52 protein-coding genes and 1 tRNA gene (1 of these 53 running past the window's edge) are annotated in these 56,655 nt (G+C 62.0%); 19 read left to right on the top strand and 34 right to left on the bottom strand.

What is annotated here, in order from left to right; translation table 11 throughout:
- The 5 genes from ACLH0J_RS13670 to ACLH0J_RS13650 all read right to left on the bottom strand — a co-directional run.
- Positions 1-899, bottom strand: the 5' portion of a protein-coding gene (locus tag ACLH0J_RS13670) for a glycosyl transferase (protein WP_411392382.1). It extends 208 nt beyond the left edge of the window; 899 of the gene's 1,107 nt are visible here — the first part of the coding sequence; its start codon is at positions 897-899; its stop codon lies beyond the left edge, outside the window.
- Entirely contained in the window at positions 896-1,999 is a 1,104-nt protein-coding gene (gene wecB, locus ACLH0J_RS13665; protein ID WP_411392381.1) for a non-hydrolyzing UDP-N-acetylglucosamine 2-epimerase, read from the bottom strand. Before wecB ends, ACLH0J_RS13670 begins: the two co-directional genes overlap by 4 nt.
- A gap of 154 nt (positions 2,000-2,153) precedes the next feature.
- On the bottom strand, positions 2,154-2,444 hold the full coding sequence (tnpB, locus tag ACLH0J_RS13660; protein WP_411392380.1) for an IS66 family insertion sequence element accessory protein TnpB: 291 nt from the start codon (positions 2,442-2,444) through the stop codon (positions 2,154-2,156).
- Positions 2,445-2,620: 176 nt separating this feature from the next.
- Positions 2,621-2,696 (bottom strand) — tRNA-Asn (locus ACLH0J_RS13655).
- A 60-nt stretch (positions 2,697-2,756) separates the two neighbouring features.
- Complete coding sequence (locus ACLH0J_RS13650) at positions 2,757-3,653, bottom strand: LysR family transcriptional regulator (RefSeq protein ID WP_411392379.1); 897 nt, start codon at positions 3,651-3,653, stop codon at positions 2,757-2,759.
- Positions 3,654-3,754: 101 nt separating this feature from the next.
- Here ACLH0J_RS13650 and lldD point away from each other — a divergent pair, with 101 nt between their 5' ends.
- Positions 3,755-4,897, top strand: a complete 1,143-nt coding sequence (gene lldD / locus ACLH0J_RS13645; protein ID WP_411392378.1) for an FMN-dependent L-lactate dehydrogenase LldD — start codon at positions 3,755-3,757, stop codon at positions 4,895-4,897.
- 409 nt (positions 4,898-5,306) lie between these two features.
- Here lldD and ACLH0J_RS13640 read toward each other — a convergent pair whose 3' ends face one another.
- Positions 5,307-6,287, bottom strand: coding sequence for an IS5-like element IS1384 family transposase (locus tag ACLH0J_RS13640; protein ID WP_010466230.1), 981 nt, complete (start codon positions 6,285-6,287; stop codon positions 5,307-5,309).
- Positions 6,288-6,368: 81 nt separating this feature from the next.
- On the opposite strand from ACLH0J_RS13640, the gene ACLH0J_RS13635 reads away from it, so the two are divergent.
- On the top strand, positions 6,369-7,295 hold the full coding sequence (locus tag ACLH0J_RS13635) for a GGDEF domain-containing protein (RefSeq protein ID WP_411392377.1): 927 nt from the start codon (positions 6,369-6,371) through the stop codon (positions 7,293-7,295).
- A 22-nt stretch (positions 7,296-7,317) separates the two neighbouring features.
- Here ACLH0J_RS13635 and ACLH0J_RS13630 read toward each other — a convergent pair whose 3' ends face one another.
- The 7 genes from ACLH0J_RS13630 to ACLH0J_RS13600 all read right to left on the bottom strand — a co-directional run bounded on the left by ACLH0J_RS13630 (position 7,318) and on the right by ACLH0J_RS13600 (position 15,033).
- Entirely contained in the window at positions 7,318-8,088 is a 771-nt protein-coding gene (locus ACLH0J_RS13630; protein WP_411392821.1) for a TenA family transcriptional regulator, read from the bottom strand.
- Between the two features lie 77 nt (positions 8,089-8,165).
- Positions 8,166-10,628 carry an EAL domain-containing protein gene (locus ACLH0J_RS13625; protein WP_411392376.1) on the bottom strand — a complete coding sequence of 821 codons (2,463 nt, stop codon included), beginning with the start codon at positions 10,626-10,628 and terminating at the stop codon, positions 8,166-8,168.
- Positions 10,629-10,699: 71 nt separating this feature from the next.
- Positions 10,700-12,520 carry an ABC transporter ATP-binding protein gene (locus tag ACLH0J_RS13620; protein WP_411392375.1) on the bottom strand — a complete coding sequence of 607 codons (1,821 nt, stop codon included), beginning with the start codon at positions 12,518-12,520 and terminating at the stop codon, positions 10,700-10,702.
- The gene (locus ACLH0J_RS13615) at positions 12,513-13,148 is read right to left on the bottom strand and encodes a DsbA family protein (protein ID WP_411392374.1); all 636 of its coding nucleotides are present in this window, start codon (positions 13,146-13,148) and stop codon (positions 12,513-12,515) included. The genes ACLH0J_RS13620 and ACLH0J_RS13615 overlap by 8 nt, the downstream gene beginning before the upstream one ends.
- 3 nt (positions 13,149-13,151) lie before the next feature.
- On the bottom strand, positions 13,152-14,093 hold the full coding sequence (locus ACLH0J_RS13610) for a rhodanese-related sulfurtransferase (RefSeq protein ID WP_411392373.1): 942 nt from the start codon (positions 14,091-14,093) through the stop codon (positions 13,152-13,154).
- A gap of 118 nt (positions 14,094-14,211) precedes the next feature.
- Positions 14,212-14,508, bottom strand: a complete 297-nt coding sequence (locus ACLH0J_RS13605) for a BolA family protein (protein WP_411392372.1) — start codon at positions 14,506-14,508, stop codon at positions 14,212-14,214.
- Positions 14,509-14,514: 6 nt separating this feature from the next.
- The gene (locus tag ACLH0J_RS13600) at positions 14,515-15,033 is read right to left on the bottom strand and encodes a DUF2059 domain-containing protein (RefSeq protein WP_010567461.1); all 519 of its coding nucleotides are present in this window, start codon (positions 15,031-15,033) and stop codon (positions 14,515-14,517) included.
- A gap of 193 nt (positions 15,034-15,226) precedes the next feature.
- Between ACLH0J_RS13600 and ACLH0J_RS13595 the strand changes: the two genes are divergently transcribed.
- Positions 15,227-16,609, top strand: a complete 1,383-nt coding sequence (locus tag ACLH0J_RS13595; RefSeq protein ID WP_411392371.1) for a class II fumarate hydratase — start codon at positions 15,227-15,229, stop codon at positions 16,607-16,609.
- Here the strand turns inward: ACLH0J_RS13595 and ACLH0J_RS13590 are convergent.
- The 3 genes from ACLH0J_RS13590 to pap all read right to left on the bottom strand — a co-directional run bounded on the left by ACLH0J_RS13590 (position 16,606) and on the right by pap (position 20,570).
- On the bottom strand, positions 16,606-17,562 hold the full coding sequence (locus tag ACLH0J_RS13590) for a DMT family transporter (protein ID WP_411392370.1): 957 nt from the start codon (positions 17,560-17,562) through the stop codon (positions 16,606-16,608). The two genes, ACLH0J_RS13595 and ACLH0J_RS13590, sit on opposite strands and share 4 nt — an antisense overlap.
- 154 nt (positions 17,563-17,716) lie before the next feature.
- Positions 17,717-18,901, bottom strand: a complete 1,185-nt coding sequence (locus ACLH0J_RS13585) for a thiolase family protein (RefSeq protein WP_411392369.1) — start codon at positions 18,899-18,901, stop codon at positions 17,717-17,719.
- A gap of 160 nt (positions 18,902-19,061) precedes the next feature.
- A complete protein-coding gene (pap, locus tag ACLH0J_RS13580; protein ID WP_411392368.1) occupies positions 19,062-20,570 on the bottom strand; it encodes a polyphosphate:AMP phosphotransferase in 1,509 nt (502 codons plus the stop codon).
- A gap of 141 nt (positions 20,571-20,711) precedes the next feature.
- Between pap and mnmC the strand changes: the two genes are divergently transcribed.
- Positions 20,712-22,709, top strand: a complete 1,998-nt coding sequence (gene mnmC / locus ACLH0J_RS13575) for a bifunctional tRNA (5-methylaminomethyl-2-thiouridine)(34)-methyltransferase MnmD/FAD-dependent 5-carboxymethylaminomethyl-2-thiouridine(34) oxidoreductase MnmC (RefSeq protein WP_411392367.1) — start codon at positions 20,712-20,714, stop codon at positions 22,707-22,709.
- Between the two features lie 10 nt (positions 22,710-22,719).
- On the opposite strand, the gene ACLH0J_RS13570 is transcribed toward mnmC, so the two are convergent.
- Positions 22,720-27,549, bottom strand: coding sequence for an NEL-type E3 ubiquitin ligase domain-containing protein (locus ACLH0J_RS13570; protein ID WP_411392366.1), 4,830 nt, complete (start codon positions 27,547-27,549; stop codon positions 22,720-22,722).
- A gap of 286 nt (positions 27,550-27,835) precedes the next feature.
- Between ACLH0J_RS13570 and ACLH0J_RS13565 the strand changes: the two genes are divergently transcribed.
- The 4 genes from ACLH0J_RS13565 to ACLH0J_RS13550 are packed head-to-tail and all read left to right on the top strand — an operon-like array spanning position 27,836 to position 32,869.
- Positions 27,836-29,608 (top strand): N-acetylglutaminylglutamine amidotransferase, encoded by a 1,773-nt coding sequence (locus ACLH0J_RS13565; RefSeq protein WP_411392365.1) that lies wholly within the window; start codon positions 27,836-27,838, stop codon positions 29,606-29,608.
- A gap of 3 nt (positions 29,609-29,611) precedes the next feature.
- Positions 29,612-31,360 (top strand): N-acetylglutaminylglutamine synthetase, encoded by a 1,749-nt coding sequence (gene ngg / locus ACLH0J_RS13560; protein ID WP_411392364.1) that lies wholly within the window; start codon positions 29,612-29,614, stop codon positions 31,358-31,360.
- Between the two features lie 37 nt (positions 31,361-31,397).
- Positions 31,398-32,582, top strand: a complete 1,185-nt coding sequence (locus ACLH0J_RS13555) for an osmoprotectant NAGGN system M42 family peptidase (protein ID WP_411392363.1) — start codon at positions 31,398-31,400, stop codon at positions 32,580-32,582.
- Between the two features lie 59 nt (positions 32,583-32,641).
- Positions 32,642-32,869, top strand: a complete 228-nt coding sequence (locus ACLH0J_RS13550; RefSeq protein ID WP_003192759.1) for a YheU family protein — start codon at positions 32,642-32,644, stop codon at positions 32,867-32,869.
- A 10-nt stretch (positions 32,870-32,879) separates the two neighbouring features.
- On the opposite strand, the gene ACLH0J_RS13545 is transcribed toward ACLH0J_RS13550, so the two are convergent.
- Together ACLH0J_RS13545 and ACLH0J_RS13540 are read right to left on the bottom strand one after the other, a co-directional pair.
- Positions 32,880-33,083 (bottom strand): carbon storage regulator, encoded by a 204-nt coding sequence (locus tag ACLH0J_RS13545; RefSeq protein ID WP_411392362.1) that lies wholly within the window; start codon positions 33,081-33,083, stop codon positions 32,880-32,882.
- A gap of 126 nt (positions 33,084-33,209) precedes the next feature.
- Positions 33,210-34,025 carry an SDR family oxidoreductase gene (locus tag ACLH0J_RS13540; RefSeq protein WP_411392361.1) on the bottom strand — a complete coding sequence of 272 codons (816 nt, stop codon included), beginning with the start codon at positions 34,023-34,025 and terminating at the stop codon, positions 33,210-33,212.
- A gap of 330 nt (positions 34,026-34,355) precedes the next feature.
- On the opposite strand from ACLH0J_RS13540, the gene ACLH0J_RS13535 reads away from it, so the two are divergent.
- On the top strand, positions 34,356-34,508 hold the full coding sequence (locus ACLH0J_RS13535) for a DUF3309 family protein (protein WP_411392360.1): 153 nt from the start codon (positions 34,356-34,358) through the stop codon (positions 34,506-34,508).
- A gap of 59 nt (positions 34,509-34,567) precedes the next feature.
- On the opposite strand, the gene ACLH0J_RS13530 is transcribed toward ACLH0J_RS13535, so the two are convergent.
- The 5 genes from ACLH0J_RS13530 to ACLH0J_RS13510 form a co-directional block, all read right to left on the bottom strand.
- Positions 34,568-36,655 carry an LTA synthase family protein gene (locus ACLH0J_RS13530; RefSeq protein ID WP_411392359.1) on the bottom strand — a complete coding sequence of 696 codons (2,088 nt, stop codon included), beginning with the start codon at positions 36,653-36,655 and terminating at the stop codon, positions 34,568-34,570.
- Positions 36,656-36,997: 342 nt separating this feature from the next.
- Positions 36,998-37,189, bottom strand: a complete 192-nt coding sequence (locus tag ACLH0J_RS13525) for a PLDc N-terminal domain-containing protein (RefSeq protein WP_010567448.1) — start codon at positions 37,187-37,189, stop codon at positions 36,998-37,000.
- A gap of 67 nt (positions 37,190-37,256) precedes the next feature.
- Positions 37,257-37,787 carry a hypothetical protein gene (locus ACLH0J_RS13520; RefSeq protein WP_411392358.1) on the bottom strand — a complete coding sequence of 177 codons (531 nt, stop codon included), beginning with the start codon at positions 37,785-37,787 and terminating at the stop codon, positions 37,257-37,259.
- Positions 37,788-37,828: 41 nt separating this feature from the next.
- Positions 37,829-38,344, bottom strand: a complete 516-nt coding sequence (locus ACLH0J_RS13515; RefSeq protein WP_411392357.1) for an ankyrin repeat domain-containing protein — start codon at positions 38,342-38,344, stop codon at positions 37,829-37,831.
- A gap of 97 nt (positions 38,345-38,441) precedes the next feature.
- Positions 38,442-40,268, bottom strand: a complete 1,827-nt coding sequence (locus ACLH0J_RS13510; protein ID WP_411392356.1) for a long-chain-acyl-CoA synthetase — start codon at positions 40,266-40,268, stop codon at positions 38,442-38,444.
- Positions 40,269-40,652: 384 nt separating this feature from the next.
- Here ACLH0J_RS13510 and ACLH0J_RS13505 point away from each other — a divergent pair, with 384 nt between their 5' ends.
- Positions 40,653-40,931 carry a DUF3509 domain-containing protein gene (locus ACLH0J_RS13505; protein ID WP_411392355.1) on the top strand — a complete coding sequence of 93 codons (279 nt, stop codon included), beginning with the start codon at positions 40,653-40,655 and terminating at the stop codon, positions 40,929-40,931.
- Positions 40,932-40,989: 58 nt separating this feature from the next.
- Here ACLH0J_RS13505 and ACLH0J_RS13500 read toward each other — a convergent pair whose 3' ends face one another.
- The 4 genes from ACLH0J_RS13500 to aroC all read right to left on the bottom strand — a co-directional run bounded on the left by ACLH0J_RS13500 (position 40,990) and on the right by aroC (position 44,254).
- Entirely contained in the window at positions 40,990-41,253 is a 264-nt protein-coding gene (locus ACLH0J_RS13500; protein ID WP_411392354.1) for a response regulator transcription factor, read from the bottom strand.
- 211 nt (positions 41,254-41,464) lie between these two features.
- Positions 41,465-41,995, bottom strand: a complete 531-nt coding sequence (locus tag ACLH0J_RS13495) for a 1,2-dihydroxy-3-keto-5-methylthiopentene dioxygenase (RefSeq protein WP_411392353.1) — start codon at positions 41,993-41,995, stop codon at positions 41,465-41,467.
- Complete coding sequence (locus ACLH0J_RS13490) at positions 41,992-43,152, bottom strand: MFS transporter (protein WP_411392352.1); 1,161 nt, start codon at positions 43,150-43,152, stop codon at positions 41,992-41,994. The genes ACLH0J_RS13495 and ACLH0J_RS13490 overlap by 4 nt, the downstream gene beginning before the upstream one ends.
- 10 nt (positions 43,153-43,162) lie before the next feature.
- Entirely contained in the window at positions 43,163-44,254 is a 1,092-nt protein-coding gene (gene aroC, locus ACLH0J_RS13485; protein WP_010567440.1) for a chorismate synthase, read from the bottom strand.
- 142 nt (positions 44,255-44,396) lie between these two features.
- Between aroC and ACLH0J_RS13480 the strand changes: the two genes are divergently transcribed.
- Complete coding sequence (locus ACLH0J_RS13480; protein ID WP_411392820.1) at positions 44,397-45,359, top strand: alpha/beta hydrolase; 963 nt, start codon at positions 44,397-44,399, stop codon at positions 45,357-45,359.
- 99 nt (positions 45,360-45,458) lie between these two features.
- Positions 45,459-46,265: a hypothetical protein gene (locus ACLH0J_RS13475; protein ID WP_411392351.1), complete on the top strand. Its 807-nt coding sequence runs from the start codon at positions 45,459-45,461 to the stop codon at positions 46,263-46,265.
- Positions 46,266-46,332: 67 nt separating this feature from the next.
- Here ACLH0J_RS13475 and prmB read toward each other — a convergent pair whose 3' ends face one another.
- On the bottom strand, positions 46,333-47,241 hold the full coding sequence (gene prmB / locus ACLH0J_RS13470; RefSeq protein ID WP_411392350.1) for a 50S ribosomal protein L3 N(5)-glutamine methyltransferase: 909 nt from the start codon (positions 47,239-47,241) through the stop codon (positions 46,333-46,335).
- Between the two features lie 240 nt (positions 47,242-47,481).
- Between prmB and ACLH0J_RS13465 the strand changes: the two genes are divergently transcribed.
- The 5 genes from ACLH0J_RS13465 (at position 47,482) to ACLH0J_RS13445 (ending at position 50,263) form a co-directional block, all read left to right on the top strand.
- A complete protein-coding gene (locus ACLH0J_RS13465) occupies positions 47,482-48,072 on the top strand; it encodes a cysteine hydrolase family protein (RefSeq protein ID WP_411392349.1) in 591 nt (196 codons plus the stop codon).
- A 141-nt stretch (positions 48,073-48,213) separates the two neighbouring features.
- Positions 48,214-48,534: a hypothetical protein gene (locus tag ACLH0J_RS13460; RefSeq protein ID WP_411392348.1), complete on the top strand. Its 321-nt coding sequence runs from the start codon at positions 48,214-48,216 to the stop codon at positions 48,532-48,534.
- 75 nt (positions 48,535-48,609) lie between these two features.
- Positions 48,610-49,167, top strand: a complete 558-nt coding sequence (locus tag ACLH0J_RS13455; protein ID WP_010567434.1) for a Smr/MutS family protein — start codon at positions 48,610-48,612, stop codon at positions 49,165-49,167.
- A gap of 78 nt (positions 49,168-49,245) precedes the next feature.
- Positions 49,246-49,791: a GTP cyclohydrolase I FolE gene (gene folE / locus ACLH0J_RS13450; RefSeq protein WP_017845839.1), complete on the top strand. Its 546-nt coding sequence runs from the start codon at positions 49,246-49,248 to the stop codon at positions 49,789-49,791.
- Between the two features lie 100 nt (positions 49,792-49,891).
- Positions 49,892-50,263 carry a glutathione S-transferase N-terminal domain-containing protein gene (locus tag ACLH0J_RS13445; protein WP_411392347.1) on the top strand — a complete coding sequence of 124 codons (372 nt, stop codon included), beginning with the start codon at positions 49,892-49,894 and terminating at the stop codon, positions 50,261-50,263.
- Positions 50,264-50,278: 15 nt separating this feature from the next.
- Here ACLH0J_RS13445 and ACLH0J_RS13440 read toward each other — a convergent pair whose 3' ends face one another.
- The 3 genes from ACLH0J_RS13440 to ACLH0J_RS13430 are packed head-to-tail and all read right to left on the bottom strand — an operon-like array spanning position 50,279 to position 53,212.
- Complete coding sequence (locus ACLH0J_RS13440; RefSeq protein ID WP_411392346.1) at positions 50,279-50,596, bottom strand: hypothetical protein; 318 nt, start codon at positions 50,594-50,596, stop codon at positions 50,279-50,281.
- A complete protein-coding gene (locus ACLH0J_RS13435; protein WP_411392345.1) occupies positions 50,593-51,918 on the bottom strand; it encodes an acyclic terpene utilization AtuA family protein in 1,326 nt (441 codons plus the stop codon). The genes ACLH0J_RS13440 and ACLH0J_RS13435 overlap by 4 nt, the downstream gene beginning before the upstream one ends.
- A 1-nt stretch (position 51,919) precedes the next feature.
- On the bottom strand, positions 51,920-53,212 hold the full coding sequence (locus tag ACLH0J_RS13430) for a CitMHS family transporter (RefSeq protein ID WP_411392344.1): 1,293 nt from the start codon (positions 53,210-53,212) through the stop codon (positions 51,920-51,922).
- A 111-nt stretch (positions 53,213-53,323) separates the two neighbouring features.
- On the opposite strand from ACLH0J_RS13430, the gene ACLH0J_RS13425 reads away from it, so the two are divergent.
- On the top strand, positions 53,324-54,220 hold the full coding sequence (locus tag ACLH0J_RS13425) for a LysR family transcriptional regulator (RefSeq protein ID WP_411392343.1): 897 nt from the start codon (positions 53,324-53,326) through the stop codon (positions 54,218-54,220).
- 9 nt (positions 54,221-54,229) lie between these two features.
- Here ACLH0J_RS13425 and ACLH0J_RS13420 read toward each other — a convergent pair whose 3' ends face one another.
- Positions 54,230-54,832: a glutathione S-transferase family protein gene (locus tag ACLH0J_RS13420; protein ID WP_411392342.1), complete on the bottom strand. Its 603-nt coding sequence runs from the start codon at positions 54,830-54,832 to the stop codon at positions 54,230-54,232.
- A 10-nt stretch (positions 54,833-54,842) separates the two neighbouring features.
- Positions 54,843-56,009 (bottom strand): PLP-dependent aminotransferase family protein, encoded by a 1,167-nt coding sequence (locus tag ACLH0J_RS13415; protein WP_411392341.1) that lies wholly within the window; start codon positions 56,007-56,009, stop codon positions 54,843-54,845.
- Between the two features lie 81 nt (positions 56,010-56,090).
- Between ACLH0J_RS13415 and ACLH0J_RS13410 the strand changes: the two genes are divergently transcribed.
- Entirely contained in the window at positions 56,091-56,525 is a 435-nt protein-coding gene (locus ACLH0J_RS13410; RefSeq protein WP_411392340.1) for a MarR family winged helix-turn-helix transcriptional regulator, read from the top strand.
- Positions 56,526-56,655 lie beyond the last annotated feature (130 nt).

The following is a 56,655-nucleotide window of genomic DNA, read 5'->3' as shown; positions in this document are numbered from 1 at the left end:
GCGCGGTACTCGTAATATTTGATCGGATCGACTGATGCGGTGAGCACGTTCTTTTTGAACGGAATCAAGCCAACGTCAAACTCAGCCATCGCTCTCAATGCAGCCCCGTGATCACACGCAGGTAACACCACCACATTGTCCGGCAACTGCGCGCGCGAGGTGCCGAAGAGCGGCCCGATCAAACGAATCTCGTCGTTCGGCCGGCCCTCAGCCAAAGCGGCAACCCAGTCCCAGTCGAACCAGCCGGCCATCGTGCCGACGTAGCCAAAAATCTTCCTGGTCGATGACTTCGACGACCGTTTCACGGCAGAGGTCGCCGACAGATCAAGACCATTGGGCACCAGGCACACCTCATGGCGATAACGCCGCCACTGCGCATCGAGCCCGGAACTCGACGCCCAGATCACATCCACGCGCTGAGCGATCCGCTGTTCGCATCGCGCCAAGGCGTCCCGGGAAAGGCCGGTGTAAAAAGCCGGGAAGTCATCCATGGCGTCGTACACCGACGAACAGTGATGAAGACGCTGCAGCAGCAAGTGCGCCAGAACAGACGGTTTGCCGACGACCAGCCAGGCTGGGGAGCCGTCGACGAATTCATCGATCCGGCTCAATGCCTGCCGCCAGAAAAACCGATTCACCCAACCTGAGCCCGGTAGAGGCTCTATGGGTAACCCGCCAGGTTTGATCACCGTTAGCCATGGCGGCGTGGCGCTCGACGCGGCCGTCACCGGGGAAACTCGCAGGCGCGTGAGATCGCTCCACCTGGGAAAGCGCGTGGGGTAAGGGTCAACCCATAGCACCGACGCGCCTGTACGGCGGCGGAACCAATCGACAAACTTATGCGGGCGCTGGGCAAAGCTGTGCCAGGGTAACGGCGATAGAAATACCAAGCGCGTCACGAAAAGTGCTCACGCAAGACCGTCACGATACGCCCCGCGGCCTGCCCATCGCCGTAGGGCGACACGCCCCGCGCCATGAGCCGGTAGGCTGGTTCATCGTCAAGCAGGCGCTGCGCCTCCTTGACGATGCTCTCAGCCTCCACGCCAACCAGCTTTACACTGCCCTGCTCGACCGCCTCCGGCCGCTCGGTTTCATCACGCATGACCAGCACAGGCTTACCCAGCGCCGGGGCCTCCTCCTGTATGCCGCCAGAGTCGGTCAGGATGAAATACGCAACGTTCATCGCGGCAATAAAAGCCGCGTAATCCAACGGCGCGCACAGCGTGAAGTTCGACAGCCCGGCCAGGCAAGCCTGGGCGACATCCTTGATGTTGGGATTCGGATGCACGGGATAAAGAAACTGAACCTCGGGGTTGTTCTCGGCCAAGGTTCGTAGCGCCAGGCAAATGTTGCGAAACGGTTCGCCAAAATGCTCTCGGCGATGGGCCGTCACCAACACTAGGCGCTTGCTCGGATCACGATCAGGGTCGGGCGCTATCTCACGGGCCGCTGTCGCGAGTAGCGCATCAATCACCGTATTGCCCGTCACGAAAATATCCGCGCTGGATACGCCCTCCCTCAACAGGTTTTGTCGGGCGCTTTGCGTCGACGCAAAGTGCCAGCGGGCTAATTTACCGGTAATGACCCGGTTGGCCTCCTCGGGGAAAGGATGGTGGGTATCCCAGGTGCGCAGGCCGGCTTCAATATGGCCAACCGGTACACGTCGATAAAAACACGCCAAGGCACACGCCATCGCCGAAGTGGTATCGCCTTGCACCAGAACGGCATCGGGCTGCTCCGTGAGCAGGACGGCATCCAGGTCCAGCAATAACTGAGCCGTCAGGCTGGCGAGGGTTTGACTGGGCCGCATGATATCCAAGTCGATATCCGGCTCTATTCCGAAATACACCAGGATCTGATCCAGCAGATGGCGATGTTGTGCCGTTGCGACGACACGCACATCCACCCAGCGCTCTTTTTTCAGGGCCAAAATGACCGGCGCCATTTTGATTGCTTCAGGACGCGTCCCTACGACGCAAAGGATCTTCTTTACAGACACATCGAACCTATCTCCCTGTCCAGAAAGTGGCTGAAGGACTACCGGGGTTAGCACCCCAGATACACTCCAGCCGTTTTGCGCGCACATTCCGTTGTATTTTTCGATGCTGCCGATTTGCGCTCGGTCTTTGGGCACGGCCCGTTGACCAGCACCGTCATCGGAGCATAGACACAGACTTGGCTTTCTGCACGGCAGAGCGACTATCGACTGCGTGCGGCCCTCCTCTTGCGCTGAAAGATAGCCAAAGGCAGAAGCCGTTGCGCCCCCAGTACAAAATCTTCACTCGGTTGCGAGGCTTGTTGAGGAACACGAAAAGCACCGGGTCAAACACCGCGACCTTGATGTCCCGTTCGACCAGAGCGGCGAGGCCGTCGATGGATTTTCGGAAGTCGATGGGCTTGGGGTAGAGATAGACTTTTTCGACTTTTGCGTCGGGACGCATCATGAGGTGCTGGCTCCGGAAAGGAATAGGGAGCACAGCATCGGGGATCAGGTGGTGACTTTGAATGCGGGATATATGGAGCGCATATCGTCTTTATGCAGGCCACGCTGTGCGCTTTGATCACCCCGGAAAAATCCAGGGCAAAAAAAAGCCTGCATCGCTGCAGGCTTTTCCCTATCTGGCTCCACGACCTGGACTCGAACCAGGGACCCAATGATTAACAGTCATTTGCTCTACCAACTGAGCTATCGCGGAATGCGCCGTATGTTACTGATTGAAAAGGAGAAGTCAAGCGTTCTCTGGCATTGGAGGCGATTACACCGGATGGCCGGTCACAGCCTGATGCTCCCTGGCCAATTCCAGCCAGGCCCGGGCCGCCGGTGGCAAGTGGGCGCTGGCGCGCCAGGCCAGGGCGATGTGCCAGTCGGTGTCGGGTTCGTCCAAGGGGATCAAGGCAATGCCGGCGTGTTGATGTTTGTACGCCAGCATGCGCGGCAGGAAGGCGACGCCCAGGCCGGCCGCGACCAGGTCGACGATGAAGTCGATCTGGCCGCTGCGCGCCGTCACGCGGGGTGCCACGCCTTTGCGTTCGCAGGCGGCGAGGATCTTGGCGTTCAGGGCGAAACCGGCTTCAAAGAGGATGAAGGGCGAATCCGCCAAGTCAGTGAAGTCGATGCGTGTGCGCCGTGCCAGGGGATGACTGATGGGCAGCACAGCCATCAGCGGCTCATTGCGTACGGGCTGGTAGTCGAAGTCTTCGTCCACCGGCAGTAGCAAGGCCGCCAGGTCGACCTCCCCGGCTTCCAGGCATTCGCGCAGTTTCTTGCTGCCGTATTCGGTGAGTTCGATGTCGATGTCCGGGTAGCGGCTGCGGTAGGTGGCGAACATCGTCGCAAACAGTACACCGCAACCTACCGGTGGCAAGCCGATGCGCAGCACGCCGCGCTTGAGGCCGCACAGGTCGTTGATCTCGGCGACCAGGTCGTTGCGTTCGGAGAGCAGGATCAGGGCGCGGCGGTAGGCGATTTCGCCGGCGGCGGTGAGTTCGTTCCTGTGGCCTAGACGATTGAGCAACGGCGCGCCGAGTTCTTCCTCCAGGGTCTTGACCGCCTTGCTCACGCTGGACTGGGTCAAGGACACCACCTCTGCCGCCTGGGAAAAACCACCCTGGCGTACCACTTCGACGAAGACCCGCAAGGTTCTGAGGTTCATCAGTATTCCTTCAGCGACTGGATGCTAGCGATAAAAGTTGTTTTTATCATGCCAGAGATTGGCTTATGGTGGAGGCACCTTGCCCTGTGGAGCCTCCCTGCATGATCATTTCGTCCGCTTCCGACTACCGCGCAGCCGCCAAACGCAAGCTGCCGCGCTTCCTGTTCGACTACATCGACGGCGGCGCCTACGCCGAACACACGATGCGCGCGAACAGTTCGGACCTGGCCGAAATCAGCCTGCGCCAGCGTATCCTGCGCAATGTCGACAACCTGAGCCTGAAAACCAGCGTGTTCGGCCAGGAATTGGCCATGCCGGTGATCCTCAGCCCGGTAGGCCTGACCGGTATGTATGCGCGACGCGGTGAGGTGCAGGCGGCCAAGGCGGCGGCCAACAAGGGCATCCCGTTCTGCTTGTCGACGGTGTCGGTGTGTTCGATCGAAGAAGTGGCGTCGCAAAGCCCGCAGTCGATCTGGTTCCAGCTCTATGTGCTCAAGGACCGTGGTTTCATGCGCAACGCGCTGGAGCGGGCCCAGGCGGCCGGCGTCACCACGCTGGTGTTCACGGTGGACATGCCGACACCGGGCGCGCGCTACCGCGATGCTCACTCGGGTATGTCCGGGCCGTTCGCCGCGTCGCGGCGTATGCTGCAAGCCGTCACCAAACCGCAATGGGCCTTCGACGTGGGCCTGATGGGCCGCCCGCATGACCTGGGCAACATCTCCAAATACCTGGGCAAACCCACCCACCTGGAAGATTACATCGGCTGGCTGGCCAACAACTTCGACCCCTCCATCAGTTGGAAAGACCTGGAGTGGATTCGTGAGTTCTGGAAAGGCCCGATGATCATCAAAGGCATCCTCGACCCTCAGGATGCCAAGGACGCCGTGAGTTTCGGCGCCGATGGCATCGTGGTTTCCAACCATGGCGGCCGGCAGTTGGACGGCGTGCTGTCCACCGCCAAAGCGTTGCCTGCAATTGCCGAAGCGGTAGGCGACGACCTGACGGTGCTGGTGGACTCCGGCATCCGTTCCGGGCTGGATGTGGTGCGCATGCTCGCCCTGGGCGCCAAGGCGTGCCTGCTGGGCCGCGCAGCCGCCTATGCGCTGGCCGCCGATGGCCAGCACGGGGTGGAAAACCTGCTGGATATCTTCGCCAAGGAAATGCGTGTTGCCATGACGTTGACCGGTGTCACCACGATTGCCCAGATTGACCACACCACCCTGGTGCAGCCAAATAACTGACGCCATTCTTCAATGACTGTTTTCACTTTAAAAAACAGTCATTGATTTATAAGGAGTTTTATTAATTAAAAATAAATGGCATGAATCTCGCTCTGATTCTTTTCAAGCAGGTTAAGCGATGACAAGACGTGCGGCTGTGCCCAGGGGTTATAACCCATTGCAAAGCGGTTTAAACTGTTTCCTATGTTTTACGGAACTGAAGGAACAGTAAGACGCTTGGCACTCGCCACTCTCATCGAGCCTGTAAGACAGTTAAGAGCTTAGGGATGGTCTGAAGTAGCCATGTATTTCCCCGGCATACCACCTAGCGCAACTTTTAAACTCGCCAAATGATCAAAAAACAATCAATTCGACGAGTATTTCTTACGTTTTCGCCACCCGGACCCCACTCCGGTGGCCATTTCCCGCATTACAGGCGCACCTCTCCTGCATTCGTCAGTAAATGTCGGCGCGCCATCCACAGGTTCGACAGAGCGAACAGTGTCACCAGTTGCGCCGTGTTTTTGGCCAAGCCGCGAAAGCGCACCTTGGTGTAACCGAACTGGCGCTTGATTACCCGGAACGGATGCTCGACCTTGGCGCGCACCTGAGCCTTGGCCTTTTCAATCTTGCGCTTGGCTTTGTACAGCACGCTGCGCTTATCGAGTTTTTTGTAGGTGCTGCGGCGTGCCGCCACCTGCCAGATAACTTCACGTCCTTCATGCTCGGGCCGCTTTTCGACACCGGTGTAGCCTGCATCGGCGCAGACCACGTTTTCGTCGCCATGCAGCAATTTGTCCACCTGGGTGACATCCGCCACATTGGCCGCCGTGCCCACTACGCTGTGCACCAGACCCGATTCGTCATCGGCGCCGATGTGGGCCTTCATGCCAAAATAATACTGGTTTCCCTTCTTGGTCTGGTGCATTTCCGGGTCGCGCTTGCCGTCCTTGTTCTTGGTCGAACTGGGCGCATTGATCAGCGTTGCATCGACGATGGTGCCCTGGCGCAGCGACAGGCCGCGGTCGCCCAGATAGCCATTGATGACAGCGAGGATGCCGGCCGCCAGCTCGTGTTTCTCCAGCAAGCGGCGGAAGTTGAGAATGGTGGTTTCGTCGGGGATGCGCTCCAGGTTCAGCCCGGCAAACTGGCGCAGGATCGTGGTTTCGTACAGCGCTTCCTCCATCGCTGGATCGCTGTAGCCGAACCAGTTCTGCAGCAGATGCACACGCAGCATCGCCATCAACGGGTAGGCCGGACGGCCACCTTCACCCTTCGGATAATGTGGCTCGATCAAAGCAATCAAGCCCTTCCACGGCACCACCCGATCCATCTCGATCAGGAACAACTCCTTGCGGGTTTGCTTGCGCTTGCCAGCGTACTCGGCGTCGGCGAAGGTCATCTGCTTCATCGGGAAACTCGGTGGGTGGGGTCGCGGTATTTTGCCAAATCAGAAAGTCTTTTTCAGAGTTTCCTTAGGGGCCGACCGCTTATGAAAACACCCACCCAGACCAACGCAATTGACTTCGACAGTGCCAAATTGCAACGCCTGGGCTTCGGTCAGCCATCCCTCCTCCCGCGTCGCCCCACGACCATCTTTCAACTTCGCCAGCAACTGGGCATGCAATTGCAGACCAGCCTGGAACCGCAACACATCCTTGCCGTGTTCTTTCGTGAGATCCAACGCCTGGTGCCGCTGGATGCACTGCAGTATCGCCACGAAGGCAGCGACCTGCGCCTGGAGTTCGGCCACCGCGGCCACCATTCGGTGAGCTATAGCCTCAGCCATGAAGGTGAGCACCTGGGCGAGCTGATATTCCGCCGCAACCAGCGTTTGCTGGAAGAGGAGCTCGGCCAACTTGAATCCCTGCTGGCCGCCCTGCTCTACCCGATGCGCAACGCGCTGCTCTACCGCGCCGCCACCCGCAGCGCCCTGCGCGACCCACTGACCGATACCGGCAACCGCATTGCCATGGACCAGACCCTGCAACGGGAAATCGACATGGCGCGCCGGCACATGAGCCCCTTGTCCTTGCTGATGCTGGACATCGACCACTTCAAGAGCATCAACGACACCCACGGCCACGCGGCCGGCGATAACGTGCTTCGCGCGGTCGCCGGGGCGATCAAGGGCCAGTTGCGTAACGTGGACATGGTGTTTCGGTTTGGCGGGGAAGAATTTCTGATCCTGCTGTCCAACACCAGCCGGGATGCGGCGGCCACGGTCGGCGAACGCCTGCGCCATGCGGCACAGACTCAGGATTATCGGGCGGAGGGTACGCGGATCGAATTGACCGTAAGCCTGGGCTGCTCGACCCTGCTGGCCGCCGAGTCAGCAGAAAGCCTGCTGCGCCGGGCCGACAACGCCTTGTACGTGGCCAAGCGCGAAGGTCGCAACCGCTTGGCCATGGCGGGGTAAGCACCCCGCCACGCCCTTCACATCAGGCTTCGCTGGCGACGCGTGCCTGGCGCTCGCGCTGCACGACCGCCGGGTTTTTTTCTTTCTCCAGGCGCATGCAGCTTTCCAGGAACAGGTACATATAGTCGTAGCTCTTGCACACGGCCTGGCGCAGTTCTACCTGCAGCGCCTTGCTCGGGTTCATCCCGGCCAGGGTGCAGATGATCTCCAAGGCTTCCCAAGGGTGAGCGTCATCGTACTGGGCATGCATCTTCAGCCACTTCATCGCACGCTTGCGGTCTTCCTCGGGGAAGGCAGCAGCGTAAACGCCCGTGGAACACACCAGTGCGGACCATTCTCCGGTCGCGCCTTCGATCGCATAGTTGGTCGCGGCGACGGCCACGATCAGCGAATCGGCCGAGCTGGTGTGCCAGCACCAGTGGCTCAGTGCGTGCAGCTCCGGCGGTACGTTTTGCGCCTGCAGGTCTTCCAGGCTCACGCCGTGGGCTCCGGCCCAATTCACCCAATAGTCGGCGTGGTTGAGTTCCACGCGAATATTGCGCATCAGCCAGCGCCGGGCCATGTCTTCACCTGGATGGCGGGCAAATTTGGTTTTGGTGAGGTTCTGCGCCATGTACAAGGCAAACTGTTCAACGACGGGCCAGCCACCGATCAGGTATTGGCGCATGGTCTTGGCGCTGAGCGTGTTATCGCGCATGCGCTGGTACAGTTCGTGTTCGACAACGCGCCGCTTGCTCTCGCTACAGTCCTGGATCAGTTGTTGAGCCCAGGCGGGGTAACTTGAGGCTTCCATCAGCGGGCCGGTTCTGTTGAATGTGTCGATCACTGTGGAGCTCCTTTTTAAGTGTGATTTACAGACCAGCAAATGTTTCAGCGGAATGTGCCTGGCGCCTTGAATAACAGGGGCTGCGGCCGGGCAGGACGACACTGCAAGCTTTCAAAGGTAAACAATTGCGGTCGCTCAATCAGGTAGCCCTGAGCGTAATCCACACCAATCTCGAGTAACGCCTGTTCGATCTGCGGTGTCTCGACAAACTCTGCAATTGTGCGCTTACCCATGACGTGGCCGATGTGATTGATCACTTCAACCATTGCGCGATTAATCGGGTCGTCCAGCATATCCTTCACGAAACTTCCATCGATCTTCAGGAAGTCTACAGGTAAATGTTTAAGATAAGCGAATGAGGACATTCCGGCACAAAAGTCATCAAGGGAAAAATGGCAACCTAAAGCCTTGAGTTCATTAATAAAGCGAATTGCACTGCCCAAATTTGCAATCGCACTGGTTTCAGTAATTTCAAAACAGATCATCTCGGGAGGGATACTGTAAGTGCGGAATTTGTCGTGCAGGAAGCCGAGAAAGTCATCATCGCCAATGGTGATACCCGAGAGATTGATCGCACACATCGCCATCGGCCGCCCCGGACGTTCTTGCAGGCAACGGGCAATGATCCTGAATACGTTCTCCACCACCCAACGGTCCAGGGACGTCATCAACCCATAACGCTCGGCGGCCGGGATAAAACTGTCGGGCAGGATGATGCGACCAGCCTCGTCGTGCAGGCGCAGCAGGATTTCGATATGCCCGGTGTCGCCATCGACCGGCTTGAGGGGCGCGATTTCCTGGGAATACAGGCAGAACCGGTTCTCCTCCAGCGCCATGTGCAGGCGTTGCACCCAGGCCATTTCGCCAAAGCGCAGGGACAGTTCCGAGTCATCGGCATGGTACACCTGCACGCGGTTGCGGCCTTTTTCCTTGGCCATGTAGCACGCCATGTCGGCGGCGCGCAGCGAGGTTTCCAGGGTGGTCGGGCTGTTGGAGATATGCACCAGACCGATACTGACGGTGGTCATGAATGGCCGGCCCTTCCACACGAAATGCAGGCTTTGCACGGTATGGCGCAGGCTTTCGGCGATTTTTTCCGCCACCACCGGCGGGCAATTCTCCAGCAGAATGCCGAATTCATCGCCCCCCAGACGGGCCAGGGTGTCACCTTCGCGCAGGTCCGATTGCAGCAGCGCGCAGATATGCCGCAACAGCTCATCGCCCGCCGCATGGCCGCAGGTGTCGTTGACCAGTTTGAACTGGTCCAGGTCGAGGAACATCAATGCATGCCGGCCGGTGTGCGCGTATCCCGCCGGATGCAGCACCTGCTCCAGGCGGAACTCGAATTCGCGGCGGTTGGCCAGACCGGTCAAGGCGTCGTGGGTCGCCTGCCATGACAGGTTGGCGATGTATTGGCGCTCCTGGGTCATGTCGTGCAACACCAGCACCGCCCCCGTGACCTTGCCGGCGCTGCGAATCGGCGCACCCACCAGGGTGACCGAGACCGTACTGCCGTCCAGGCGCTGGATGGTTTTCGAGTGCTCGCTGCCGCCGCTGAGCTGGCCTTTGACGATGTGCTCGATCAACGTAAAACCATCGGACGGCGCATCGTCGTCCAGCAGGTTGAACAGTGCCGCCAGGGGCAGCCCCTGTGCCCGGGACGAATGCCAATGGGTCAGCGCCTCGGCCGCCGGGTTCATGTAGGTGATGGCACCGTCGACGTTGGTGGTGATCACCCCATCGCCAATCGACTCCAGCGTGATCTGCGCCCGCTCTTTTTCTTCCTGCAAGGCATCGGCGAAAGCATGGCGCTGGGTCAACAGCTTATGGGTGCGCAACAGCGCGAGCACGATCAGACCCAGGGCGGTCGCCAGGTTGGTGATCAACAGCAGCCGCAGGATCACGCGTGAACCTTCGCCCAAGGCATCGCTGAACGCTTTGGCGGCGGGGGTCACCCCCTCGTTGATTGCGGTGATATCGGCCTTCCATTGGTGCACATCGTCCGCGCTGAGCTGGCCATGGGTAATCGCACGGTGCATCTCCTGGGCCAGACTATCGAGTTGAACCAGGAAGCCATCGCCCACGGTCCATAGCTCGATGGCTTTTTCCAGGTAGCTGAAATGGCGAAAATTGAGGTACAGCCAGATCACACTGGAAACGTCATCCGGATGGTTGCCGCCCTTGAGGATACCCAGGCGCGCCGCGTCGAGATCAGGGACAGGACGGTCCAGCGCAATGCGCAGTTCGTGTCCGCCCTGAGGCACGGCAATGGCCTGTTGGTATTTGAGGTAGGTGGCTTCGTTGCGATTATCGGCGTAAAGCGTGAGGTAATAGATGGCGTCTTTCTGGCCCTTGGACCATAGGCTCTCGCCCGCCACATAACCGCGCACCGCTGAAAGCACGTAAAGACTGATGCAGCCCAACAATGCCTGGAACAGCACCACAGCGATAAATGGCCACACAATGCCCAACAGCCGTGGCGTTCCGAAAGTCCGCTTTTGCTTCATGAAATCCCTTGCACATGCACTGCTGGATACGCACGCGAAAATACGCTTTCGATAGCTCAGCCTAGGCTAATTCAACGAACTTGTTGTAAGTGTCCGTACAGCTTGGCGTACAGACCACCCTCGGCAATCAATTGCTGGTGGTCGCCATCCTCAGCGATATGACCACCGTCGAACACTAATACTCGATCCGCTTGTTTAACCGCTGACAGGCGGTGGGCGATGATGAGTGTAGTACGGCCACTGAGGAAGCGCGCCAGTGCCTGGTGCAAGTTGTACTCGGTGGCAGCATCCAGCGCGGAGGTCGCCTCATCGAGAATCACCACCTTCGGCTCGGCCAGGACCATACGCGCAATCGCCAGGCGCTGTCGCTGCCCGCCGGAAAAACGCACCCCAGAACGCCCCACCACACTGTCAAGCCCCAGGGGCAGTGCCTTGACGGTAGCATCCAGTTGGGCAATTGCCAGTGCCTGCCAGCAGGCCTGGTCGCTGCGGTTTCGGCCCATGGTCAGGTTGGCGCGCACGGTATCGTTGAACAGCGCCGGATGCTGCAGCACCACCGCGACATGCTCGCGGATGGTTTCCAGGCCGATCTCCTGTTGGGTGGCACGGCCGAACCGAATGCTGCCCGCCTGCGGCGTGTAGAGCCCGAGCAACAGTTGCACCAGGGTACTTTTGCCGCCGCCGCTGGCGCCGACGATCGCCACCTTTTCACCGGGGGCGATGACCAGGTTCAACTGGTCGAGCACCAGTTCTTCACCGTAGCCGAAATCAAGGCCGCGCACTTCGATGCCAACGGTCTCGTGCCCGGTGAACGGGTCTGCGCCGCCGGCGTACTGCGGTTCATCGGCACGGGCCAGCAATTCGTTGATGCGGGTCAGCGCGCCGCCCGCCGCATAGTAGGCGTATTGCAGGTTCAGCAACTGCTCCACCGGGCCGATCATGAACCACAGGTAACTGAACACGGCGAGCATCTGGCCGATGGACAGGTCGGAAAACAGCACGGTGAGCATCGCCGCCGCGCGGAAGATGTCGATCCCGAACTGGAACAGCAAACCGCTGGCCCGGCTGGAAGCGTCGGTTTTCCATTGGGAATGAATCGCGTAGTCGCGCACCTCCTGGGCGCGCTGGCCCAGGCGGCCGAGGAAAAAGCCCTGGCGGTTGCCGGCGCGCACTTCCTGGATGGCATCGAGGGTTTCGGTCAGGGCCTGGGTGAACCGTGAGGTGCTGTCGTTTTCCAGCTTCTTCAGGTGTTTGACGCGCTTGCCCAACTGCACCGTGGCGTAGATCACCAAGGGGTTGAACAGCAGAATCAGCAAGGCCAGTTGCCAATGCATCCACACCAGGATCGCCGACGTGCCGACCAGGGTGAGCATGGCCACCAAGAAGCGGCTGAGGGTTTCACCGACGAATTTGTCCAAGGTGTCCAGGTCGGTGACCAAGTGCGTGGTGACCGTGCCGCTGCCCAGGCTTTCGTACTCGCCCAGGGAGATACGCTTGAGGCGCTCGATCAAGCGTACGCGGATGCGGTACACGATGTCCTTGGCCAGCCGCGCAAACAGCCGCGCCTGCACCACGTTGAACACCAGGGCGCCGCAGCGCAGCAACAGCGTCACCAGCAACATCAGGCCGATGTAACCCGCCGCCTTCTGCCACCCCAGGGGCAAGGCGTGGTTCATCACCTTGAGCGCGGCATCGCCATGGCCCAGCAGCACCTCGTCCACCAGCAACGGCAACAGCAAAGGGATGGGGACGCTGCACAGGGTCGCCAGTACCGCGACGCTGTTGGCGATCCACAGGGATTTACGGTGCCGCAGGGCCAGGCGGCGAATTTCCGCCCAGGTCAGGCGGTCGATGCGTTTGGGTAGCGCTGGTGTATCAGGCCGGTCATGCACAGGTGGCTCGCTCCAACCAGCGGGCGAGCAGTGGCGAAAGCTCGGACAGCGGTTGGTAGCCGTTGGTCAACAGTGCCAACTGGCCGTTACGCTCGGCCAGCAACGTTGGGAAACCCGCAATACCCAGGTCCTGCACCCAGGTGAAATCCGCAGCGGTGGCGGCATGCTGCTCGACGCGATCGAACTCGCCGGCAAACTCGATGCGCGGTATGCCCGCCTCTTCCGCCAATTCCACCAGCACCTTGGCGAGGGTCACATCACGACCTTCGACATAGAACGCATGCTGGATCAGCCCCAACAGTTTCCATGCACAATCCGGTGCCAGGCTGCGCGCAGTGACGATGGCGCGGCACGCAGGCTCGGTGTCGTAGACAAAACCGTCGGGCAGCGCGCCCTCGTGCTTGAACGACTGGCCGGTGGCTTCGGTGACCGCCTGCCAGTGTTCAAGAATGTAGCGCCGGGTGGTCGGTTCCAACGCCGCGCCGCTGCCGGTGCGCAAACCGCCCACCACCAGGTGCAGATCCACGCCGGCCGCCTGGGCCTGCTTCACCAACGCCTCGGCCACCGGGGCAAAGCCCCAGCACCAGGAACACATCGGGTCCATCACGTAAAGCAGGCGCGCTGACATGGGTCAAGCCTCGGAGGATGTTTGCTTATAGTTGAAACCGATCGGGTGCGGCATGTTGCGGGCCTTGGCCAGTTCGATCTGCTTTTGCCGGTCGATCGCACTGCGACGGGTTTTCTCCGGCAGCTTATCCCAGCAGTGGGGGCAACTGATGCCGGCCACATAGTGCTCGGACGCGCGGTCTTCGACGCTCACCGGTGTACGGCAGGCATGACATTGATCGTAGTCGCCTTCGCTCAAGTCGTGGCGCACGGTCACGCGATTGTCGAATACAAAACAGTCGCCCTGCCACTTGGTCTCTTCCTGCGGCACCTCTTCGAGGTACTTCAGGATGCCGCCCTTGAGGTGGTAGACCTCATCGAAGCCTTCGCTGAGCATGTAGCTGGAGGCCTTTTCGCAACGAATGCCGCCGGTGCAGAACATGGCGACTTTCTTGTGCTTGGCCGGGTCGAAGTTGGCTTTGATGTAGTCGGGAAATTCGCGAAAACTGGTGGTTTTCGGGTCGATCGCGCCTTCAAAGGTGCCGATGGACACTTCGTAGTCGTTGCGGGTGTCGATCAACAGCACTTCCGGGTCGCTGATCAGCGCGTTCCAGTCCTGCGGTTCGACGTAGGTGCCGACTTTTTTGTTCGGGTCGACGCCTTCGACGCCCAGGGTCACGATCTCTTTCTTGAGCTTGACCTTGGTGCGATAGAACGGCTGCTCGTCGCAGTACGACTCTTTGTGGTCGATGTCGACCATGCGCGGGTCGTTCTTGAGCCAGGCCATCAGGCCGTCGATGCCTTCGCGGCTGCCGGAAACGGTGCCGTTGATGCCTTCTTTGGCGATCAGCAAAGTGCCTTTGATGCCGTTGTCGACCATCGCCTGCAGCAAGGGCTCGCGCAGGGCGACGTAATCTTCGAGGGTGACGAACTTATACAGTGCCGCCACGACGATCGGTTGAGTCATGGGTGTTCTCTCCAGGTGGCTACCCTCGTAAGGGGTGAACCGGATGCAAAAAAAACGCGCCGGCTGAGCGGCGCGTTGCGGATTCTAGCAAATGCAGGGGGTCAGAAGCACCCGCTCATCAACTGTGACCGCCGGCGCAGGTCGGCGAGGCCGGGGCTGCGTCGATTTGTGCCCATTCCTCAGGCGTGTAGGTATGCAGCGCCAGCGCATGAAACTCGCTCATCAGGTCACCCAGGGTGGCGTAGACCTTCTGGTGGCGCTTGACGCGGTTAAGCCCCTCGAACTGCTGGCTGACCAGCACGGCCTTGAAGTGGGTCTGCAACCCGCGGCTGTGCATATGGCTTTCGTCCAGCACGCTCAAGTGATCCGCGCCCAGGGCGGCGAGCGCCGTTTCGATACGCTGTTGCATGGTCATTCCTGCTTACTTCTTCTTGGCCGGTGCGGCGGCTTTCGGCGTCAGCTCGTTGGTCATGTCTTCCAACAGCTTGTTCACCACCGGAACGGCGCTTTCCAGCTTGGCCTGGGTCATCTGGGCCGATTGCTGGGTCAGTTGCGGCATTTTTTCCAGGACTTTCTTGCCCAGTGGCGACTGGTAGAAAGCAACCAGGTCCTTGAGCTCGGATTCGCTGAAGTTGCTGGTGTAGAGCTTGACCATGTCCGGTTTCAGCTTGGGCCAGCCGATAGCCTGGTCGAGGGCGGCGTTGGCTTTGGCCTGGTAGCTGTCCAGTACGGACTGCTTGGCGGCAGGCGCCTTGGTCTGTTCGAAGCGTTGGGCGAACATTTGCTGCACTTGCATGTACACCGGGGTCCCCAGCTTGTCAGCGTGGGCCAGGGTAAGGAAGGCTTCGGCACTGGCGTTGTGGCTGGCGGTATCGGCAAAAACCTGGCCGCTGGCGCAAACCAGAGCAACCGCGGTACAGATGGCACGAAGACGAGTCATCGAGTTTCCTTTTCTAGCAGGCGAGGTAAGACCCCAAGGGCGCCCATTCTGCGCCTAAAAAACCTTGCGGCTCAACCCCGGCCCTTGTCGGACGTGGATTGGCGGTGAATGAATCCGATGAAAAGTCTTTTAGGGAACCCCATAGGCTCATCAAGGCCTAAACTGCGCAAACGAACCTGAAGGAGAGTGCCCGATGAGCCGTATCGAAACCGACAGCCTGGGGGAAGTCGCCGTCCCGGATGACGCCTACTGGGGCGCCCAGACCCAACGTTCGCTGGTGAATTTCGCCATTGGCGAGCAGCGCATGCCCCTGGCGGTGTTGCATGCCCTGGCCCTGGTCAAGAAGGCTGCCGCACGGGTCAACAACCGCAACGGCGACCTGCCCGCCGACATTGCGCGCCTGATCGAACAGGCCGCCGACGAAGTGCTCGACGGCCAGCATGACGACCAGTTCCCCCTGGTGGTCTGGCAAACCGGCAGCGGCACCCAGAGCAACATGAACGCCAACGAAGTGATCGCCGGCCGCGCCAACGAACTGTCGGGCAAGCCCCGTGGCGGCAAGAGCCCGGTGCATCCCAACGATCACGTCAACCGCTCCCAGAGTTCCAACGACTGCTTCCCCACGGCCATGAGCATCGCGACCGTGCAGGCGGTGCACCAGCAACTGCTGCCGGCGCTCGCCACCCTTTCCGGCGGCCTGGCGGAATTGGCCGCGCGGCACATGAAACTGGTGAAGACCGGTCGCACCCATATGATGGACGCCACGCCCATCACCTTCGGCCAGGAACTGTCGGCGTTCATCGCCCAGCTCGATTACGCCGAACGCGCAATTCGCAGCGCCCTGCCCGCCGTGTGCGAGTTGGCCCAGGGCGGCACCGCCGTCGGCACCGGGCTCAATGCGCCCCACGGCTTTGGCGAGGCGATTGCCGCCGAACTGGCCGCCCTCTCCGGCCTGCCCTTCGTGACGGCGCCGAACAAATTCGCCGCGCTTTCCGGCCATGAGCCACTGGTGACCCTGCACGGCGCGCTGAAGACCCTGGCCGTGGCCCTGATGAAAATCGCCAACGACCTGCGCCTCCTGGGTTCGGGCCCGCGCGCCGGGCTGGCCGAGGTGAAACTGCCGGCCAACGAGCCCGGCAGTTCGATCATGCCGGGCAAGGTCAACCCGACCCAGTGCGAAGCGCTGTCGATGCTGGCCTGCCAGGTCATGGGCAATGACGTGACCATCGGCATCGCCGCCAGCCAGGGGCATTTGCAGTTGAACGTGTACAAGCCGGTGATCATCCACAACCTGCTGGAGTCGATCCGCCTGCTCGCCGATGGCTGCAACAACTTCCAGGAACACTGTGTCGCCGGCCTCGAGCCTGACCCGGTGCAAATGGCCGAGCACCTGGAACGCGGGCTGATGCTGGTGACCGCCCTCAACCCACACATCGGCTATGACAAGTCTGCGCAAATCGCCAAGAAGGCCTATGCCGAAGGGCTGACGCTACGGGAAGCGGCGCTGGAGCTGGGCTACCTCACCGACGCCGAGTTCGACCAGTGGGTCCGCCCGGAAAACATGCTGGGCACTTAAGACGCCATGCGCAGCCGCCGGGCCTTGAGCCCGGCGAGCAACGACGGCGCCAGCGCCACGGCCGCCGACCCCAGCACCACCAGCAGCGCGCCGACATACCCCAGGGCGTTGATCTCCTCGGCCTGCACATAGTCCGGCCACCACCACGCCGCCAACGCCACCGCGACAAACGTCACCAACGGCGTGAGCGCCAGGGTCGCACTGACCCGCGAGGCTTCCCAATGGGCCAGGGCTTCGGCAAATGCGCCGTAGGCCACCAGGGTGTTCATGCAGCACGCCAGCAGCAGCCAGCCTTGCAGCGGGCTCAGTTGCAGGGCCTCCAGCGGATGTGCCCAGGGCGTCAGCAACACGGCGCACGACAGGTAGATCACCATCATCACCTGCAGCGAGTTCCATACGGTCAGCAACTGCTTCTGGCCCAGGGCATAAAACACCCAGATCGACGTGGCCAGCAGGACCGTCAGCACGCCAGCGGTATAAGCACCCAACGAGGTCAGCAGCTCCGCCAGGCGCTGGTTGAAGAACAGACCGAAGCCCGCGATCAACACCACCAAGCCCAGCACTTGGCCGCGGCTGAAGCGTTCCTTGAACACGAACACGCTGGCGATCATCAAAAAGATCGGCCCCATCTGCACCACCAACTGGGCGGTGCCGGGGCTGAGCAGCTTCAGGCCGACCAGGTACAACACGTAGTTGCCCACCAGACCGCACACGGCCATGCCCACCAGCCAGCCGCCCTTGGGGCCGAGCACTTTAAGGCTGGGCAGGCGGCGGGTAGCCGAGAGGTACAGAAACAGGCAACCGCCGGCCACGATCAGGCGAAACCAGGTGACGGTGATGGGGTCCATCACCTGCAAGACCTGTTTGAGTTTGATCGGCAGAATGCCCCACAGCAGCGCGGTCAGCAGGGTCAGGAAGAAGCCGTAGACCCAGCGACCGGAAGAGATGTGCATGAGTGCCCCAGAAGCCAGAGGTGGAGGAGCGTGCATTCTAGGGTGAAGTCGCCGGATTGGGATATGCCGGCGTTCAATGGCAAAAGAGGGCTTGCTTCTGATCGCGGGGTGTCGGTGCCGCCGCCATCGGGAGCAAGCCCCCTCCCACCAGGGCTTAGCGTACGGCTTCGAAGAGTCCGGTCGCGCCCATGCCACCGCCCACGCACATGGTGACGATGCCGTAGCGCAGATTGCGCCGTTGCAACTCGCGCACCAGGTGCCCCACTTGCCGCGAACCGGTCATGCCAAACGGGTGGCCGATGGAGATCGAGCCACCGTTGACGTTGTACCGGGCGTTGTCGATTTCCAGACGATCGCGTGCATACAGGCACTGCGACGCGAACGCCTCGTTGAGTTCCCACAGGTCGATGTCCGCCACCTGCAAGCCCTTCGCCTTGAGCAACTTGGGCACCGAGAACACCGGGCCGATGCCCATCTCGTCGGGCTCGCAACCGGCCACGGTGAAACCACGGAAAAACGCCTTGGGCTTGAGCCCCAACGCCAGGGCTTTCTCCAGGCTCATCACCAGGGTCATCGAGGCGCCATCGGAGAGCTGCGACGAATTGCCCGCCGTCACCGAGCCATCCTCGGCGAACACCGGCTTCAACCCGGCCAGGCTGGCCAGGGTGGTGTCGGGACGGTTGCAGTCATCGCGGTCGACCACGCCGTCGAGGATCTGCACCGCGCCGGTGTGCTTGTCCTCGACCCGGTACTTGACCGCCATCGCCACGATTTCATCGTCGAACACGCCGTCCGCCTGAGCCTGGGCCGTGCGCTGCTGGCTTTGCAGGGCGTAGAGGTCCTGGTCTTCACGGCTGACGTTGTAGCGACGGGCGACGATTTCGGCGGTCTGGCCCATGGGGAAATAAATGCCCGGCACCTGCTCCTTGAGCAGCGGGTTGATCAGGTTGTCGGTGTTGACGCTTTTCATGGTCAGGCTGATGGACTCGACACCGCCGGCGACGATGATGTCGCTGCAACCCGAGGCGATCTGGTTGGCCGCAATTGCAATCGCCTGCAAGCCCGACGAGCAGAACCGGTTGAGGGTCATGCCGGCCGTGCCGGTCCCCAATTGCGACAGCACCGCCACATTGCGCCCGATGTTGTAGCCCTGGGCGCCTTCGTTGGAGCCGGCGCCGACGATACAGTCCTCCACCGTGGCCGGGTCGATGCCATTGCGGGCCAGCAGCGCGTTGACGCAATGGGCCGCCATGTCATCCGGGCGGGTCTGGTTGAACTTGCCGCGAAAGGACTTGGCCAGGCCGGTTCGCACGCTGTCGACGATCACTACTTCACGCATGGGCTACCTCGATCTTGTCGTTGTGGGGAGAAGGCCCGAGGATAAATCCAGGCCTGCCCGACGGCGACGATCATTCACCTGGCGTATGCGAAAGCATGGGGGTGGTTGTGGCAAAAGGGCTCACCACACCATGAGCCCATCGGCCACGACTGCGCAGTGGCTATTTCTTTTTAGCCTGCTTGTCGGACTTGGCGAACGCTTCCTCCAAGGCCAGGTTGATCGTGCGCAGCACCTTGACCCGCGCCCAGCGCTTGTCGTTGGCTTCGACCAGGGTCCAGGGCGATACCTCGGTGCTGGTGCGGTCGACCATGTCGCCCACGGCCGTGCGGTAGCTGTCCCACTTTTCTCGGTTGCGCCAGTCGTCTTCGGTGATCTTGAAGCGTTTGAACGGGATCGCCTCGCGGGCCTGGAAGCGCTCCAGTTGGGTCTGCTTGTCGATGGACAGCCAGAACTTGACCACGATCACACCCGCATCACGCAGTTGCTCTTCAAAGTCGTTGATCTCGCCGTAAGCGCGCATCCAGTCGGTCGGGGTGCAGAAACCTTCGATGCGTTCCACCAGCACGCGGCCGTACCATGAGCGGTCGAACACGGTGAACATGCCCCGCGCCGGAATCTTCTGCCAGAACCGCCACAGGTAGGGTTGGGCACGTTCGTCTTCACTCGGCGCGGCAATCGGCACGATGTGGTACTGGCGCGGATCGAGCGCCGCCGCCACCCGTCGAATCGCCCCGCCCTTGCCCGCCGCGTCATTGCCTTCGAACACGGTCACCAGCGCGTGCCTGCGCATGCGTTTGTCGCGCATCAGGCCCGACAAGCGTGCCTGTTCGGTGATCAGTTGTTCTTCATAGTCTTCCTTGTCCAATTGCAAGGTCATGTCGAGGCTGTCGAGCAGGCTCTTCTGGTCCACCGACGCCAGCAACGGCGCAGGATTCATGCCGCTGGACTTGGCCTTGGGCAGTTTCAAGGCATTTTGCATGCCGTCGAGCAGGATCTTGCCCACGGTGAGGCTACGGTAATTGCTATCGACCCCTTCGATCACGTACCACGGCGCGTAGTCGCGGCTGGTGCGACGCAAGATGCGCTCGCCATACTTGACGAACTTGTCGTACGTGGCCGACTGCTGCCAATCCAGCGCGCTGATGCGCCAACTGTGCAGCGGGTCGTCGGCCAGCGCCTTGAGCCGTGCCTTCATCTGCTTTTTGGACAGGTGAAACCAGAACTTGAAGATCAACGCACCTTCGTCGCAGAACATCTTCTCCAGGCGCTCGGCACCGGCGATCGCCTGGTCGAGCCGCGCATCCTTGATCTCCCCATGCACCCGGCCCTGCAGCATCTGGCTGTACCAGTTACCAAAAAACACGCCCATGCGCCCTTTGGACGGCAGGTGGCGCCAGTAGCGCCAGGCGGGTGGACGGGCGAGTTCTTCGTCGGTCTGCTGGTCGAAGGTGCGCACCTCGATCAGACGCGGGTCCATCCACTCATTGAGCAGCTTGACCGTCTCGCCCTTGCCGGCGCCTTCGACGCCGTTGATCAGGATGATCACCGGAAAACGCTTTTGCTGTTGCAGCTCGTACTGCACCTCCAACAAGGCTTCCCGCAGGGCCGGCACTTCGGCGTCGTAGGTTTCTTTGTCGATGGCATGACCGATTTCAGCAGATTCGAACATTGGCGGCTCCGTTCCAGAATGGAGCAAGACTAGCGGATTGAGGCGCGGGGCGTGCCAGGAAATTTCAACTCGACTTGCCATGGGTCAATGACAGGTCTGTTGATCGGCTAGAATGGCCGCCTTGCCTTTGTCGAGTTGCCCATGAACCCCGAACTGCCAAACGCCCAGCTCGACTGGGACGACCAGGGACGCCCCCACTCGCGGGTGTTCAACGACGTGTATTTCTCCGACCTGTCGGGCCTGGACGAAACCCGCTACGTGTTCCTGGAGCAAAACCGCCTGGCCGAACGTTTCGCCGCCCTGGCGCCGGGCGAGCGGCTGGTGATCGGCGAGACGGGCTTCGGCACCGGGTTGAATTTTCTCTGCGCCTGGCAGTTGTTCGAGCAGCACGCCTGCGCCGATGCGCGCCTGCATTTCATCAGCGTCGAAAAGTACCCCCTGAGCCATGCCGACCTGCAACGCGCGCTCGCGCTCTGGCCGTCGCTCGAACCGTTCGCCGCGCCCCTGCTGACGCAGTACGTCGCCATCCATCAGGGCTTTCAGCGGCTGGTGCTGGATACTGGCCGAGTCACCCTGACGCTGTTGATCGGCGATGTCATGGAACAGTTGCCGCAGCTTGACGCCCAGGTCGATGCCTGGTTCCTCGACGGCTTCGCCCCAGCAAAAAACCCTGACATGTGGACCGCCGAGCTGTTTGCCGAACTGGCACGGCTGGCAGCGCCCGGTTCGACCCTCAGCACGTTCACCAGTACCGGCTGGGTGCGCCGCTTGCTCAATGCCGCCGGTTTCAAGATGAAACGCACGCCAGGCATCGGCCACAAATGGGAAATCCTGCGTGGCGAATACCTCGGATGGCCGGCCGAAACACCGCCACCGCCCGCCGCCAAGCCCTGGTTCGCCCGCCCGCCGGTGCACCACGGCGAGCGCCGGGCCCTGGTGGTCGGCGGCGGGTTGGCCGGTTGCGCCAGCGCCGCCAGCCTGGCGGCACGGGGCTGGCAGGTCAGCCTGCTGGAGCGGCGCGAGGGGCTCGCCGAAGAAGCGTCCGGCAACCCCCAGGGCGTGCTGTACCTCAAGCTGTCGGCCCACGGCACGGCCTTGTCGCAGATGATCGTCAGCGGCTTCGGCCACACCCGGCGCCAGCTCGAACACCTGCAACGCGGTGTCGACTGGGACGGCTGTGGCGTCCTGCAACTGGCCTTCAACGCCAAGGAAGCCGAACGCCAGGTGCAACTGGCCGAGGCATTCGCGCCGGACCTGCTGCACCTGTTGGACAAGGATCAGGCCCAGTCGCGCGCCGGCGTGGCGCTGGACCATGGCGGGCTGTTTTTCCCCGAAGGCGGTTGGGTTCACCCACCCGCCCTGTGCCAATGGCTGGCCCGCCACCCTGGGGTTCAAGTCCTTACCCATCGCGACGTACTGGAACTGCGCAAAGTCGACGACCAATGGCAAGCCTGGGACGGTGAAACATGGCTGGCCAGCGCCCCTGTGGTGGTGCTGGCCGGCGCCGCCGAGGTCAAGCGCTTTGCCGCCTGCGCCGAGCTGCCCCTCAAACGCATCCGTGGGCAGATCACCCGTTTGCCGCAGACGGCCGCCAGTGCTGCGCTGAGCACCGTGGTCTGCGCCGAAGGCTATGTCGCGCCGGCGCGCCTGGGCGAACACACCCTGGGGGCCAGTTTTGATTTCAAAAGCCAGGACCTGGCGCCCACCGCCGCCGAACACGCGGGCAACCTGGCGCTGTTGCAGGAAATCTCCACCGACCTTGCACACCGCCTGCACGCCGACACCCTGGCGCCTGAAACCCTCGAGGGGCGCGCGGCCTTCCGCTGCACCAGCCCCGACTACCTGCCGATTGTCGGGCCCTTGGCTGACCACCCGACCTTTGCCCAGGCCTACGACAGCCTGCGCAAAGACGCCCGCCATGTGCCGCAAGCGCCTTGCCCGTGGCTCGAAGGCGTGTACGTCAACAGTGGCCATGGTTCCCGTGGACTGATCACCGCACCGCTGTCCGGCGAACTGCTGGCCGCCTGGCTGGACAACGAACCCCTGCCCCTGCCCCGCAGCGTGGCCGAGGCCTGCCACCCCAACCGCTTCGCGGTGCGTGCGCTGATCCGCAGCAATGTGACAAAACCCGAGCGCTGACCGGACGCCCTTACAGCACCGGCAACAGGCACGCAGCAGGCACGGTTTCCGATTGCAGTGCCTGCTGCGTCAGGCGCTCAAGTTCGGCTTTTTCCGCCTGTTGTTGCTCACGGAGGATTTCGTTCATCTGATCACGGTAATCCACGTCATCCAGGGTCTGGCCCTGCTCGAATACCGCTTGCATGCGTTGTTCGAACGGCTCTTTCAGCGTGTCGAACGTGTCCCCGAAAGAGCGCTTCAAATACCGCGTCCAAAACGGCAGATCCATCAGGAACGTCACAAGCTCAGGTGACAGCTCGGCGGCCTTGACCTGGCTTTCAGCAGACCTCAACGCCTGTTGCGTAACCCCGGCCAAACGCGAAAAGCGCATATGCCGGGGTTGCCCCGGCAAATAAAAACGGTCGACCAGCCCCGTGCGGTACGCCAGGCTCACTTCCAGCGAATCCGAGGCGGGATGCCGCGTGCTGTGGTCAAGCGCCATACGCTCCAGTCGATCCAGACGAAACAGGCCACGCCCCAGCTTCAACAGTGACTTGGCGGTCACCAGTCCGCCCTCCACCCGTTGCGCCGCCGCGTGGATTTCGACCAGCACTTCCAGGTTGCTGAAGCTGACGGCCGCGGCATCGTCGCAATTCAATGGCGTCGCGGCGCGCTCGAAGATTTCCTCGCGCAGGTTCAGGTCATCGCGTGCAGCCTCCAGCACACGCCAGACCCGACGTTCCATGTCTTCGCGCACATTCACCGAATCCGCCGTGCCCCCCAGCTCTGCCAGCAGCTTGAACAGGCCGTCGGACCCCGGTTCATCCCTCAGGCCCAACCAGGTCGTGTTCTGGCGCGGGTATTCGGCGCTGCGCTCCACCAGCCACAACTCGCGGGCTTTCTGCTCGTTCAGGCGAGCGATGTCGTCCTCGAGGAAGCCCATGCCCACGCCGAAATTGTCCCGATACTCGCGCAACGACTGACGACTGTGGAGCCCCAGGGGGTTGTGCCGCAGGTTGATGACTTCCGCCAGCCCCCGTGGCGCCTTGAACACCCAGTCAGGCAGCGTCGCGATGTCGTTATCACGCAGGTCGACCTGCTCCAGATAAGGCACGCGCAGCAAGCCGGCGGGAACCTCGCGCAGCCGGCAATTTCGCAAGGCCAGGGTGCGCAACTCGAACAGGTGGCTGACCAGCGGCGGATCGATCAGCGGGTTCTGATTCAGGTTCAGCAGGGTCAGGCTGCGCAGGTTGGCCAGTTTTGCCTGGGTGTATTCGGTCAGTTGCAAACGGTTGCTGTCCAGATAGAGCCGCGCAAGGTGCGGCATCTGCGACAGCACCTCCGGTAGCCGTGTGATCTGGTTGCCGCTGAGTTCCAGGGTGCGCGCCTGGGTGAAGTGCTTGAGGAAATACGCCACATCGTCGTTGAGCCCCATGCGATTCAACGACACCCGCTGCACATGATCGAAATTGACCCCGGGCGGTAACGTGGGCAGCACGCCCAGGGCCATGCCATCGAGCATCAGGCCGGGCACCGGTTGTCCCAACTCATTGGGCAGCAGGGAGGTGTACTGCCAACTGCGCTCGATCGCCTGCATGGCTTGCAGGCGACTGAGCCTATAGTCCGCAGGGGTATACACCGAGTCGGGCACTTCGACCTTCTCCCGGGCCCAGACCTTCAAGGTGCGCCGCAGGTGCTCGAACTGCTGTTCAAGAGCTTTGACCGCCTTAGCGCGCGACAGGTGATCGGTACCCAGTGCGTACAGGAATGTCGCGATGCGTTCAGCGCTGAACAAGGGGTAGAGCTTGCTGACCTTGCGCACCAGGCTCGCGGAAAACCGTGCAGGCTCGGCGAACCTGGATTGAATGCACGATGCCGGCAGTTCCAGGCGCTCCGCCCGCTCCGGCCAGACCAGGCGGGAAATCCGTTTACGCGATTTCTGCGCCTGGACGGTGAGCCGATAGCGCAACTGACTCGCCCCGCCCACGTCCATGCCGTCCCGATCACGGGCAGGCAAGGCGTCGAGCAGCGCCTGGTACAGCCCCTCTCGTCCACTGCTCATGGACGCCATCGGCGCGCCCCGCTCATTGAGCGCCTGGTAGTCTTCGCCCACCTTGATCAGCGTGCGCCATGCCGTCGCAGTGGCACTGCCGGCCTGGCCCAACAGGCGTCCGGCCGGGGTCCGGTCGCGCAGTTGCAGCCTCAGGGCCGTCGGCCATCCTTCAAGGCTTTGGACCAGCCCGAGGACCACCCGCAGCGTCGCGTCATTGGCCAGTTCCGGCAAGTACACGCCCAGCAGCGCCTGATCCTCGACCAGCGTATCCAGGGCCTGGCGTACCTGCTGGGCGATCCGCAACGGCACTCGCCCGGTTTTACGCAATTGCCCGCGAGTGGTCGCCGAGGCCTGGTCCATGATTTCCCACGCCACCCGCCGGGGCAACGCAGGGTAATGGCTCTTGAGCACGCCGTGATCGCTCTGATCGATCATTTCGTCAGCCTGGTAAAGCGCTTCGTAGACCTGTCGATGGCTGTGCTTGAGCGACGCCATCAAACGCTGTTTCAGCAGCGCCGGCTCGACGTCAGCCTCGACCGTCGCGCCCAACAGGTGGGCCTTTTCCTCCGCGTCGAGCGCCGCCAATGCCGTCGACATCACCTCGCCGCGTTTCAGTTGTTGCTCGGTGATATGGATGCTCAGGTCTTCGTAGTCGAATGGCGCCGTGTCGGGATGGCGGCCAACCAGGTTGCCGTCATTGTCCAGCACCTCGAAAAAACGCCCCTGGGGCCAGCCTTCCATGAACGGCAACGCGAGCATCTGCGCCCACGCCGTGCCGGTATCCAGCGGCGCGTCATGCTCCATCTGCCAGCGCAGATCGCGGACCTTCTGATTTTGTTTGAAACGCATCGCACAATCGCGAAAGCGCTCCGACAACGGCCGGCTTTCCCTGGCCAACTGCTGCAGTTGCGTCAGTTGCGTGTCGGTGATGGCGGCGATGTCCCGCAGGTGGCCGGTCGGCAGCGCGCTGAGGGTGGGGTCCAGTCGCTGCAGGATGTAATCCGGGTCGTCCCAGTGTTCGGCACGCTCGAACATGAACTGCCAGCCGCCGCGCTCGTTATGCTGCATCGGGGGCTGGTAAGCGTGTTCACGCTGGGGATGACGGGCCCGCCATTCTCCGAGCGCGTCGTCGTAGTCAATCGCGTAAAAGCCGCCATCGACCCCGACATAAGACTGACCATAGGCTTGATGCACACCTTTAGGGTTGGCCACCACGTCCTTCAACGCCAACGGCTGGCGGTAGGACAGCTTGTTGCGACGCCAGAGACGCGGCCGGTTATCCGCGAGCTTGACGGCCTCCATGCCGTCGAAAAATTCGGGCGCCGTGGTCAAGGCGCGCTTGACCGTCCCCGCCACTTTGGCCCCGGCCGCGAACAGCACCATGGAGCCGATGTTTTCCGCCACGCCGATCAAATGCTCCAGGGCCTGGGCGTTCTCGTGATGCTTCCAGTCTTCAACCCCCTCGAACACCTCTCCCAGCAACTGCCCGACCGCCACCCCCATCATCAATTGCCCCAGCACCGGCACCACCAGCCCGGCCACATTCAACACGGTCAAACCGGCATCCAGGTAATGCTGCAAACGCTGCTGGCGCGCCTCTTCGTCGACTTGCGCAACCGGCACGGCCAGCATGCCGGCGTCCAACTGCAGCTTGCCGACGCAGGCGTTGAAAAAGAACGCGGTCAGGCTGCTCGTCACCGGCAATGACTCCACCCGATCCAGGCGCTTGTCCTGGTCGAATCGCTCGAAAAAGCTGAAACGTTCAGACTCGTCCAAGTAACCCGCGAATGCGGTGCGATAGCTGCCTACCTGAAGTTTCAGCGCCAGGTAGGTTTGGAAATCTTCCAGCGTCGGGTATTCGAACAGTGGGCGCACCGGTTCGTTGGGCATATACACCACCAACGGGCCGTGGACGAAATCGGTGGACGAATCAGCGCAGAACACCAACGCATTCCACACACAGGCACCGCGAATGTTCAGCCCATGCCAGACCAGGGGACGACCGTCGAACAGCAGATGCTTGAGTTCACCGGCAGGCTTGCCGGCGCTGGCGGCGGCGAGCAACACCCGATAGGTCGATTCGCAAATAGTGCCCTTGGCACGGGCGATATGCAGATCGACTTTCAGGTCACTGTTTCGGGACCCACCGATATCGGTGATCATCGGGTTATAGCCGCGCCCAAGCTCCGTTGGGGCTTCATCGGGATGGGGCAAGTTGAAAAACTCACGCAGGTACGCCTGGTAGGCCTCACCCACATCCAGCTCGCGACAGTAACCGATGAACTCATGCGCCTTGAGGCTGGCCAGCACCTTGCGCTTGGAGCCAAAGCGGATCAATGCGTCTTGCGGCAGCCCGTCGGGCTCGGCGCGGGCCGAGGGGAAGTTCTGCATCGCCGCCTGCAACAGGCTGTGTTTCTCAAGATGCACGCTCTCGATGATCAATCCGCCCAGGTCCGGGCTCACACCGCTGAAGGTGCGTTGTGGGATTTCCAGCATGTCGTAATCGACGTCCAGATAACCGAAGCCTTTGTCAGCCAGGAACGCCTTGAGCCGCTCGCGGCAAAACGTGTCGAGGGACTTGAGTTGCGTCAACAGTCGAGACGTTCGCTCGCGCGGCCGCTGGCTGTCGCGATAGCCCTCTTCAATGACGCTCAACATCTCGGGCTTGGCCTTGAGCATCCACACCGGAAGGGCTTCGTGCAGCACCTGGGCTTTATCCAGGTCGCCGGTGATATCCAGCAGCGCCGCCAGCAGTTGATCTTCGGTCAGAGGCTGGGTGGCGTCGGCCAGGGTGAGATCGTGTGTCATCGGCAAGGTCCTTATTGCATCGAATAATGACTGCGGACGATAAGCCCAACCTGTCCGCACAAAGCGGTATAAAAAGCGGCTTTGCACACGCCCGACGCTGACCTGTCGTGCCCCGTGTTCGCCCGCGTCCGGGGCTGTCATCAACGGCAAAACCAGCGAAGAGGCTTTTTGCCTTATAACAGATCGTTCTAAAACTCCCCGCCCGCACCCCGGTCAGTTTCTGGGTACCCGCCGTTTCAGCGCGGTACTTTTTTCTCTCCCCAACGGAAAAACCGGTAAGGAATTTATGTGCGGATTAGCTGGCGAGTTACGTTTCGATCACCAACCTGCCGACCTGGCAGCGGTGGAGCGCATCACCCATCACCTGGCGCCACGCGGCCCTGACGCGTGGGGCTTCCAGGCCCAAGGGCCGATTGCCCTGGGCCATCGACGCCTGAAAATCATGGACCTGTCGGATGGCTCCGCCCAGCCGATGGTCGACGCCCAACTGGGGCTGTCCCTGGCTTTCAACGGCGCGATCTATAACTTCCCGCAATTGCGCCAGGAGCTTGAAGCCCTGGGCTATGCCTTCTATTCCGGCGGCGACACCGAAGTGCTGCTCAAGGGTTATCACGCCTGGGGCGAAGCCTTGCTGCCCAAGCTCAACGGCATGTTCGCCTTCGCCATCTGGGAGCGCGATGCCCAGCGCCTGTTCATCGCCCGTGACCGTCTCGGCGTAAAGCCGCTGTACCTGTCGCGCACCGGGCAGCGCCTGCGCTTTGCCTCGACCTTGCCGGCGCTGCTCAAGGGCGGCGATATCAACCCGATCCTCGACCCGGTGGCGCTCAATCACTACCTGAACTTCCACGCCGTGGTACCAGCGCCGCGCACCCTGCTGGCGGGCATCGAAAAGCTGCCGCCGGCGACCTGGATGCGCATCGATGCCGAGGGCAACACCGAGCAGAAAACCTGGTGGACCCTGCCCTACGGCCCCCACGACGATGAAAAAAACCTCAGCCTGCAAGACTGGACCGACCGCGTGCTCGACAGCACCCGCGACGCCGTGGCGATTCGTCAACGCGCCGCCGTGGATGTCGGCGTGCTGCTGTCCGGCGGTGTCGATTCGAGTCTGCTCGTCGGCCTGTTGCGTGACGTCGGCGTGCAGGACCTGTCGACCTTCTCCATCGGCTTTGAAGACGCCGGCGGCGAACGCGGCGACGAGTTCCAGTATTCGGACTTGATCGCCCGGCACTACAGCACGCGCCACCATCAATTGCGCATCGCTGAAAGCGAGATCATCGAGCAACTGCCGGCGGCGTTTCGCGCCATGAGCGAGCCGATGGTCAGCCACGACTGCATCGCGTTCTATTTGCTGTCGCGGGAAGTGGCCAAGCATTGCAAGGTGGTGCAAAGCGGCCAGGGTGCGGACGAACTGTTCGCCGGTTACCACTGGTACCCGCAAGTCGACGGCGCCAGCGATCCATACTCCGCGTACCGCGAGGCGTTTTTCGACCGCAGCTACGACGACTACGCCGCCACCGTCGCGCCCCAATGGCTGACCGCCCATGACGCCGCCGGCGACTTCGTGCGTGAGCACTTCGCCATGCCCGGCGCGGACGCCGCCGTTGACAAGGCCCTGCGCCTGGACAGCACGGTGATGCTGGTGGACGACCCGGTCAAGCGCGTCGACAACATGACCATGGCCTGGGGCCTGGAAGCGCGCACGCCGTTTCTGGACTACCGCCTGGTGGAACTGTCGGCCCGCGTACCGGGCCAATTCAAACTGCCCGACGGCGGCAAGCAGGTCCTCAAAGAGGCGGCGCGTCGGGTCATCCCGAGTGAAGTCATCGACCGCAAGAAAGGCTACTTCCCGGTGCCCGGCCTCAAGCATTTGCAGGGTGACACGCTGAACTGGGTGCGCGAGTTGCTGCTGGACCCTAGCCAGGATCGCGGTCTGTTCAACCCGGCCATGCTCGACCGTCTGCTGACCGACCCGCAAGGCCAACTGACGCCGCTGCGCGGCTCCAAACTGTGGCAACTGGCGGCGCTGAACCTGTGGCTCAGCGAGCAAGGAATCTGACCGATGAAACCCCATGCAGCGGCTTACAGCCAACGATTGCTCAAGGGCCAGGCGCCCACGTATGAGCGCCTGCAAGCACGCCTGGCCGAAGACGGCAGCCCGCTGGCCGCCGAGCCGATCGCCGTGCATTGCGGCTGGGGCCGGTTGTTGATCGGCCATACCTTTCCCGCCCCCGCCAGCCTGGCCCTGGAACTGCTCAACGAACAGCCCGGCGAGCGCGACATCGCGCTGTACGTGGCCGCGCCCCAGCAGATCCTCGGCATCGATCCACAGCAGTTGTTCCTCGACCCGTCCGACACCTTGCGCCTGTGGTTCTCTGAGTATCGTCCGTCGACCCGGGTGTTTCGCGGCTTCCGTATCCGCCGCGTACAGACCGAGGCCGATTGGCAAGCGGTCAACCAGCTCTACCAAGGGCGCGGCATGCTGCCCGTCGACGCCGAGCGCCTGACGCCGCGCCACGCCGGCGGCCCGGTGTATTGGCTGGCCGAGGACGAGGACAGCGGTGCGGTGATCGGCAGCGTGATGGGCCTGAACCATCAGAAAGCCTTTCACGACCCAGAGCACGGTTGCAGCCTGTGGTGCCTGGCGGTCGACCCGCAGTGCACGCGGCCCGGCGTCGGTGAAGTGCTGGTGCGCCACTTGGTGGAGCACTTTATGAGCCGTGGCCTGAGCTACCTCGACCTGTCGGTGCTGCACGATAACCGCCAGGCCAAGAACCTCTATGCCAAGCTCGGTTTCCGCGCGCTGACCACCTTTGCGATCAAGCGCAAGAACGGCATCAACCAGCCGCTGTTCCTCGGCCCGGGCCCGCAGGCGGGGTTCAATCCCTATGCGCGGATCATCGTCGAAGAGGCGCATCGGCGCGGCATCGATGTGCAGGTGGATGACGCCGATGCCGGCCTGTTCACCCTCAGCCACGGTGGCCGCCGGGTACGCTGCCGCGAGTCGCTGAGCGACCTGACCAGCGCGATCAGCATGACCCTGTGCCAGGACAAAAGCCTGACCCACAAGGTGTTGCACGCCGCCGGTTTGAAATTGCCCGCGCAACAACTGGCCGGCAGCGCCGACGACAACCTGGAGTTTCTCGACGAACACCGGCGCATCGTGGTCAAGCCACTGGATGGCGAACAAGGCCAGGGCGTCGCGGTGGACTTGCAGCGCATCGAAGAGGTGCAGCAGGCCATCGAGGCCGCGCGGCAGTTCGACTCCCGCGTGTTGCTCGAAAGCTTCCACGAAGGCCTGGACCTGCGCATCCTGGTGATCGGCTTCGAGGTGGTCGCCGCCGCGATCCGCCGCCCGGCCGAGGTGACCGGCGACGGCCAGCATTCCATCGGTGCACTGATCGAAGCCCAGAGCCGACGCCGCCAGGCCGCCACCGACGGCGAAAGCAAAATCCCGCTGGATACCGAAACCGAACGCACCCTGCACGCCGCCGGCTACGACTACAGCAGCATCCTGCCCCGTGGCCAGACCCTGGCGGTGCGCCGCACCGCCAACCTGCACACCGGCGGCTGCCTGGAAGACGTCACCGCCGTCCTCCACCCCACACTGGTCGACGCCGCCGTCCGCGCCGCCCGCGCCCTCGACATCCCCATGGTCGGCCTGGACCTGATGGTGCCGGCGGCCGATCAACCCGAGTACGTGTTTATCGAAGCCAATGAACGGGCCGGCCTGGCCAACCATGAACCCCAGCCGACGGCGGAGAAGTTCGTGGATTTACTGTTTCCCCATAGCCAGCCGACCGCTCAATGACCGTGTAGAAGACCCTCTCCCCCCATCAGGAATTTCCATGACCCGAACCCTCCCAGAACCGGATCTCGACTACCTGCAAAAAGTCCTGTTGGAAATGCTCGCCATTCCCAGCCCCACCGGGTTTACCGACACCATCGTGCGCTACGTCGCCGAGCGCCTGGAAGAGTTGCGCATCCCGTTTGAAATGACCCGGCGCGGCACCATTCGCGCCACCCTCAAGGGCCAGAAAAACAGCCCCGACCGTGCGGTGTCCGCGCACCTGGACACCATCGGCGCCGCCGTGCGGGCGATCAAGGACAACGGCCGCCTGACCCTCGCCCCGGTGGGCTGCTGGTCGAGCCGCTTCGCCGAAGGCAGCCGCGTCAGCCTGTTTACCGACAACGGCGTGATCCGTGGCAGCGTGTTGCCGTTGATGGCCTCCGGGCATGCGTTCAACACCGCCGTGGATGAAATGCCGGTGAGCTGGGACCATGTGGAACTGCGCCTGGACGCCTACTGCGCCACCCGCGCCGATTGCGATTCCCTGGGCATCGGCATCGGTGACTACGTGGCGTTCGACCCGTTGCCGGAGTTCACCGAGAGCGGGCATATCAGCGCCCGCCATCTGGACGACAAGGCCGGTGTCGCCGCACTGCTCGCGGCGCTCAAGGCCATCGTCGACAGCGGCGAACCCTTGCTGATCGACTGCCACCCGCTGTTCACCATCACCGAAGAAACCGGCAGTGGCGCCGCCGCCGCCCTGCCCTGGGACGTGAGTGAATTTGTCGGCATCGACATCGCCCCGGTCGCCCCCGGCCAGCATTCCAGCGAGCATGCGGTGAGCGTAGCGATGCAGGATTCCGGCGGGCCGTATGACTATCACCTGTCGCGCCACCTGCTGCGCCTGGCCTCGGACAACGCGCTGCCCGTGCGCCGCGACCTGTTCCGCTATTACTTCAGCGACGCCCATTCCGCCGTGACCGCCGGCCACGACATCCGCACCGCGCTGCTGGCCTTTGGTTGCGACGCGACCCACGGTTATGAGCGCACCCATATCGACAGCCTGGCCGCGCTGAGCCGCCTGTTGAGCGCGTATATCCTCAGCCCGCCGGTTTTCGCCAGCGACGCGCAGCCGGCCCAGGGTTCACTGGACCGGTTCAGTCATCAGATCGAGCACGAAACGCAAATGGAGAGCGACACCCGCGTGCCGTCGGTGGATAGCCTGGTCGGCCAGAAGTCCTGACACTGGCAACTGACGTCCCGGCGCAGTAGCATCGCCGGGATTCTCTACGCGAGGCTTGTATGCTGATTCCCTACGACGCACTTGAAGTCGACACCCTGACCCGCCTCATCGAAGACTTCGTCACCCGCGACGGCACCGACAACGGCGACGACACGCCCCTGGAAACCCGCGTACTGCGCGTGCGTCAGGCCCTGACCAAAGGCCAGGCATTGATTGTGTTCGACCCGGAAAGCGAGCAATGCCAGTTGATGCTCAAGCACGATGTGCCCAAGCATCTGTTCGACTGAGCGGCGTGGTTCAGGGGTTGGGCACCACCACCGGATGGGTGGCAGCGTTCTGGCGCTCGAGCAGCACGCGGTTAGCCTCGGCGCGGTGGACCTGCGCCCCGGCTGGCGCGTCAACGCCGAGTTTGACCTGGGTACCGTGGATAGCCAGGACGTGCACGGCGATGTCATCGCCGATGGAGATGACTTCGCCTATGGCGCGGCTTAAGACCAGCATGGCGGGTGTCCTTGTGAAGTGACAGGACCTCGACCATGCGCTTGGCGCACGGGTGCATCAATGGCTTGCGACGAAATCAGGCGAGACCTACACATCAAGGTAATTCGCCTGACAGACGCCGCTTGATCAGCCCTTAACCGCCTGTGCCTTGGCGCGCATCTTGTCGGCCATGCTGGTCATCTCGTCATACAGCAACTGCGGGTTCTTCTGCTTCAAGGCCCAGGCCATGCGCCCCTGCTCGTGGGGCAGGATCATGAACTCGCCCTCGGCGACCCGCTGGTAGATGTAATCGGCGATATCCGCCGCCGAAATCGGCGAACTCTCCAGCAACTTGCCCACCTGGGCCTTCATGGCCGGCGTCGGCCCCCGGAAGGAATCCAGCAGGTTGGTCTGGAAAAACGACGGGCATACCACGTGTACCGCGACTTCCTGCTGTTTGAGTTCCACCAGCAGGCTTTCCGACAACGCCACCACACCGGCCTTGGCCACGTTGTAGTTGCTCATGGCCGGCCCCTGCATCAGCGCCGCCATGGAAGCGATATTGATGATGCGGCCCTTGCTCTTTTCCAGCAGCGGCAGGAACGCCTTACACCCTTTGACCACGCCCATCAGGTTGATTGCGATCTGCCAGTCCCAATCCTCCAGCGACAGCTCGGCGAAGAACCCACCCGAGGCCACGCCGGCATTGTTGACGATCACATCGATCCCCCCAAGTTTCTCCTCGCAGGCCTGGGCAAACGCGGTGAGCTGGCTGTAGTCGCGCACGTCGCAACGCTGGACAAAGCCATCGCCGCCGGCTTCCCGAACCCGTTTCAGGGTCTCCTGCAGCCCCGGCTCGCTGACGTCCGACAGGGCCAGTTGCCAACCCTCACGGGCCCAGCGCAGAGCGATTTCACGACCCAGGCCGGACCCGGCGCCAGTGATCATCATGCGATTTTGCATAGGAAGCTGCCTTGTGGTTCACAGAAGAAGTGATCGGCAGTGTAGCGAAGGTTTTTCCTACACCCACGCACCATCAGATTGATGAATGCCCTGGGCAAACTGCGGGCCGGGTCGGATACGCGGTGCACGCCTAAGTTCAATCTTTTTCAACGCAAAGTGCCACTTTGCCAAGGTATTAAAAGAAATAAGCGACTTTATGAAATGCTTTAAGAAAACAGGGAATTTTCTCGGATGGCCCACAGTCGGAGTTGTTAAGGCGTCCGTATTTAAGTATGTGGGCCTATCGTTAAACAACCGGTCCTCGCTGAAGGCCTATAAGGAAATAAAACTATGAGCCTCATTCTCATCATCATCCTGATTCTGCTGCTGGTCGGTGGTTTACCCGTGTTCCCGCACTCCCGTAGCTGGGGTTATGGTCCGTCGGGCATTCTGGGTGTCGTACTGGTCGTGCTGTTGATCCTGTTGCTGCTCGGCAAGATATAAGCGTTTTAAATGCTTAAAAAAAGAGGCCTTGAAGGCCTCTTTTTTTATGCGCGGATTATTTAATCCGGTTTGCCGTTGACCACGCCTGCGGTGTTATCCAGCAGGCTCTTGGTCGCGGTTTGCAGGAACGACTCAAGTTTCTGCTTCAGCGCGGCTTCGTCCGGCGATTCGGCAATCACTTTGCCACTCGGCTCGGCGCCCAGTTCGTATTGCCACAACTTGGGTGGCATTTCCTTGGGCAGAACCAGAATGCGGTCGGCGGTGACCAAGGCCACGGTCTGATCGCTGCCGGACGGCTTGATCACGCCAAAGCCCTTGTCGCCTTCCGGCAGGTTCAGCAGGTCACGGCCCCAGCACTGGTGCAGGGTGTCGCCGCCCAGGCGGCCCATGATGGTCGGCACGATGTCGATCTGGGTGCCCACGGTGTGGTCACGCACGCCGAACTTCTCTTGTATGCCCGGCGCGATCATCAGCATCGGCACGTTGAAGCGGCCCAGGTCCATCTCGGTGATCTGCTGCTCGTTGCCGAAGCCGTGGTCGCCGACGATCACGAACAGGGTTTCCTTGAAGTACGGCTCTTTGCGCGCCTTTTCAAAGAACTGGCCCAGGGCCCAGTCGGAGTAACGCATGGCGGTCAAATGCTCGTTGAGGCTGCCACGGTCAGTGACTTTCTCCACCGGCAATGGCGTCGGCAACGCGTACGGCGTGTGGTTGGACAGGGTTTGCAGCAGGGCGTAGAACGGCTTGCCGCCTTCACGGGCTTTGAGTTCTTCCAGGCCACGGTTGAACATGTCCTGGTCGGACACGCCCCAGGTCGGATCGGAGAACACCGGGTCGACGAAATCGTTGCGACCGATGAAGTTGGTCATGCCCTGGTTGCTGAAGAAGCCCGACTGGTTGTCCCAGGCGAAGTCGCCGTTGTAGACATACACGTCGTCAAACTTGCGCGCGCTGAGCAATTGCGGCAAGCCCGACAGCTTGTGGCTGCCTTCCGGGGTCTGCATCAGGTATTCAAAACCTGGCAGGTTCGGGAAGCAGGCCATGGTGGCGAACATACCCTGGTGGGTGTGGGTGCCGTTGGAGAAGAAGCGGTCGAACAGCAGGCCTTCCTTGGACAGTTTGTCGAAGGACGGCGTGATGTTGCCGGGGCGGCCCAGGGCGCCGACCGAGTGACCGGCGAAGCTTTCCATCAGGATCACGACCACGTTCTTGATCGGCAGGGTCTTCTCGGCCGGTGGCGTGTAGTCACGGCGCACGGCGGCGATGTCGGTGTCCACCAGCTTCTCTTGCGGCAGCACCAGCATGTCACGCACGGTCTGGGTGGCCAGCGATTGATCCAGGGTCGCCTTCCAGACATTGGAACGGTCTTCGGAGAAGCGCGACTTGGCGGCGGCGATCAGCGACAAGGTGCCGTTGAGGCCCAACTGGTTGGCGAAGTTCGATTCGGTGGTGTACACGTCGCCCCAGCGCAGCGGCGGGCCCTGGCGCAGGGTGCCACGGGCGGCCGTGACGGCGACCAGCAGGCAGACCACAAACACCGCGATGCGGCTGTACCACGGCGCGACCTGACGGGTGCCGATGCTGCCACCGCTGAACGGACCGCGCGGACGGGTGGCGCGGTCGGCGCCTTTGAACGCCATGCTCAGGATCAGTGTGCCCACGGCCCAGCCCAGCAGGTAGCGCACCACCGGGAAACCGTACCAGAGCATGCTCATCACGGTTTTCGGGTCTTCTTTCACATACTGGAACACCAGGCCGTTGAGGCGCTGGTGGAACTCACGGTAGAAGTCCATTTCCATCAGGCCCAGGAACAGGGCAATGCTGGACGCCACGGTCAGCCAGAAACGGAAGAACCCACGTGCCGCCATGGCCCGCACGCTGAACAGGGCCAGCAGCAATGGAACGATCAGGTACACCACCAGACGCAGGTCCAGGCGCAGGCCGTTGGCGAACGCTTCGAGGAAGGTCGAGGCCGGGGTGTCGAGGATCATCTCGCGGTTGTACACCAGCAGCGCCAGGCGCAGCAGGGAGAACATCACCATCATGACCAGTGCGCAGAGCAGCGTGTACGCCAGGTGGGATTTGACGGTCGGTTGCAGCAGGCGATTAGAAGCTCGCTGCTGACTCAGGGCGTCCGGGTTTGCCATGTCGTTTCAGGACCCATTGGAAGTTTAAGTTACGAAATAATGCAGTGGCGATAGGCCCCGCCCAGGCTGGCTGGGGGTGGGCGGTTAGCGCAGTGGCGCAAATGGTGCCCGATCAGGGCCGGCAAGGCTATTAATTACTGAAGCTGCGCCGCTGCCCCGCCTTTTACGGCCATTGAGATAGAGCCTTGGCAGAGAAATAAAGCGGGCAAATTGTCTTGGATGGGATGTGAAAATTTCGTACAGCGAATATTTCGATACACAAATCTCCCCGACGCAGAAATCAAATGTGGGAGCAACCCCCCTCCCACATTGACTGTGCCTGCTGCCGATCGAGGGAAACGATCAGAACCGCACGTTACCCCGCGGCCCGGCAATCGCCCAGATGATCAGGCCCAACACCGGCAGTAACAGGATCAACAGGATCCAAAGCACCTTGGCTCCGGTGCTCGCGCCGCTTTTGAACACGTTGATGATCGCCCAGATATCCAGCGCCAGGATGATCAGCCCGACCAGACCGTTGAAAGTGGAACCCATGGTGTCGCTCCTAAGTGAGGGCATGCCCTTGTAGGATAGTCAGCCCTGGCAGGGGTTCCGTTTTATTTCAGACGTGGACGGCAACCTTCAGCGCTTCCAGGGACGGCTCGGCCTTGATGCCCACTTCGGCGCACAACGCCAGCACTCGCGGCAGGTCATTGCCGTACACCAGCACGGCCTGGATCTCGTCATCCAGCGGTTGGCTGAAGTTGAGCAGCACATAGCCGCCGTCTTCCGGGCTCAGGGCGCTCATCTGGATCTGGATGCGATTGAGCGCGGTGAGGGCTTCGGTCTTGGCCAGTTGCTTGGGCTTGAGGTTGAACGCCACGCCCGGGCCGAACGACGCGACGATCTGCGCAAACAGGTCGGCGTAGGTGTCGGCCTGGAACAGCACCGTGTCCGGCAGGCTGCCGACCACCACCCACTCGCCCAGTGGGATCGGGAAGGTGTCGTCGTAGTTGATATCCGGGTTGGCGGCAAGAAAAGCCACGGGGTCGGCGTAGGCCTGGGCGGCTTCTTCGGCGATGCGCGCCACTTCGTCCGCGCCCATGACGCCGGCGCTGATTTTACTGATGAGTTCGACGAGGGCGGTTTTCATGGGGCGATCCTGTAACGGGCGGGCTTTTGAGGGCGCGTAGCCTACACCAGTTTTTCCAACTGCGCCGCCGTGTCCTTCGCGCCCATGGTCTGCGCCGCCGCCAGTGCCGTTGCGCCCTGGGCATCGGTGGCCTTGGGGTTGGCGCCCTGGCCGAGCAGGTAGTCAACCATGTCCACGCGATTGAACATCGCCGCCATCATCAGCGCGGTACGGCCATCGGAGGACGCCGCGTCTAAAGGTGTACCGCCTTCGATCAGCGCCTTGACCACGGGCAGGTTGCCCTTGAACGCCGCGCCGGCGATCGGCAATTGGTTCTTGTCATTGGCGATCAGCGGGTCGGCCTTGAATTCGAGCAGCACTTTTACCGCGTCGGCATGACCGTGGTAGGCCGACAGCATCAGCAACGTGTCGCCATTGTGGTTGCGCAGGTTGGCCGGCAAGCCCTTGGCCAGCAGCGCAGCGAGCATGGCGGCATTACCTTTGCGGGCCACATCGAAGACTTGTTCGGCAAATTCGGCGGCTTCGTCTTCGGTCATTTGTTTGGCGTGATCTGACATATGGGGGACTCCTTTCTGGTGCTTAATATGGCGCCCAGTGTCGCGATGGAGTTCCCCACTGTCATGGCTTTTTTGTCAAAAGCGCCCATAGGCAGAATCAATAGCGGAACTGCCCGCCCTGGATCTGCGCCAATAGTTGCCCGGTCACCGGCACGTAGCAGTCCGAGCCCGGCAGCCAGGCGTAGACCGGGTCGTTGCCGGCCTTGTCCGGATCGAAGGCTTCCTGCTTGAGCTTCACTTTCTGGTATTTGAAGGTTCCGGTGGTTTCCATCTGCACCTTGATCCGCAGGAACAGCGGCACCGCGTAATGCGGCAACTGGCCGTGGGCGAATTGCAGCAGCTCGCGCATGTCGAGCGCGGCCAGGGATTCGCTCGGGGTGATGGCGACCATGCCCGCACGGCCATTGGTGTTGTCGATTTCGACGCCATAGGCCACCACTTCGGCGATCTGCGGATGTTGCAGCAGGACGTTCTCGACCTCGGTGGTGGAGACGTTTTCACCCTTCCAGCGATAGGTGTCCCCCAGGCGATCGACGAATTGCGCATGGCCGAAGCCAATGCTGCGCAACAAATCGCCGGTGTTGAAGTAGCGGTCGCCCTTTTCGAACACGTCGGTGAGGATCACCTTGCGGTTCTTTTCCGGGTCGGTGTAGCCGTCGAAGGGCGCTTTATCATCGATCCTGGCCAGCAATAGACCCTGCCCGCCCGTTTGCACCTTGCGCATAAAGCCATCGCGGCCGCGGATCGGCTCGCCGTTGTCGTGGTCGTAGTCCACCAGCGCCCAGTGCTGCAGGCAAAAGCCGATGGTGTTGTCGAAATTCAAGACGTTGGTGAAGCCGATATTGCCGTCGCTGGCGGCGTACAACTCGCAGACATGCTCCACGCCATAGCGGGCCTTGAACTGCGCCCATACGCCGGGGCGCAAACCATTGCCGACCATCTTGGTCACGCGGTTATCGTGGTCGCTCGCGCTGGGCGGCTGGTCGAGCAGGTAACGGCACAACTCGCCCACGTAACCGAGGGTGGTCGCGTTGAATGTGCGCACGTCGTCCCAGAACTGGCTGGCGCTGAACTTGCGGCGGATGGCGAACCCCGACGCCCCCACGATCGCCGAACCCCAGCACACGCACAGGCCGGTGGCGTGATAGAGCGGCAAGGTGCAATACAGGACGTCGTCCGGGCCCATGTCCAGGGCAATGCTGCCGAAACTCACTGCGGTTTTGGTCCAGCGCCCATGTTTCATGATGCCGGCCTTGGGCAAGCCGGTGGTGCCGGAGGTGTAGATATAGAAGCAGGGGTCGTTGAAGAAAATCTGCGCGGTGCTGGCGGGATTGTCCGTCGAGCACGCAGCACTGGCGGCGATCAGGTCGATATACCCCTCGGGCACCGCGCCGCTGTGCTGATCGGCGACAAACCAGCTGCGCTGCGCCTCGATCGACACCTGATCGCGTACCGCGTCATAGGCACTCACCAACTCCGCGCCGACCACGATCGCCACCGGGCTCACCAGGTTCAGGCTATGCACCAACGCACCGTGGGTTTGCGCGGTATTGAGCATCGCGCAAATGCCGCCCAGCTTGGCCACGGCCAGTACGCTCAAGAGCAATTCGGGACGGTTTTCGATAAACAGCGCCACCACATCGCCCTTGGCGATGCCCTGGGCCTGCAGGTGATGGGCAATGCGGTTGGCACGTTCGTTGGCCTGGCGGTAACTGAGCACGCAATCACCGAACAACAACGCCGCGCCGTCCGGATTACGCAAGGTGGCCTGCTCGAAGTGCCAGCCCAGGCCGCAGGGTTGGGCGGGATCGGTGACGTTGGCGGCGCGCATGCCGCGCACTACCCGTGGCAGGGCGCGAACAATCGAAGGCACCTTACGCAGCATCATGCGCCACGTGATCATGTCGTTTTGCGGGTGAGTCATGGAGGAACGTCCTTTTTCTTATTATTCGCAAGATCCGGAACTCGAGGTATTCCTGTAGGCGGAGTGCCCAATGCCTTGCAGGAAAGTACGTCAGCCCCTCTTCTGCTGTACACGCGGGATTTGAAAAGTTTTGTATCCCGAAGAAAAACGGAATTTAGCCACGCGGGAGCAGTCTTCATGAAGCGCCGCGCGGCACTTACACCCCCTGGAGCAGCGCAAAATGCAGGATGCATGATGGCCATTCATGCAAAATGCACGAAACCGGAAATTTGAGTTTTTTATAACCTACTGATTTATAACGAAATTATCAAAAACAAGTAGCTGGCACAATCACTGCACCTATCACTCCATGCTTGCCAACTTGAGCCAACGGAGCTGATAGACATGAGCCTGATCCAAGATAAATTCGCTTCAGTATTCTCCACCTACGACGTCACCACTCAACCCCGTCCAGACGGTGGCATCCTGTTGACCTTGCGTAACCGCGAAGGCAAACAGGTCAAGCGTTCGATTTCGTACCAGCAGTTGCACACGGCCGATCAACTGACCTGGGTGATCAGCGCCATTCGCCGTGACCTGGCCGAACAAGCCAGCGAGCTGCCGCAGATTTCCATGCTGCAAAGCCAGAATCGCTTTGCCCTGCCGACCTACCATTCGGCCTGAATACCCGGTAAGTCAAAGGGCCGCGACGCATTCTGCGTCGCGGCCCTTTTTCATGGATTCAGCAAAGGCCCTGGCGCGCGGCTTCATTCATGGCCTGGACACGGTTGTTGACCTGCAACTTGCCGTAGATATTGCGCAGGTGGAATTTCACCGTGGCTTCGGACGTGGCCCGAATCTGGCTGATCTCCCAGACCGTCTTGCCTTCCGAAGCCCAGCGCAGGATTTCCAGCTCCGTGGGGGTCAAAGGCTTGCCGCACAAGCTCAGTCGCCGCCTGACGGCGTTGGGCACGGAATGCGGTGACGACTCCTTGGGACCGGTCATGTGATTTTCTCCCTTTTATTGGCGGATGCCTTATCACCATTCGGATTCCTCCTATTGACAGGTGATATAAACATTGATGCCGGGGAGAGTTACATAACCCGTGGCGCTCAGGCGCAGGGCGCGGAATAAACAGCCGCGCCCTACAAAAGCTTGAGCTTATTCCCACAACAACTTCCAACGCGTGGGGGTTGAAGTTTCTAATCTTTCGCGATTAATCGTCCAACCCAGGGAACTGCCGGGCGATGGCGTCACCCGTCGATTCAGGCAGCCGGCCTGCCGTCGCACTGAAAAGCCGCAACGCCACAATGTGCGGGTTCTCGCCCATATCAAACCAGTGCGGCATGCCGGCCGGGATCACCAGCAGGTCATTTTTTTCACAGCGCACGGTATACACGTAGTCATCCACATGCAGACAGAACAAGCCCTGGCCTGCGATGAAAAAGTGCGCGTTGTCTGTGCCGTAGCGATGCTCATCGAGGAACTGCGCGCGCAGCTCGGCTTTCTGCGGCTGGTCGCCCGTGACACTGAGCACCTCCACGCCGCCGTAGCCAAGGGCGTCGATCTGCGCCTGGTACGCCGCGATCAGTTGCACGTCGCTGGCGCCCTTTTCGAGGGGACTGGACTGCCAACGCTCGAACCGCACACCGTGCTCGGCGAGGGTCGCGGCGATGTCATCGAAATGGGTCAGGACCTTGTTCGGGGTATCCGGTGAAGCGACAGGGTAGATGGCAACGTAACTCATTGGAGGATTCCTCTGTTCTGCTCTTGCAATCGAAAACCGATGATAACGGCGGCCGCCAGGGCCGCGACGCTGGCGATACTGAAGGTCAGGGTGGGGCCCAGCAGGTTCCAGGTGTAACCGGCATACAGGGCGCCAAAAGCGCCACCGGTACCCGCCAACGCGGCATACAGCGCCTGGCCCTGGCCTTGTTGTCTGTCGCCGAAACTGCGCTGCACAAAGGCGATGGCGGCCGCATGAAAGCTGCCGAAGGTGGCGGCGTGCATCAGTTGCGCCAGCAACAACACCCAAAAGAATTCGGCGAACGAGCCCAGCAGCAACCAGCGCACTGCCGCCAACAGGAAGCTGGCCAGCAGTACCCGGCGCACCGAAAAGCGTGTGAGGATACGGCTCATGCCCAGGAACATCAGCACTTCCGCCACCACCCCCAAGGCCCACAGCAGACCGATCACACCACGGCTGTAACCCAGGTGTTCCAGGTGCAGGGTCAGGAAGGTGTAATACGGGCCATGGCTCATTTGCATCAGCGCCACGCAAGCATAAAACGCCAGGACACCGGGGCTGCGCAATTGCTTGAGGAAACCGTCACCGGCCAGGCGATTGCCGTGGCTGGCGGGCTGCGCATTCGGCACCCACAGGCTGGCGCCGATGATCCCAACCATGATCACCACGACCGCCACCGGGTAAATATCCAGGCTCAGCCCGTCGAACAGGCGGCCCATGATCACCACCGTAAGGATGAACCCGATGGAGCCCCACAGGCGGATCTGGCTGTAACGCGAGGTCTGTTGCCGCAGGTGGGCCAGGGTGATCACTTCAAACTGCGGCAGCACCGCGTGCCAGAAGAACGCGTGCAACGCCATCACCAGGGCCAGCCAGGCATAGGTGTGGCTGACGAAGATCAGCGAAAAACTCGCCAGGGTGCACACCGCGCCCAAACGCACGATGGCCAGGCGCCGCCCGGTGTAGTCGCCCAGCCAGCCCCACAGGTTGGGGGCCACGCAGCGCATCAGCATGGGGATCGCCACCAGTTCGCCGATGCGCGCGCTGGAGAAGCCCAAATGATCGAAGTACAGCGCCAGGAACGGCGCCGTCGCCCCCAGCAGGGCGAAATAGAACAGGTAGAAGCTGGAGAGGCGCCAGTACGGGAGTGCTGTCACGGTCAGACCGTCACAGCTGGCCCAGCACCGGGGTACTCACGTGCACATCGGCGTTTTGCCCGCGGTTGCGCAGCAGGTGGTCCATCAACACGATGGCCATCATCGCTTCGGCGATCGGCGTGGCGCGGATGCCGACGCACGGGTCGTGGCGCCCCTTGGTGATCACGTCCACCGGGTTACCGTGCACGTCGATCGAACGGCCCGGCGTGGTGATGCTCGACGTGGCCTTCAGCGCCAGGTGCGCGACGATGGGTTGGCCGGAGGAAATACCGCCAAGGATGCCGCCCGCGTTGTTGCTGAGGAAGCCTTGCGGGGTCAGTTCATCGCGATGCTCGGTGCCGCGCTGGGATACGCAGGCGAAGCCGGCGCCGATTTCCACGCCTTTGACCGCGTTGATACTCATCAGCGCATGGGCCAGTTCGGCGTCCAGGCGGTCGAAGATCGGCTCGCCCAGGCCCGGCTTGACGCCTTCGGCAACCACGGTGATCTTGGCGCCGACGGAATCCTGGTCGCGGCGCAACTGGTCCATGTAGGCCTCCAGTTCCGGCACTTTGTCGGGATCCGGGCAGAAAAACGCGTTGTCCTGCACGCTGTCCCAGGTCTTGAACGGGATTTCGATCGGACCCAACTGGCTCATGTAGCCACGAATGACGATGCCCTGGGTCGCCAGGTATTTCTTGGCGATCGCCCCGGCTGCCACGCGCATGGCGGTTTCGCGGGCCGAACTGCGGCCACCGCCACGGTAGTCGCGCTCGCCGTATTTGTGGTGGTAGGTGTAGTCGGCGTGGGCCGGGCGGAACAGGTCCTTGATCGCCGAATAGTCCTTGGACTTCTGGTCGGTGTTGCGGATCAGCAGGCCGATGGCGCAACCGGTGGTGCGGCCTTCGAACACGCCGGAGAGAATCTCGACTTCGTCGGGCTCCTGGCGCTGGGTGGTGTGGCGGCTGGTGCCGGGCTTGCGGCGGTCGAGGTCACGCTGCAGGTCTTCCAAGGACAGCTCGAGGCCGGGCGGGCAGCCGTCGACAATGGCGACCAACGCCGGGCCATGGCTTTCGCCCGCGGTGGTGACAGTGAACAGCTTGCCGAAGGTATTGCCGGACATGCAGGGCGCTCCGTGAAATCAGTTGTAATCACTCAAGGGTGATAACCAAGCGCGCCAGTATACGCGGGCCAACCGACTAGTTCATCCTCGAAACCTTCCCGGTAGACATTGGTCCAACCGGCACCTCCCGGATGATGGCACGATAATGCTGCGAGTTTTACTGTTCACGCTCACCCTGTTTACCGCCGTGGCCCAGGCCGCCGCCCCCGTAGTGCTGCAACGCCCGATCAGCCTGGACACCGGCACCGGCCAGCTATTTGGCTCGCTATTGCTGCCGCAGTCCGACAAACCGGTGCCGGTGGTGCTGATCATTGCCGGCTCCGGCCCCACCGACCGCAACGGCAACAGTGCCGACGGCGCCCGCAACGACAGCCTCAAGCGCCTGGCCTGGGTATTGGCGCGGCACAACATCGCCAGCGTGCGCTACGACAAACGTGGCGTCGCCGCCAGCCTGGCCGCCACGCCCGACGAGCGCAACCTGACCCTCGACGCCTATGTGGCCGATGCGGTGGCCTGGGGCAAACAGCTCAAGGCCGACAAACGCATGGGCCCGTTGATTGTGCTCGGTCACAGCGAAGGCGCGCTGGTGGCCGCCCTCGCGGCGCCGCAACTGGAACCGGCAGGTGTGATCTCCTTATCCGGCAGCGCGCGCCCGGTCGACCAGGTGATCCGCCAGCAACTGGCCGATCATCTGCCCCCTGCCCTGTTGCTGCGCAGCAATGAAATCCTCGATCACCTCAAGGCCGGCCAGGTGGATGCCGATGTGCCGGGCCCGCTGCAGGGCATTTTCCGACCCAGCGTGCAGCCGTATCTGATCAGCCTGTTCCGGGCCGATCCGTCGGCAGCGTTCGCCAAGCTGAACATGCCGGCGCTGATCATCCAGGGCACCCACGATATCCAGGTCGGCGTCGGCGATGCCCGACAACTGAAAAACGCCAAGCCCGACGCACAATTGGCGGTGATCGAAGGCATGAACCACGTCATGCGCATCGTGCCCAAGGACGTGAAGCAACAATTGGCCTCCTACAATGACCCGCAATTGCCCCTCGCCGCCGAGCTGGGCAGCCGCGTGGTGGACTTTATCGACGGACTTCAACCCCGTTAAGCGACAATTTGCCTCCAGTCCTGTAGAAAGCGGCCGATAAGCCAGAGTCGACAGCAAAAAAGACTGTCGACTGGCTGGGCTTGGACAGGATCGCACCGCATGACAACCACTGAAGCAACACCGGAACCTAACGCCGAAACCCCGGCTGAAAAAACCGAGGCCATCGACGCGGCGGCGCTGCCATGGGCGGACGTTCAGGCCGAGCATTTCAAGATGCTACGCCTGGCGCCCCTGACCACCGACCGCGCCACGGGCGTGCGGCCGCTGCGGTTCATACAGTTCGGTTATGCCGAGCGCCATGACCACCGCCACAGCCTGTTGCGCATGGTTATCCAGTTGCCGGGCCAACGGGTGCGCCGCGAGCAGAACCACCTGGATATCTGGGTCGACCACGATACACACCGCGTGCATTTCGGCCCGGGCAACAGCCTGGAAATCGAACCGGCCAACCGGGGCATAGGCCGCTTCCTGGTGGCCCAGGGCGCCGCGTGGGCGAAAAAGAAATGGTCGCACTACCGCGTCGACGGCGTCGACCTGTCCAACAAGGACGCACTCAACGAGTCCACGCGCCTGCGCCGCGATCACTTTCTGCGTATCCACGGCTTCGATGTGGCCTACGCCGATGTGCAACACCTCAAGGGCAGCGTGCAACCGGGCAAGGTCAGCGATGTGCTGGACAACTGGAACACCGAGAAGGTGCAGTTCGTGGAAATTCTTGAGGCCGCGCAGATGCTGCAACAGGCCGAGCAGAACCTGACGGAGCAGGAAGTGAAACTGCGCCAGGAAGAGGAAAAGGTCACCAAGTTCAAGCGCGAGGACAGCGGCTTGCGCTTCACCATCACCTGCCTGGTGGCGTTTACCGTGTTTCAGGCGGGCTTGCTGATCTGGATTGCCACTCACCGCTAACCAACGGGAGTGCAATCAAACAGGTGGGAGGGGGCTTGCTCCCTCCCACCTGTTTGATTGTCTTCAGCTAGACCCTGGCTGCGAATACCGCCTGATGCGTGCGGCACTGCTCGGCCGTGAGCATAAACACCCCGTGCCCACCGCGCTGGAAATCCAGCCAGGCAAAGTCCACTTCCGGGTACAACGCCTCGACGTGCACCTGGCTGTTGCCCACTTCGACGATCAGCAAGCCCTTCTCGGTCAGGTGGTCGGCCGCTTCGGCGAGCATGCGGCGCACCAGGTTCAAGCCATCGTCGCCACACGCCAGGCCCAGTTCCGGTTCGTGCTGGTATTCGTCCGGCATGTCGGCGAAGTCTTCGGCATCCACGTACGGCGGGTTCGACACGATCAGGTCGAAGCGCTGGCCCGGCAGGCCATCGAAACCATCGCCCTGCACGGTGTACACACGCTCGTCGACACCATGCCGCTCGATGTTCTGGTTGGCCACTTCCAGGGCTTCGAAGGACAAATCGCCCAGCACCACTTCGGCGTCAGGGAACTCAAAGGCACACGCGATACCGATGCAACCGGAGCCGGTGCACAGGTCGAGGATGCGCGCCGGCGGCTGGTGCAACCAGGGTTCGAAGCGGTTTTCAATCAGCTCGCCGATGGGTGAGCGCGGGATCAGCACGCGCTCGTCGACGATGAACGACATGCCGCAGAACCAAGCCTCCTTGAGCAAGTAGGCAGTCGGCACGCGTTCATGGATGCGACGATGCAGCAGACGCTGCACATGGGAAATTTCCTCTTCTTCGAGGTTGCAGTCCAGGTAACTGTCGGCAATTTCCCACGGCAGATGCAGGGCGCCGAGCACCAGTTGCCGCGCTTCGTCCCAGGCATTGTCGGTGCCATGGCCAAAAAACAGGTCTTCCCCATGGAAACGGCTGACAGCCCAACGGATGTGGTCGCGCAAGGTGCGCAGGCGGGAAGTGATCACGGGGGCAGACTCCTGGAAAAAACGACTGGCGATTCTAACAGCCTTCGCCGACAGGGACGATGGACCAAAACCCATGGCCGTACGTCGGATTTCATCCAATTTGCCATCATTCGGCCAAACATGCCGCCTACTTGACAAGGCTGCACGCCAGCAACGGCGTAGCTTACGATGGAAGCGATTCACAGAAGCGCTCAGCCAGTGGACAATGGCGCAAAAGCCCCCCTCACAGGAGCCCCCAGAATGTCCGTTCCAAAGACGATGTTTCAACTCAGCGGTCGTGGTTACGCAGCAGCGAACCTCAGCCATGCGACTCTCGTGATCATCGACGCCCAGAAGGAATACCTCAGCGGCCCGCTCGCCCTCTCCGGCATGGAGGCAGCGGTCGCCAACATCAAGCAAGTGGTCGCCGCCGCACGCCGCGCCGGGCGCCCGATCGTGCATGTGCGCCACCTCGGCACCGTGGGCGGCCTGTTCGACCCCCAGGGCGAGCGCGGAGAGTTCATCCCAGGGCTTGAACCCGAAGGTGACGAAACCATCATCGGCAAGCTGCTGCCCAGCGCCTTCCACGGCACCGGCCTGGAAAAACACCTGCAGGACCTGGGCTCCCTGGACCTGATCGTCTGCGGTTTCATGAGCCACTCCAGCGTCAGCACCACCGTGCGCGCCGCCAAGAACCTGGGCTTTCGCTGCACCCTGGTGGAAGACGCCTGCGCCACCCGCGATCTGCCGTACAAAGGCCGCGTCCTGACGGCCGAACACGTGCAGCAGACCGAAATGGCCATCATGGCCGACAACTTCGCGACCCTCGCGTTGACCAAAGACCTGATCTGATCGTCCTTTCGATGAGCGGCGCGGCGTGTGTATAGCCCCGCTCATCCATAAAGTCCCTTCATTTGGCGCGTTTACCTCTGGTCCAGGAACAAGCCGTGCATCTTCCGGTCGAAGGGCCGATACCCTGGAGGAAAGGTCGGAATGAAGATATCCGATGGTTTTGACGCTCGTCGCTTGCGCCCCAAGGGCCCGAGCAATTGGCGTCTGCGTCTGGTGGCCGGTATTGCCGCGCTGCTGGCGATAATAGGTGTGCTGCTGGCGGTCGCCGGTGGCGCTGGCTTGTCGGGGCATTCCCCGGCGCTGGGCGAACTGAATACCAGCCCCGGCGGCTCGGCGATTCTGTTGGTGGGCGGCCTGTTGGTACTGTGGTTCGGCGTGTGGTTGTGGCGTCACAGCCGTCGGAAGATGCGCCAGCCATTGTCACTGAACATCGCTTCGCACCTGATGAAAAAGCACGACTGATGGCGCTTGGATAGCGTTTCCTGCGCCCTGGCCGCCGCGATTTAGGTAAACTGCCCGCCCTTCGCGGAGGCTGACATGCAAGACGACGATTTTTCCCTGTTCAAAAGCGAGCTGCGCGGCGTCAAGCCGATCAAGCACGACCGTGCCGACACCGGCAAACCCAAGACCGACCGGGCGCAGATCGCCAAGCTGCGCCAGGCCGCGACCGTGCGCACGGATGCCACCACGGTGGATGGCCTATCGGACCAGTTCGTGATCGACGTCGGCCCAGAAGACGAGCTGATGTGGGCCCGCGACGGTGTGCAGGAAAGCCAGATGCGCAAGCTCAAGGTCGGCCAGATCCCCTTCGAAGGCAGCCTCGACCTGCACGGCATGAGCGTGGAAAAAGCCCGGGAAACCCTGTGGGCGTTCCTCGCCGAAGCCACTAAATTTGAAATCCGCTGCGTGCGCGTCACCCACGGCAAGGCCGTGCGCCTGGACGGCAAGCGGCCGATGATCAAGAGCCACGTCAACACCTGGCTGCGCCAGCATGCGCAAGTGCTCGGCTTCACCTCCTGCCAGGCCCGTCACGGCGGCGCCGGTGCGGTGTATGTGATGCTCAAGCGCACCATGCTCGAAGGGCGCGACGAGTAACAAGTGCCCTCGTCAGGCTTGCAGCGATGTGTCGGCCACCGTAACCTTGCGCTTTGCGAAAATCCCACAGGTAGTTTCATGTCCCTGGAACAGAATTACACCGCGATCCTCGGCCAACTCGGCGAGGACGTTACCCGCGAGGGCCTGCTCGACACGCCCAAGCGTGCCGCCAAGGCGATGCAGTACCTTTGCCGCGGCTATGAACAGACACTGGAAGAAGTCACCAACGGTGCCTTGTTCAGCTCCGACAACAGCGAAATGGTGCTGGTCAAGGACATCGAGCTGTATTCGTTGTGCGAACACCACCTGCTGCCGTTTATCGGCAAGGCTCACGTCGCGTATATCCCCAGCGGCAAAGTGCTGGGGCTGTCGAAGGTCGCGCGGATTGTCGACATGTATGCGCGCCGCCTGCAGATCCAGGAAAACCTCAGCCGCCAGATCGCCGATGCCGTGATGCAGGTCACCGGTGCGCTGGGCGTGGCCGTGGTGATCGAGGCCAAGCACATGTGCATGATGATGCGCGGTGTGGAGAAACAGAATTCGTCGATGATCACTTCGGTGATGCTGGGTGAGTTCCGCGAAAACGCGGCGACCCGCAGCGAATTCCTCAGCCTGATCAAGTAACCGGACAGGTAGGAAAAAGCCGGCGTTCATCGCCGGTTTTTTTTCGCCGCCGTAAATCAAGTAAGATGCGGCCCTCTGTTCTGGGCAAGAGGTTTCAGCCATGTTCGTCAAAGCACTTCGAGTGGGTCTCGGCCACGTCATCATCGCGGGCGACTTCCTGACCCGCCCACGCAAAAAGCAGCGTCCCGCCGAACAACAGGCGCAGGTGAACGCAGCGGCCAAGGACCTGACCTTGTATCAGTTCCACGCCTGCCCGTTCTGCGTGAAGACCCGCCGCACCCTGCACCGCCTGAATGTGCCGGTGGCGTTGAAGGACGCGAAGAACAACGAACAGGACCGCAAGACCCTGCTGGAGCAAGGCGGCAAGATCAAGGTGCCGTGCCTGCGCATCGAAGAAAATGGCCAGACCACCTGGATGTACGACTCCAAAGTGATCATTGATTACCTGGACAAGCGCTTCGCCACCGCCTGACAAACGCCCTCGCTCCTACAGAGGGGGGATTTCCATGTCCAGTAATGCGGAGCCCAGGCATTTGCCATGGGCGTCCAGCGCCAGCGAACGGGTCACGCCGCCGCGCAAAATCCCCGGCAATACGAAGTTCAGCGCCTGAACGTTGGGCAATTCATAGCGCCGCACCGGCGCCGCACCCGGTTCCAGCAACCCGGCAAAGAACGCCGCGACGCGCGCGGCCGTGAGCTGTTCGCAGAGCCGCGGATAATCCTCGGCGCGATAGGCAATGATCGAGATATTCGAGGTGTCGCCCTTATCCCCGGTGCGGGAATGGGCCAGGCTATGCAACTTCATGCTTGGATCCTCGGGTTGACCGCATCACGGGGCAGCAGCAACGACGCCACCGCCACCACCTGCCGCACGCTCTTGCTGGCGCCGCCGCCACCGGACGGGCCGTTGGTGTAGAGGGTTTCTACTTCATTGCCGACCCGTACCGCATCGCTGCGGGCTTCACAGCGGGCCGCCACGCGCAGGCGCACTTCCCAGGGTTCAACGCTGCTGCGTGGGCCGTGGAGCGAGTCCATGCCGATCAACTCGGCGCGCACGTCGTGCATCTTCACCCCCATCAATTCAAGACGCTTGAGCACCACCTCACGTGCCAACTGCGCCCGTGCGACAGCGCCAGGACCGCCGTAGGACATCTGCCCTTCGCCGATCCAGCCGTCCAGGTAACCCACGCTGACCTTCAAGCGCTCGGGCCGCACACGGCCACCGGCACCCTGGGCGCGCACGCGATCGACGCCCTCGTCGACAAAGCCTACCTGGGAAAAATCGGCGGTCACGTCCGGCGTGAGGTAAGCCGCCGGATCGTGCACTTCGTAGATCAATTGCTCCGTGCAAGTGGCGCGACTGACCCGTCCTCCCGAACCAGCGACCTTGGTGATCACCGCTTCGCCATCGGCGTTGATCTCGGCCAAAGGGAAGCCCAGGCGCGCCAGGTCATCCACATCCTTGAAACCGGGGTCGGCAAAATAGCCGCCGCTGACCTGCCCGGCGCATTCGAGCAAATGCCCGACCAAAGTGCCGCGGCCCAGGCGCTGCCAGTCATCTGTTGCCCAGCCGAACTCAAACACCTGCGGCGCGAGGAACAGCGAAGGGTCGGCCACGCGCCCGGTGATCACCACATCGGCCTCGGCGCGCAGGGCCTCGAGAATGCCGTCCACGCCCAGGTAGGCATTCGCCGAGATCAGCCGCCCGCCCAGCGAGCCGAGGGTCTGGCCGTTATCCAGCACCTGCTCGGGGCGCAACACGTCCAGCACATCGTCGCCCACCACCGCGACGACCTTGACGGCCAGGCCCAGTTCGCCGGCGATGCGCCGCACTTCAGCGGCGGCCGCCAGCGGGTTGGCCGCGCCCATATTGGTGACCACCCGCAGACGCCGACGTCCCTCGGGGCGGCCGACAAACGGCAGCACGCGGCGCATCCGCTCGCTCAGCAGCGGGTCATAACCGCCGGCGGGATCGCTGATCCGCGCCTGCTGCGCCAGGGCGATGGTGCGTTCGGCCAGGCATTCGAAGACCAGGTAATCCAGATCACCCTGTTCGGCCAGTTCCACGGCAGGTTCGATACGGTCGCCGGAATAGCCGGCGCCGGAACCGATGCGCAAGGTTTTCATCTCAAAACACTCCCAGGAGCAATGCCGTCAGGGTCATCAACACCGACGCGGCAAACAGAAAAGGGATGGTGAAGCGCTGGTGATCGGCCAATTCGATCTTGCACAGGCCCACCAACAGGAAGGTCGCGGGGGTCAACGGGCTGACCGGAAAGCCGGTGGTGTGCACGCCCAGCAACGAGGCCTGGGCCACTTGCAGCGGGTCGACGCCCAGGGCCTTGCCGACTTCGGCGATCACCGGCATCACGCCGAAATAGTAGGAATCGGGGTCAAACAGCATGCTCAGCGGCATGGAAATAAAGCCCACCACCGCCGGGATCAACTTGCCGTGGCCGGCCGGAATCTGCGCCACCGCCACTTCGGCAATCGCCTTGAGCATGCCGGTGCCTTGCATGATGCCGGTGAACACGCCGGCGGCGAGCAGGATGCTGGCCATGGTCAGGGCGGTTTTCGCATGGGCGTCGATGCGTGCGCGCTGGGCGTCCACGTTCGGGTAGTTGATGCACAGCGCCGCCACGGTGCCGAGCATGAACATCACCACCGGATCGACCCAGCCAGCGATCATCACCACCATCACCAGCACGGTGAGGATCAGGTTGACCCAGAACAGCCGTGGGCGTCGCAGCTGGATGTCGTCGTCGCTGAGCACCCGTTGCGGCACGGCGTCGACCGTCGAGCCGGCCCCCAGGCCCAGGCGTTTTTCTTCACGATGGCCGAGCCACCAGGCACAGGCGAAGACGAAGATCAGGCCGACGATCTGCACCGGAATCAGCGGCTGGAACAGGTCCGCCACCGGCACATGCAACGCCGCCGACGAGCGCAACACCGGGCCGGTCCACGGCAGGAAGTTGACCCCGGCGGCCATCGCGCAGACACACGCGAGGATGCGTTTGTCGATGCCCAACCGTGTATACAGCGGCAGCATCGCCGGCACCGTCACCAGAAAGGTCACCGCGCCGGAACCGTCCAAATGCACCAGCAGGGCCAGGGTCGCGGTACCAACGACAATCCGCGTAGGACGCGTTCCCACCGTGCGCAGGATGCGATCAATGATGGGGTCCAGCATGCCGGCATCGGTCATGATCCCGAAAAACAGGATCGCGAACACAAACATGCCCACCACCGGGGCGACGTTCTTGATCCCGGTAATGATGAAAGCGCTGGTTTGCAGGCCGAATCCGCCGAGCAGCGCGGCGATGATCGGCAAGGCGATCAGGGCCACCAGCGGCGAGAGGCGTTTGCTCATGACGGCAGCGAGCAGGCACAGAATGGTAATGACGCCCAGGGTTGCGAGCATGGGTTACTCCAGAACGGCCTTGGTGGCCGGTTATTGTTTTCCCGGGAGTATTGGAAGCGCGTTACTCTTTGTAAATTTGAATATTCACCCGCTAGCGTTCGGAAAAACAAAATGAAGAATTCGATCCAGCATATCCAGGCCTTTCTCGCGGTCGCCCGCACGGGCAGTTTCACCAAGGCGGCCAACGAGCTGCACCTGTCGCCCTCGGCACTGACCGTGCAAGTCCAGCAATTGGAAGAGTGGCTCGGCATCGCCCTGCTCGACCGCAGCCCGCGCCATGTGAGCCTCACCGCGGCCGGCCAGGAAGCCCGTGGGCCGATGGAAAAACTGTTGCTGGACCTGGACAACATCGTCACCGGCTCCCGCGACCTGGCCGCCTTGCGCCGGGGCGTGGTCACTATCGCCGCCCTGCCCTCGGTGTGCGCCGGCGCCCTGCCCCCAGCGTTGCGCCGGTTTCGCGAGCGCTTCGCCGGGATCGAAGTGCGTTTGCAGGACCTGGTGGCCCATCGCATTCACGCCCAGGTGCGCGCAGGCGAGGTGGATTTCGGCATCGGCGTACGCGCGCGCCTCAGCCACGGGTTGGAGTTTGTGCCGGTGCTCAACGATCGGCTGTGCGCCTTCGTGCCGCTGGATCATCCCCTCGCCCGCCATCATCAGTTGACCCTGGCGCAACTGGCGGACCAGCCGATCATCCTCACCGGGCGCGACAGCAGCGTGCGCGAGCAGGTGGATGGGTTGTTCGATGAGACGCGACTGACGATGAACGCCGGCATGGAGGCCAACTACATGTCGACGGTGCTGGCGCTGGTGCGCCAGGGGCTGGGGATCAGTGTGCTGCCGGAGTCGGCGGCGGACAGCCTGGAGGGATTGCAGCGTATCCACATCGATCATCCCGGCGTGAACCGGGAGATCGGCTTGATCAGTCGCCGCGGGATGGGACTGAGCCCGGCGGCACAACGTTGTTTCGCTTGGCTGCGTGACGAATTATCTGACACACCATTGAGCTAACGGTGGGAGTCAGTCGAGCATGGCCACATGCTTGGGATGGCTGGCCACACGCTTCAACCAGGCTTGCACCGCTGGGTAAGGCGTCAAGTCAAAACCGCCCTCATGGGCCACGTGGGTATAGGCATACAACGCGATATCGGCAATCGAATACTGCTCGCCCACCAGGTACGGTGTGCTTTGCAACTGGCGCTCCATCACTCTCAACGCCTTGTAACCGCCCTTGTGGGAAGTGTTGTATTCGTCGAGGCGATCCTCCGGCATGCCTAAGTACAGCTGGATAAACCGCGCCACTGCAATGTACGGCTCGTGGCTGTACTGCTCGAAGAACTGCCACTGCAGCACTTGCGTACGCAGGCGCGGTTCGGTGGGCAGGAATTCGCTGCCATCGGCGAGGAAGTTGAGAATCGCGTTGGATTCCCACAGACACGTGCCGTCGTCCAGTTCCAGCACCGGGATCTTGCCGTTGGGGTTCTTGGCCAGGAACTCAGGGGTCTGGGTGCCGCCGTTGAGGATGTCCACATCCACCCACTGGTACGGGATGCCCAGCAGGTTGAGCATCAATTTGACCTTGTAGCAGTTGCCCGACTTGTAATCGCCATAAACCTTGTACATGGGGCTCCCCTTATACCGCTTGCGCGTGCTGTGCTTGACGGACCACTGCGGCCAGGCGCTTGAGACCTTCGTCCAGACGGGACGGGTCGATATGGCTGAAATTGAGCCGCAGTGACCCAAGGTGCTGGTCCGGCTCGGAGAAGAACGGTTCACCGGGCATGAACGCGACGTCCTGATCGAGCGCAGGAGCCAACAAGGTGCGGGTATCGAGCGGTTGTTTCAAGGTCAGCCAGAAGAATAATCCGCCTTGGGGCACCTGCCAGTCGGCCAGATCGCGGAAGTGACGCTCCAGCGCGGCCTGGAAAGCATCGCGGCGCTCGCGGTAAAAACTGCGCAGTTGCACCAGGTGTTGCTGGTATTGCTCGGTGCCGATCCACTGCATCGCCTGCCACTGGCCGACGCGGTTGGTGTGCAGGTCGGCCGACTGCTTGAGCTTGAGCAGGTGCGGGAACAGGTCCGGGCTGGCGATCAGGTACCCCACGCGCAGGCCCGGCAGCAGGGTCTTGGAAACCGTGCCGGTGTAAATCCAACTGGCCTTTTTCAGGCGCCCGACGATGGGCCTGGCACTGCCGCCATCGAAGGTCAGCTCGCGGTAGGGCTCGTCTTCGATCAGGGTCACGCCGAACTCGTCGAGCAAGGCCGCGACGGCTTCGCGCTTGGCTTCGCTGTAGCGCACGGCCGACGGGTTCTGGAACGTCGGGATCAGGTAGATGAACGCCGGGCGATGATGTTCGAGGTTGGCGCGCAGGCTGGCCAGGTCGGGGCCGTCGGCCTCCAGTGGCACGGTGAGGCAATCGGCGCCGAACAGCTGGAAGATCTGCAACGCGGCCAGGTAGGTCGGGCCTTCCAGCAGGATTTTTGTGCCTTTGTCGAGGTACAGCTTGGCCGCCAGGTCCAGGGTTTGCTGGGAACCGCTGACCACCAGCACCTGGCTGGCCTGGCACGGCACGCCCAGGGCGCGGGCCTCGGCGGCGAGCAGTTCACGCAACTGTGGCTCGCCTTCGCTCATGCCGTATTGGCCGATGTTCAGCGGCATGGCGTCCCAATTCAACACGGGCAACATGGCTTCGGCCGGCAGGCCACCGGCGAACGACATCACTTCCGGGCGCTGGGCCGCGGCGAGGATTTCACGGATCAGGGAGCTTTTGAGGCGGGTAACACGTTCAGAGAAGGCCATAAGGTCACCGGTAGCAAAGCCTGTGGAAAATACGTCAAACTAGTTGACCGAAATTACGACAGCTTGAGCGGATACGTCAATATGCTTGACCTTAAAAACCAGAGCAGCCAGCAACAAGCCATGGAAGCCTTTTTCTTCGGTTATCAGGCATTCACTGCCAAAGCCGACGAAATGCTCGAGCGCCGTGGCCTGAGCCGGGTGCACCAGCGCATCGTGTTTTTTATCGCGCGCTACCCGACCTTGAGCGTCAAGGAACTGCTGGAATTGCTCGGCGTGAGCAAACAGGCACTGAACATGCCGCTGCGTCAGTTGCAGGAAATGCACCTGGTCAACAGCGTGGCCTCCGAGACCGACAAGCGTAAACGCCTGCTGGAACTCAGCGAAGAAGGCCTGCGTTTCGAGCAGTCGTTGCGTCGCGAGCAGGTGAAGCTGTTGCAACGCGCGTTCAGTGAGGCGGGGGAAGACGCGGTGAACGGCTGGCTGGCCGTCAACCAGGCGCTGTGCGCAAAAATGTAGGAGCGAGCTCGCTCCTACAGTGGATTGCCCTTCGTCTATTTCGCATACGAAATAAAAAACATTATTTGCTTTCTTTGTATACAAAAGCATAATTCGCTTCGTGCGAGTTCCTGACCTGTCAGTCAACAAA

Source organism: Pseudomonas sp. MPB23 (assembly GCF_046605395.1).
GTDB lineage: Bacteria > Pseudomonadota > Gammaproteobacteria > Pseudomonadales > Pseudomonadaceae > Aquipseudomonas.
The sequence above is the reverse complement of the archived record's forward strand: the minus strand, read 5'-3'. Positions and strand labels throughout refer to the sequence as shown.

Coding starts and splice junctions, on each gene's coding strand:
- ACLH0J_RS13545 (WP_411392362.1), bottom strand. CDS start 33,083: ATGCTGGTCTTAAGCCGCGCCATAGGCGAAGTCATCTCCATCGGCGAT.
- ACLH0J_RS13445 (WP_411392347.1), top strand. CDS start 49,892: ATGTTCGTCAAAGCACTTCGAGTGGGTCTCGGCCACGTCATCATCGCG.
- ACLH0J_RS13500 (WP_411392354.1), bottom strand. CDS start 41,253: ATGACCGGTCCCAAGGAGTCGTCACCGCATTCCGTGCCCAACGCCGTC.
- ACLH0J_RS13510 (WP_411392356.1), bottom strand. CDS start 40,268: ATGACTCACCCGCAAAACGACATGATCACGTGGCGCATGATGCTGCGT.
- ACLH0J_RS13410 (WP_411392340.1), top strand. CDS start 56,091: ATGCTTGACCTTAAAAACCAGAGCAGCCAGCAACAAGCCATGGAAGCC.
- ACLH0J_RS13525 (WP_010567448.1), bottom strand. CDS start 37,189: ATGGGTTCCACTTTCAACGGTCTGGTCGGGCTGATCATCCTGGCGCTG.
- ACLH0J_RS13585 (WP_411392369.1), bottom strand. CDS start 18,901: ATGCGTGAAGTAGTGATCGTCGACAGCGTGCGAACCGGCCTGGCCAAG.
- ACLH0J_RS13630 (WP_411392821.1), bottom strand. CDS start 8,088: ATGGAAGCCTCAAGTTACCCCGCCTGGGCTCAACAACTGATCCAGGAC.
- folE (WP_017845839.1), top strand. CDS start 49,246: ATGTCCCTGGAACAGAATTACACCGCGATCCTCGGCCAACTCGGCGAG.
- ACLH0J_RS13540 (WP_411392361.1), bottom strand. CDS start 34,025: ATGCAAAATCGCATGATGATCACTGGCGCCGGGTCCGGCCTGGGTCGT.
- ACLH0J_RS13515 (WP_411392357.1), bottom strand. CDS start 38,344: ATGTCAGATCACGCCAAACAAATGACCGAAGACGAAGCCGCCGAATTT.
- ACLH0J_RS13610 (WP_411392373.1), bottom strand. CDS start 14,093: ATGACTCAACCGATCGTCGTGGCGGCACTGTATAAGTTCGTCACCCTC.
- ACLH0J_RS13615 (WP_411392374.1), bottom strand. CDS start 13,148: ATGTCAGCGCGCCTGCTTTACGTGATGGACCCGATGTGTTCCTGGTGC.
- aroC (WP_010567440.1), bottom strand. CDS start 44,254: ATGTCCGGCAATACCTTCGGCAAGCTGTTCACTGTCACCACCGCGGGC.
- ACLH0J_RS13640 (WP_010466230.1), bottom strand. CDS start 6,287: ATGAAGCAGATGACCTTCGCCGACGCCGAGTACGCTGGCAAGCGCAAG.
- ACLH0J_RS13505 (WP_411392355.1), top strand. CDS start 40,653: ATGAGCCTGATCCAAGATAAATTCGCTTCAGTATTCTCCACCTACGAC.
- ACLH0J_RS13625 (WP_411392376.1), bottom strand. CDS start 10,628: ATGAAGCAAAAGCGGACTTTCGGAACGCCACGGCTGTTGGGCATTGTG.
- ACLH0J_RS13650 (WP_411392379.1), bottom strand. CDS start 3,653: ATGAACCTCAGAACCTTGCGGGTCTTCGTCGAAGTGGTACGCCAGGGT.
- tnpB (WP_411392380.1), bottom strand. CDS start 2,444: ATGATGCGTCCCGACGCAAAAGTCGAAAAAGTCTATCTCTACCCCAAG.
- ACLH0J_RS13440 (WP_411392346.1), bottom strand. CDS start 50,596: ATGAAGTTGCATAGCCTGGCCCATTCCCGCACCGGGGATAAGGGCGAC.
- ACLH0J_RS13420 (WP_411392342.1), bottom strand. CDS start 54,832: ATGTACAAGGTTTATGGCGATTACAAGTCGGGCAACTGCTACAAGGTC.
- ACLH0J_RS13555 (WP_411392363.1), top strand. CDS start 31,398: ATGACCCGAACCCTCCCAGAACCGGATCTCGACTACCTGCAAAAAGTC.
- ACLH0J_RS13605 (WP_411392372.1), bottom strand. CDS start 14,508: ATGACCATGCAACAGCGTATCGAAACGGCGCTCGCCGCCCTGGGCGCG.
- ACLH0J_RS13595 (WP_411392371.1), top strand. CDS start 15,227: ATGAGCCGTATCGAAACCGACAGCCTGGGGGAAGTCGCCGTCCCGGAT.
- ACLH0J_RS13425 (WP_411392343.1), top strand. CDS start 53,324: ATGAAGAATTCGATCCAGCATATCCAGGCCTTTCTCGCGGTCGCCCGC.
- ACLH0J_RS13550 (WP_003192759.1), top strand. CDS start 32,642: ATGCTGATTCCCTACGACGCACTTGAAGTCGACACCCTGACCCGCCTC.
- ACLH0J_RS13495 (WP_411392353.1), bottom strand. CDS start 41,995: ATGAGTTACGTTGCCATCTACCCTGTCGCTTCACCGGATACCCCGAAC.
- ACLH0J_RS13570 (WP_411392366.1), bottom strand. CDS start 27,549: ATGACACACGATCTCACCCTGGCCGACGCCACCCAGCCTCTGACCGAA.
- ACLH0J_RS13430 (WP_411392344.1), bottom strand. CDS start 53,212: ATGCTCGCAACCCTGGGCGTCATTACCATTCTGTGCCTGCTCGCTGCC.
- ACLH0J_RS13565 (WP_411392365.1), top strand. CDS start 27,836: ATGTGCGGATTAGCTGGCGAGTTACGTTTCGATCACCAACCTGCCGAC.
- ACLH0J_RS13635 (WP_411392377.1), top strand. CDS start 6,369: ATGAAAACACCCACCCAGACCAACGCAATTGACTTCGACAGTGCCAAA.
- ngg (WP_411392364.1), top strand. CDS start 29,612: ATGAAACCCCATGCAGCGGCTTACAGCCAACGATTGCTCAAGGGCCAG.
- ACLH0J_RS13590 (WP_411392370.1), bottom strand. CDS start 17,562: ATGCACATCTCTTCCGGTCGCTGGGTCTACGGCTTCTTCCTGACCCTG.
- ACLH0J_RS13475 (WP_411392351.1), top strand. CDS start 45,459: ATGACAACCACTGAAGCAACACCGGAACCTAACGCCGAAACCCCGGCT.
- ACLH0J_RS13415 (WP_411392341.1), bottom strand. CDS start 56,009: ATGGCCTTCTCTGAACGTGTTACCCGCCTCAAAAGCTCCCTGATCCGT.
- ACLH0J_RS13435 (WP_411392345.1), bottom strand. CDS start 51,918: ATGAAAACCTTGCGCATCGGTTCCGGCGCCGGCTATTCCGGCGACCGT.
- ACLH0J_RS13530 (WP_411392359.1), bottom strand. CDS start 36,655: ATGGCAAACCCGGACGCCCTGAGTCAGCAGCGAGCTTCTAATCGCCTG.
- ACLH0J_RS13535 (WP_411392360.1), top strand. CDS start 34,356: ATGAGCCTCATTCTCATCATCATCCTGATTCTGCTGCTGGTCGGTGGT.
- ACLH0J_RS13520 (WP_411392358.1), bottom strand. CDS start 37,787: ATGAAAACCGCCCTCGTCGAACTCATCAGTAAAATCAGCGCCGGCGTC.
- ACLH0J_RS13455 (WP_010567434.1), top strand. CDS start 48,610: ATGCAAGACGACGATTTTTCCCTGTTCAAAAGCGAGCTGCGCGGCGTC.
- pap (WP_411392368.1), bottom strand. CDS start 20,570: ATGTTCGAATCTGCTGAAATCGGTCATGCCATCGACAAAGAAACCTAC.
- ACLH0J_RS13460 (WP_411392348.1), top strand. CDS start 48,214: ATGAAGATATCCGATGGTTTTGACGCTCGTCGCTTGCGCCCCAAGGGC.
- ACLH0J_RS13600 (WP_010567461.1), bottom strand. CDS start 15,033: ATGACTCGTCTTCGTGCCATCTGTACCGCGGTTGCTCTGGTTTGCGCC.
- mnmC (WP_411392367.1), top strand. CDS start 20,712: ATGAACCCCGAACTGCCAAACGCCCAGCTCGACTGGGACGACCAGGGA.
- lldD (WP_411392378.1), top strand. CDS start 3,755: ATGATCATTTCGTCCGCTTCCGACTACCGCGCAGCCGCCAAACGCAAG.
- ACLH0J_RS13465 (WP_411392349.1), top strand. CDS start 47,482: ATGTCCGTTCCAAAGACGATGTTTCAACTCAGCGGTCGTGGTTACGCA.